Origin of the sequence: Burkholderia sp. MSMB1072, assembly GCF_001524725.1 — a bacterium.
In the GTDB taxonomy this organism is placed as follows: Bacteria; Pseudomonadota; Gammaproteobacteria; order Burkholderiales; family Burkholderiaceae; genus Burkholderia.
This window is the reverse complement of record NZ_LOYC01000069.1, coordinates 1-55,955: the sequence shown is the minus strand read 5'-3', so window position 1 is coordinate 55,955 and position 55,955 is coordinate 1. Positions and strand designations below refer to the sequence as shown.

Sequence of the window (55,955 nt, the reverse complement as noted above, 5' to 3'; positions counted from 1 at the left end):
ACGCTGCGACGCGTGACGGACCTGCAGGATCGCGTGCTGACGCTCGGCCTCGAAGCGCAGACCTGCATCGCGCATACGCGCTGGGCGACGCACGGCGCGCCGTCGGAAATGAACGCGCACCCGATCATGTCGGGCGACACGATCGCCGTCGTGCACAACGGGATCATCGAGAACCACGACACGCTGCGCGCCGAGCTGCGTGAACGCGGCTATACGTTTCGCGGGCAGACCGACACCGAGGTCATCGCGCACCTGATCCACAGTCTCTATCGCGACGACCTGTTCGACGCGGTGGTGCGCGCCGTCAAACGACTGCACGGCGCGTACGCGATCGCGGTGCTCGGCGCGCGCGAGCCGCAGCGCCTCGTCGCCGCGCGCGCCGGTTCGCCGCTCGTGATCGGCATCGGCGCCAAGCAGAATTACCTTGCGTCCGACTGTGCGGCGCTCAGCGACCTGACCGACCGCTTCGTGTACCTGGAGGACGGCGACGTCGCGCTGATCACGCCGGAGCGCATCGCCGTGGTCGATGCGGGCGGACAGGAAGCGCGGCGCCCGTTGTGCGAAGTGAAGGCGCGCGCGGACGATGCCGCGCTCGGCCCGTACCAGCACTTCATGCAGAAGGAAATCTTCGAGCAGCCGAAGGCGATCGACAGCACGCTCGACGGGATCGACACGATCTCGCCGGCGCTGTTCGACGCGACGGAAGGCACGGGCGCACTGCTGTCGCGGGTGAGAAGCGTGCTGCTGCTCGGCTGCGGCACCAGTTACTACGCAGGCCTGACCGCGAAGTACTGGCTCGAAAGCATCGCGGGCGTGCCCGCCCAGGTCGAGATCGCCAGCGAATTCCGCTACCGCGACACGGTGGCCGATCCGCGCACGCTCGTCGTCGGCATCTCGCAGTCGGGCGAAACGGCCGACACCATCGGCGCGATCGAGCAGGCGCGCGCGATGGGCCAGGACCTGTCGATGGCGATCTGCAACGTCGCGACCAGCACGATCGCGCGCAACGCGCCACTGCGGTTCCTGACGCGGGCCGGCACCGAGCTCGGCGTCGCGTCGACCAAGGCGTTCACCACGCAACTCGTCGCGCTGTTCGTGCTGACGCTGACGCTCGCGCAACTGCGCGGCCGGCTCGACGCCGCGCAAGTCGCGACGCACCTGAAGCAGTTGCGCGCGCTGCCCGACCGCATCGGCCACGCGCTCGCGCTGGAAACGCAGATCATGGGCTGGGCCGCGAAGTTCGCCCGCACCGAGAACGCGCTGTTCCTCGGGCGCGGCATCCATTTCCCGATCGCGATGGAAGGCGCGCTGAAGCTCAAGGAAGTGTCGTACATCCACGCGGAAGGTTATGCGGCCGGCGAGCTGAAGCACGGGCCGCTCGCACTCGTCACGAGCGCGATGCCGGTGGTCACGATCGCGCCGGACGATCGCCTGTTCCAGAAATTGAAATCCAACATGGCCGAGGTGCGTGCGCGCGGCGGCCGGCTCTACGTGCTGGCCGGCAGCCAGCTCGAAATCGACGCCGACCGCGACACGCACGTGATCCGCGTGCGCGAATCCGGCGACCTGCTGTCGCCGATCGTCAACGTGATTCCGCTGCAACTGCTCGCGTATCACGTCGGCTGCGCGCGCGGCGCCGACGTCGACAAGCCGCGCAACCTCGCGAAATCGGTGACCGTCGAATGACGCGGCGAACGCGCCCGGTACAGGCGGTCGTGCGGCTGGCCGCGGCCGTGCTCTGCGGCGCGGGCGGCATCGGCGCGGCGCCGCCGGCCCTCGCCGGCGCGCCGGCCGTGCATACGGTCACCGTGTCGAGCGCGCCGTCGCCGCAGGACACCGGCGACCCGCGGCGCTTCATGCACGGCATCGGCGTGGCCGACGCCGGCGACGGCAAACGCTGGGTGTTCTTCAGCAGTTCGGGCATCGTGCCGCGCGGTGCGCTGCGCAGCGGCAACTGGCCGCACGACGTGTACGTCGGTGAATGGAAGCCCGACAAGCCGCGCGTGCTGCACGTCCGCACGTTCATCAGCCGCCCCGAGGCGCAGGAACCCGTATCGATCGCGCAGAACGCGCACGGCGACATCTTCGTCACGTTCGAGGACGGCTGGAACACGCCGCAGGAAGTCAGCCAGCGCTACGGCGTCTACCGCCGCGACCTGAAGCCGATCAAGCCCTACCCGAACGACGTCGAATCGGGCGGCCATTCGGGGCATGTCGCGACGGTCGCCGACCGTTTCGTCGTGTTCTATTCGGCCGACTGGGTCAACGGCGGCGGGGTCGACAACCTCGGCAGCGGCAACGGCGTCTACCTGAAAACCTACGACGCGGCCGGGCGCGTGCTGAACCATGTCGCGGTCGCGCCGCGCCGCCGCGAGTGGTGGCCCGTGATCGCGGGCTCGCCGCGCAACGCGCTGCTCGTGTGGCAGAAGTTCATCGAAGGCAGCACGGACGCGACGCTCGAATACGCGATGTTCGATCCGGTCACCGCGAAGCTGGAAAAACTCGGATCGCTGAACGACGCAATCCAGTACTACGTGTATTCGGCCGCCTACGTGCCGGAGATCGACCGTTTCCTCGTCGTCACGACGACAGCCGACGATCGCGGCGTCGCGATGCTGATCGCCCCGGACGGCCGTCGCACGGCGACGCTCGATTGCCTGCCCGCGTCGGTGCGCGAGTCGGACATCGGCGTCGCCGGCACGCACGCGTACGTGCCGACCCGCGACGGGCGGCTGCTGACGCTCGCGCTGGCGCCGGCGGATATTGCGGTGAGCGGCGTGCAGCGCTCGCCGATTCCGTGGGGATCGACCGGCGTCGCCGGTTTCCCGGCGCGAGACACGGCGATGCATTTCGTATCGCTGACGCCGTCGGGGATGCGCGAAGCCGATTTCGAGCCGGAGCAACGCACGCCGATGCCGAAGAACGAAGTGTCGTGTTCGAGCCGCTGACGGCTGGCCTGTAACGCGATGCCGCGAACGCGGGCAGACCGCGTTCGCCACCGTACCCGTCGTTTTCCTCCATCCGGACCGCGTTACGCCGACACGTCGCTCATTCAGCCCTCAAGTCGCCGGGTGCGCTGTCGCGGCCCTGTTCGAGCACGACCGCCGCGCCTTTGCGCACCGAATTCGCCAGCACCGTCCGTACCGGATAGACTGTCGCCCGAATCCTTCCATCGGCCGCGGCGTTCCGCCTCCTGCCGCCGCCGGAACGCCCCTTCCCGGAGAACGAATGCTGAAGCGCCAGTGGTTTTCGCTTGTGCTGCTGACGGTTTGCCTGCTCGGGCAACGCGCGTCGGCCCAGCCCACGCTCGAACTCGACACCGACGGCACGGCCCGCGCCCTCACCCGACAGACGTTGCTCGCTCGTCCGGACGCGACCGACATCCATGTGCCGCGCGACATCGCGTACGGCCGGCCGATGACGTTCCGCGCGGTGCCGTTCGCCGCGCTGCTCGGCGACACCCCGCTGCCGGCCGCCGGCGTGCTCGAAACGCGCGCGGCCGACGGTTTCGCCGCGCAACTGCCGCTCGATCTCGTGCGTCGCCGCGCGCCGGCCGGCGCGATTCCGTGGCTCGCGATCGAGGATCCGGCCCGTCCGTGGCCGAAGCTGCCCGGCAAGCAGGTCAGCGCAGGGCCGTTCTATCTCGTCTGGCTCGGGCCGGACGCGTCGTCGGTGCGCGGCGAGCAGTGGCCATACCAGATCGTTCGCATCACGATCGAATCGTCGCCGCTCGCGCGCTGGCCGTCGCTCGCCGTCGATGCGGCGTTGCCCGCGAACGACCCGGCGCGCGCGGGCCAGCACCTGTTCGTCACGCAATGTCTCGCGTGTCACCGCATCGACGGTGCGGGCAGCAGCCACGCCGGCCCGGATCTGAACGCACCGATGAACCCGGTCGACTACTTCCAGCCCGCCGCGCTGCGCCGCTACATCCGCGACCCGGCATCGGTGCGCGACTGGCCGCGCCGCAGCATGCCGGCGTTTCCGCCCGATCAACTGAGCGACCGGGAGCTCGACGAGATCGTCGCGTATCTGGGGTATATGGCGCGCCGCAAGGCCGGCAAGTAAGCCGCGCGCCGGTTACCCACCCGCCGCGCTTACGCTTCCTGCGCGCTCTGCAGCACCGCGCGCAACAGCACGTCGGCGCCGGCCGTCGCCCATTCCGGCGTAATCGCTTCGGCCTCGTTGTGGCTCAGCCCGTCGACGCACGGCACGAAGATCATGCCGGTCGGCGCGACACGCGCGACATAGCACGCGTCATGGCCCGCGCCGGACACGATGTCCATGTGCGACAGCCCGAGCGCACGGGCCGCGTCGCGCACCGTGTCGACGCAGCGCGGCGCGAACGGTATCGGCGCGTACGTGAAAATCTGCTCGATCTGCGCGCCGAGGCCGGCTTCGTCGGCCACGCGCGCGAGTTCCGCGCGCAGCGCCGCGTCCAGTGCGTCGAGCACCGCATCGTCGGGGTGACGGAATTCGACCGTGAAGAAGCAGCCGCCCGGCACCGTGTTGCGCGAATTCGGCCGCGCGTCGATCATCCCGACCGTTGCGCGCGCATCCGGTGCGTAGCGGCGCCCGAGCACTTCGACGAACGAGATCATGCGCGCCGCGCCGACCAGCGCGTCGCGACGGAACGCCATCGGCGTCGTGCCCGCGTGCGCGTCGACACCCGTGAGCGTCACCTCGTACCAGCGCTGCCCCTGCCCCCCGGTCACGACGCCGATCGTCTTGCCGGCCCGCTCGAGAATCGCGCCCTGCTCGATATGCAGTTCGTACGCCGCGTGCACCGGATAGCCGCCGACCGGCTCCGTGCCCGCGTAGCCGATCCGTTCGAGCTCTTCTCCGATCGTCCGGCCAGCGCCGTCGGTGCGCGACAGCCCATATTCGAGCGTATAGACGCCCGAGAACACGCCGGCCGACACCATCGCCGGCGCGAAGCGCGAGCCTTCCTCGTTGGTCCAGATCACGACGTCGACCGGGCGCTCGGTCTCGATCCCCGCGTCGTTCAGCGCGCGCACGACTTCGAGGCCGCCGAGCACACCGTAGATCCCGTCGTAGCGGCCGCCGGTCGGCTGCGAATCGGCGTGCGAGCCCGTCATCACCGGTGCGGCGTCGGGATTGCGGCCCGCGCGGCGCGCGAACACGTTGCCCATCCGGTCGACACGCACCGTGCAGCCGGCGTCGCGCGCCCACTGCACGAACAGGTCGCGCGACTCGCGGTCGAGATCGGTCAGCGCGAGGCGGCAGACGCCGCCCTTCGGCGTCGCGCCGATCTGCGCCATCCGTTCGAGCGATGCCCACAGACGGTCGCCGTCGACGCGCGGCATGGTCACGGTGGCGTCACGCATCGCCGTTCTCCGGCGTGCTTTGCAGCGCATAGCGGAAGTCGCAGCGCCGGCCGCCCTGCATGATCGTGCTCGTGCGCGTGAGCGCGATGTCCGGCGCATAGCCCTGGATGAAATAGCTGTCGCGCGCACAGCTCAGCAGGTGCCCGATCTCGCCGAGCCCCATCGCGTGATACATCTCCGCGTAGCTGCAGCGATGCACGTCGTAGTCGTAGTGCGCGTCGTCCGCCCGCCGTACCTCGACGTCGAGCGCATCGTCCTTCTCCCACAGCACCTGCAGCGCGATGAACGACTTCACGCTCGTGCCGTGCGGCTCCTGCGCGGCGAACGTACGGCCCGCGTCGACGGCCGCGCCGCGTACGGCTTCCGCGATCACGGCCTGCGCGCGCTCGGCGCCGAACTCGCGCTTCATGATCTCGTAGATCGGCTTGATGATTTCCGCTTCGATGCGGCGCCGCGCGAGGATCCCGAGGCGCGGGTCCTCGGGTGCGGCGGCGGATGTCGGGTTCGCTTCGGTCATGGGGATCGTCTCGGTCGTTTTGCGGTTACTTGGCTGCGGTGCGCGAGCCGCCGAGCACGTCGACGACGGCCCACTTCCCGCCGCGCACCTGGTAGATCGTGAAGGCCGGATCCTTCAGGTTGCCTTCGGCGTCGAACGCGATGCGCCCCGTCACGCCGGGCCGCTCGATCGCGCGCACGGCCGCGACCAGCTTCGCCGGCTCGGTCGTGCCGGCCTTCTGCGCGGCCGCGATCAGCGTGGCGGCGGCGTCGTACGCGAACGGCGCATGCAGTTCGATCGGCGCGTGAAAGCGGGCCTGGTATTGCGTGTCGAACGCCTTGCCGCCCGGCATCCGGTCGAGCGGCAGGCCCGGCTCGAGCGCCGTCACGGCGTCGCCGTCCTTGCCGGCGAGCGACAGGAAGGTCTGGCTCACGAAGCCGCCCGCACCGAGCAGCGGCGCGTTCACGCCGAGCTGGCGCATCCGGCGCGCGATCGGCGCGGCCTGCGCGTCGAGGCCGCCGAAGAACACGAGATCCGCGCGCTTGCCCTTGATCGCGGTCAGCACGCCGCTGAAGTCGGTCGTCTTGTCGTTCACGTACTGGCGATCGACGATCGTGCCGCCGTTCGCCTGCACGCCCTTGATGAACTGGTCGGCCAGCCCCGCGCCGAACGACGTGCGATCGTCGATCACCGCGATGCGCTTCGCCTTCAGCGTCTTCGCCGCATACGCGCCGGTGAAGTTGCCGCCTGCATCGTCGTGCCCCATGATGCGGAACGCCGTCGCGTAGCCCTGCTGCGTGTATTGATGGCCGGTGGAGGCCGGCGCGATCTGCGGGATGCCGGCGTCGCGGTACACGCGCGACGCGGGCACGCTGCAGCCCGTGTTCCAGTGACCGACGACGCCGATCACGTGCTGGTCGACGAGTTGCTGCGCGACCGCGACGGCCGTGCGTGGGTCGGACTGGTCGTCGGCCGCGACGAGCTTGTAGACGACCGGCTTGCCGCCGATGGTCGGATGCTTCGCGTTCGCGTCGTCGATCGCGAGTTGCGCGCCGTTCTGCAGATCCTTGCCGATCCGCGCGGACGGGCCGGTGAGCGGCGCGGCGAGACCGATCAGGACCGTCCGTGGAGCGGACTGGGCGAACGCGGGAACGGAGGCGACCAGCGCGGCCGCCGAGAAAGCGAGGCTGGCGGAGAGAAAAGCGATTTTCATGTGCGGGGGACGATCAGTCGAATCAAAAACATGAAAAATATTAAATATTCAACACCCAAACCTCAAATATCCAATTGTTGGATGCTTATACCGTTCCCGACACATTAGCGTACATCGCTGTAAATGCAGGATATTTTTGTGTTGTCGCTTACCCTTATTTTTCGATAAAATTCCACACATGAAAAATATCGAACAATTGCCGCACGATCCGCCGCTGCGCGCGGTGCGTGCGTTCGAAGCATTTGCGCGTCTCGGCTCCGTCACCGCGGCGGCGAGCGAACTCGACATCACACCATCGGCGGTCAGCCATCAGCTGCAACTGCTCGAAGCGTTCATCCAGACGCCGCTGACGGTGCGCGAAGGCCGGCTGCTCGTGCTGACCGACGAGGGGCGCGACTACTACCGGTCGATCAGCGCGGCGTTCTCGGTGCTGCGCAGCGCGACGCGCTTCGTGCGCGACCGTTCGTCGCTGCGCCAGATCACCGTCAGCCTGATTCCGTTGCTCGGCATCGGCTGGTTCATTCCGCGGCTGCACGCGTTCCTGGCCGACAACACCGATGTGGACGTCACGGTGCTGTACGCGCATCACCGCAACTACCGAAGCGATGCGTCGGACCTGTCGATCCGCTTCGGTACCGGCGACTGGCCCGGCTACCGCTGCGAGCGGCTGCTGCCGGGCGCGATGGTGCCGATGTGCAGCCCGTCGTTCCTGAAGCGTCATGGACCGTTCCGCACGCCGGCCGATCTCGCGCGCGCACCGCTCGTGCACGACGAGGATCGCAGCACGTGGGTCAACTGGCTGCAGGGCGCCGGCGTGCGGCACGTATCGCACGCGGTGGGACCGATGTTCGAGGATGGCCAGCTCACGCTGAGCGCCGCCCGCGCGGATCTCGGCGCCGCGTTGCTGCGCGCGCCGCTGGTCCAGCGCGAACTGGCGAACGGCGAACTCGTGCAACTGTTCGATCACGCGCTCGACGACGGGCGCGACTACTATCTGTGCACCCGCGAGGATGCGGACCTGCCGGACGGAGCGCGACGGCTGGCGGCGTGGTTAAGGAAGATGGCGGGGATTTGAGGGGCCCTTGCCGTCGTCGTGCCGGGGTCTTGCATGCTTTCAAGTCGGCATATATGATATGCATATCATATATCGGAGGTTTGCCATGAGCCGGATTCTGGTCGATCTGTCGGATGGCCAACTAGACGCGCTGGCCGTCATCGTCGAGACTCAACACCGCCCCCGCGCCGCCATCATTCGCGACGCGATCGATGCCTACATTGCCCTGAACAAGCACCGGCTTGCCGACGACGTCTTCGGTCTCTGGAAAGATCGCGCGATCGATGGGCTCGCCTATCAAGAGGAATTGCGCTCGGAATGGTAAAAGCCCTTTTCGACACCAACATCCTGATCGATTATCTGGGCGGCGTGGAATCCGCCCGCGCGGAGCTAGGGCGCTACGACTATCGCGCAATCAGCATGGTCTCGTGGATGGAAGTCCTCGTCGGGGCATCCGCAAGTGACGAGGCCCCCATCCGTGCATGGCTCTCGTCGTTCCATGTCATCGCACTCGACAGCACGGTTGCGAATCGCGCCGTGACGATTCGCAAGGACCGCCGGATACGCCTGCCCGACGCGATTGTGTGGGCGTCGGCGCAGGTGAACGGGCTGTTGCTCGTATCGCGCAACACGAAGGACTTTCCCGCCTCCGAACCCGGCGTCCGCGTGCCGTATCAGATTTAAGCAGGCGTACGCGAGCGCGTACGCCTGCACAGCACATCCCCCGAGCCGCGCTCATGCCGAGCGGGCGCTACCCGCGTCAACGTCGTCCGCCCTTCCCACCTCCCGCCAATCAAGGGCCGGAAGCAGATAGAAAATCCCGATGCCCCGGATTGAAACAAGCAATTTCACAACTTCAGGGTGAACCCGGATACTGGCAACACTCCACTCACCCCTGACGAAAAGGAATTGTCCAGATGCCGATCATCAACACCCAAATCAAGCCGTTCAAGGCAACCGCTTACCACAACGGCGAATTCGTGCCCGTTTCGGAAGAGAACTTCAAGGGCAAGTGGTCCGTCGTCGTGTTCTACCCGGCCGACTTCACGTTCGTCTGCCCGACCGAGCTGGGCGACCTCGCCGACCGCTACGCGGAATTCCAGAAGCTGGGTGTCGAAATCTACGGCGTGTCGACCGACACGCACTTCACGCACAAGGCATGGCACGACACGTCGGACACGATCGGCAAGATCAAGTACCCGATGATCGGCGACCCGACGCTCACGCTGTCGCGCAACTTCGACGTGCTGATCGAGGAAGAAGGGATGGCGCTGCGCGGCACGTTCGTGATCAACCCGGAAGGCGAGATCAAGCTGTGCGAAATCCACGACAACGGCATCGGCCGCGACGCGGGCGAACTGCTGCGCAAGGTGCAGGCGGCGCAATACATCGCGGCGCACCCGGGTGAAGTGTGCCCGGCCAAATGGACGCCGGGTGCGGAAACGCTGACCCCGTCGCTCGACCTGATCGGCAAGATCTGACGATCGCGCCGCGCGCCTCGCACGAGGCGCGCGACGGCGGGCCGCCGCATCCCGCGGCCCGCGCCCTCCTCCGGCACGACGTGCCCGACCAGCATCATCAATACGGAATCCGAAACGCCATGCTCGACGCCAATCTCAAGAACCAACTCAAAGCGTACCTCGAAAAAATCACGCGCCCGATCGAACTCGTCGCCTCGCTCGACGACAGCGCGAAATCGCAGGAACTGCTGGCGCTGCTGACCGAGATTGCGTCGCTGACGGATCGCGTGACCGTGGCCGAACGCCGCGACGACGCCGAGCGCAAGCCGTCGTTCTCGATCGGCGAGCCCGGCAAGCCGGCCGGCATCCGTTTCGCCGGCATTCCGATGGGCCATGAATTCACGTCGCTCGTGCTCGCGCTGCTGCAGACGGGCGGCCATCCGATCAAGCTCGACGACGACGTGATCGAACAGATTCGCGCGCTCGACGGCGACTACGCATTCGAAACGTATTTCTCGCTGTCGTGCCAGAACTGCCCGGAAGTCGTGCAGGCGCTGAACGTGATGTCGCTGATCAACCCGCGCATCCGCCACGTCGCGATCGACGGTGCGCTGTTCCAGGATGAAGTCGAGTCGCGCCAGATCATGGCCGTGCCGACGATGTTCCTGAACGGCGCGTCGTTCGGCCAGGGCCGCAGCAGCGTGAAGGAAATCCTCGCGAAGCTCGATACGGGCGCCGGCGAACGCGCGGCGAAGTCGCTCGAAAACAAGCCGGTGTTCGACACGCTGATCGTCGGCGGCGGCCCGGCAGGCGCGGCCGCGGCGATCTACTCGGCACGCAAGGGCATCGCGACGGGTGTGGTCGCCGAACGTTTCGGCGGCCAGGTGCTGGACACGATGGCGATCGAGAATTTCGTGTCGGTACAGGAAACCGAAGGGCCGAAGTTCGCGACCGCACTCGAACAGCACGTGAAGCAGTACGACGTCGACATCATGGACGTACAGCGCGCCGACGCGCTGATTCCGGGCGACGTGCACCAGATCCGCCTCGCGAACGGCGCGGTGCTGAAGGCGAAGACGATCGTCCTCGCGACCGGCGCACGCTGGCGCGAAATCAACGTGCCGGGCGAGCGCGAGTACCGCAACCGCGGCGTCGCGTACTGCCCGCACTGCGACGGCCCGCTGTTCAAGGGCAAGCGCGTCGCGGTGGTCGGCGGCGGCAACTCGGGCGTCGAGGCCGCGATCGACCTCGCGGGCATCGTGAAGGAAGTCACGCTGATCGAATACGGTGCGCAACTGCGCGCGGACGAAGTGCTGCAACGCAAGCTGCGCAGCCTGCCGAACGTGACGATCGTCACGCAGGCGCAGACGACCGAACTGACCGGCGACGGCAGCAAGCTGAACGGGCTCGTCTACAAGGATCTGCGCTCGGGTGAAACGAAGCGTGTCGAGCTCGAAGGCGTGTTCGTGCAGATCGGCCTCGTGCCGAACACCGAATGGCTGAAGGGCACGGTCGAACTGTCGAAGCACGGCGAGATCGTCGTCGATGCGCGCGGTGCGACGTCGGTGCCCGGCGTGTTCGCGGCCGGCGACGTGACGACGGTGCCGTTCAAGCAGATCGTGATCGCGGTCGGCGAAGGTGCGAAGGCGTCGCTCGGCGCGTTCGACCACCTGATCCGGCAGGACGTGGCGGCGCCGGCGGCGAGCGCGCAACCGCAGGCCGAAGAAGCGGTCGCCGCCTGACGCAGGCCGGCCCCACACATCGAAGTTTGTCTCTCTTGGCCCCGCATGCCTTGGTCGGCGTGCGGGGCCCTTTTTATGCCGAAGACGTGCGCGGTCACTTGGTCGCGGTCGGGCCACCGTCCGCCGGCGCAGGCGCCGTCGACTTGAAACTGCTCGACTGCCTGACCAGTTGCTCGGTCATCGCGGCCGCCACCGGATTCGCGCCGGACGACGAACCGCCCTGCCGGTACGAACCGGTGCTCGCCGGCATCGAGGATACCGGCGACATCGACGGCGGCGGCAACGACGGGTCGAGCTTCGCCGACTCCCTGACGAGCGCGGCCGTCTCTGGCGTTTCGGATTTCGTCGCGGCCGGCGGCGCGGCGGCGGCGTGGCGTTCGAGGCCGTCGCGCTTGCGCGGCGCGCGTTGCGTGACCTGCGCGGGCGCAGCCGACTGAGCGCGTTTGGCGGCCGGGGCGGGGGCCGGAGGCGAAGCCGGGGCCTGCGCCGATGGGGTCGAATCCTGCTCGTCGACCGTCACGACGTTGACCTTCGGCGGGGGTGCGACCGGCTTCGTTACCGGTTGCGGCTTGTCGCTGACGACCGGAACCGCCGGCGCAGCACCGACGCGCGCGGGGGCGGCCGGCGCGGGTGTGGGCGCGGAGGGAGGCGGCGCGGCCGCCGCCAGTTTCGGCGCAGTCGCTGCGGCCGGTGCCGGCGGCGCGATCGTGCCCTGTACCGCATGATCGTTGCCCGCGGGCGCCGCGGCAACCGGCGCAGCCGAATCGCCGATGCCGGCGTCTTCGATCGCACGGTGGTCCGCGCGCAGGAGCATCACGTACGCGGTGCCGGCCGCGGCGACCAGAAGCCCGCCGGCGATCATCATGGTTTTACGGGTACTCGTCATGCTTGCTCACCGATCATATCGACGTGAACAAGTCATCATACGCGGCCGACGTCCGTTGATCCCGTACGAATACAATTGGTTGCATTGATCACGGCGGCGGGCCATCGGCCCCGCGCGATGCCGCGCCGCACTATCGTCGGACAAGAAAAAAACGCCGCCCTTCGACCGTCAGATGCAGAAGATCGCGACCGCGATCCCGCCGAACAGCAGCCACTTGACGACGTAGTACACGGTGCGATTCCACGCCTTCAATCGCTTGCCGGCGCGGCGAATCGCATACAGGTACCTGAACGCGCGATTGAGCCCGCCCGTGCGATCGCCGGTTTCGTTCGGCGACGCGGCCGCGCGCATCAGCAGTTGCCCGAATGCATCGTTGACGCGCTGCGCCCAGCGATATTTCATCGGACGATCGATGTCGCAGAACAGGATCACGCGATCGTGTTCGGTGCGGTTTTCGGCCCAGTGCAGGTACGTCTCGTCGAACATCACGGCCTCGCCGTCGCGCCATGCATACGACTCGCCGTCGACGACGATCCGGCACGCGTCGTCGTTCGGCGTATCGAGCCCGAGATGGTAGCGCAGCGAGCCCGCATACGGATCGCGATGCAGCCCGAGCTTGCCGCCCGGCGGCAACTGCGCGAACATCGCCGCCTTGATCGACGGAATCCGCGACAGGATCTCGACCGAGCGCGGGCACAATGCCTGCGCGGACGGATGCGGCGCGTCGTACCACTTCAGGTAGAAACGCTTCCAGCCGTGGCGAAAGAACGAATTGAAGCCGATGTCGTTGTACTCGCCCGACGCCTTGATCCGGCTCGCGTCGCGCAATGCGAGCGCTTCGCGGCGAAACGTGCGCCATTCGCGCTGCAGCACCGCCAGCTCCGGAAAGCGATCCGTGTCGACGAACGGCGTGGTCGGCACCGACGAGAACGCGTACGAAAAGCAGTTCAGCGGTGCGGTAAAGGTCGAGTGGTCGGAAAGTTGCCTGAACAACCGGTGCCGAACCTTGCCGCGCCGATGCGTGTACACGACACACGCAATGAACACGATCAGCAGGACCCAGCGCATCGATATTTCCCCCGTGGTTCTTTGGCGAAATTCTAAAGACGGGGAAAATTTCCTGCATTGACGCCCAGGCGGGACGACGGGCAGCGGGACGACACGGCGCGAATGTCGATCGACCGAGGCCGAAACGCCGAAAAGCCCGCATATACGGGCTTTTCGGGCTATCCGCACGCGCACGCGGCATGCCGCCGACGCACGCGCCGGCGGCGATTATTCCGGAAACGGCAAATCAGTTTGTCCGTCTGCGCGCATACCGAACGTGTTGAGCGTCATCGCGACGAGCGCGTAATAGCCGAGCAGCGCGACGAGGTTCACCACGGTCTCGTGGCCGAAGCGCGCCCGTGCGCGTGCGAACGTCGCATCGCTCACGCGGCGCGTGTCGTACAGCTCGGTGGCGAACGCATGGATCAACGCGTCGTCGTCCGATTCGAAGGCCGGCGCGACGCCACGCCGGATCGCGTCGGCGGTTGCCGCCGGCAAGCCGGCATCGAGCGCGATCGGATGATGGATGTGCCACTCGGCCTGCGAGCGCCAACGCGCGGCCGTCACGAGAATCGCGAGTTCCGACAGGCGCAGCGGCAGCCCCGTGCGGTAGCGGCAGAACGCGCCGAGCTTCTGCGCGTGCTGGGCCAGTTCGGGGCTCGCGATCCAGCCGAGGAACGGCCCGTTCAGGTTGCCGCGCGGGCCGCTGAGGATGTCGGCGAGCACGGCCTTCTGTTCGTCGGTGGCCGATGCGGGATCGAAAGGAGGGAGTCTGTCCGTCATGATGAAAATTCGTTGAGATCGGGGTTCATGCGCCGGCCGACGCGAGCGCCGCGCCAATCGCGCCGGACAGCCGTTCGACGATCGTGTCGATCTGCTGCGCGGTGCAGACGAACGGCGGTGCGACCAGAATGTGGTCGCCGTGCACGCCGTCGATCGTGCCGCCCATCGGATACACCATCAACCCGCGCTGCATCGCTTCGCGCTTGACCGCCGCATGCAGCTTCAGCGCGGGATCGAACGTGGCCCTGGTGTCGCGATCGCGCACGAGCTCGATGCCGACGAACAGCCCGCGGCCGCGCACGTCGCCGACATGCGGATGCGCGCCGTAGTGCTCCCGCAACGACGCGCGCAACTGCTCGCCGCGTGCCTTCACGTTGTCGAGCAGCTTCTCTTCCGCGATCACGCGCTGCACTTCGAGCGCGGCCGCGCACGCGGTCGCATGGCCGAGGTAGGTATGACCGTGCTGGAAGAAGCCCGAGCCGTCGACGATCGTGCGATAGATGCGGTCGCTCACCAGCGTCGCCCCGATCGGCTGGTAGCCCGCGCCGAGCCCTTTCGCGATCGTCAGCAGATCGGGCGCGACGCCGTCTTCGTCGCACGCATACAGGTAACCCGTGCGCCCCATCCCCGACATGATCTCGTCGAGAATCAGCAGCACGCCGTACTTGTCGCACACCGCGCGAATCTTCTTCAGGTAGGTACGCACCGGCGGCACCGCGCCGGCCGTGGCACCCACCACCGTTTCCGCGACGAACGCCGCGACGTTTTCCGCGCCGAGTTCGACGATCTTGCGTTCGAGCTCGTCCGCGAGGCGCTGCGCGTACGCTTCGTCGGTTTCGCCCGCCAACTGGTCGCGGTATGCATAGCACGGGCTCACGTGATGCGCTTCGATCAGCAGCGGCAGGAACGGCTCGCGCCGCCACGCGTTGCCGCCGATCGCGAGCGCGCCGAGCGTGTTGCCGTGATAGCTCTGGCGACGGGCGATGAAATGACGCCGCTGCGGCTCGCCCTTCTCGACGAAATACTGGCGCGCGAGCTTCAGCGCGGCCTCGATCGCCTCGGAGCCGCCCGACACGAAATACACGTGCTCGAGCCCGGCCGGCGCGGCGTCGACGAGCCGGTCGGCCAACTCCTCGGCCACGTCCGTCGTGAAGAACGACGTATGCGCGTACGGCAGTTGCTGCACCTGCCGCTTGATCGCGTCGATCACGCGCGGGTTGCTGTGGCCGAGACACGATACGGCCGCACCGCCGCACGCGTCGATATAGCGTTTGCCGGTCGAATCGATGATCTCGATGCCGTCGCCTGCGACGGCAACGGGCAAGGTGGCGCGCGGGGCGCGATGGAAAACGGTCGTCATGCGTGGCCTCATGGATCAGGATGCGCGGTGTGCGCATCCGGACGGCACGATGCGCGTCGCGAAGCGCTGCGTGCCGTGTTGATGGACGGTGAAGTCGATCGCGGTGTCGCGAATCGCGAACACCGCGGTCGCCAGCGTGTTTTCGTCGTCGGGGTCGGCCGGATCGTCGCGATAGATCGGCAACCCTTCCGGCGCCCGATCGCCGAGCACGCGCAGCAGCGCGGTTTCGTCGATCGCGTCGATGCCGCGCGTGAGCGCGTCGACGCGCCGCTGGCGATCGCCGGACGATTGCGTGACGATCTGCGCTTCCGCATCGCAACCGGGATGCACCAGGTGATTCGCATGGCCCGCAAGCCGTGCGACGTCGACGACCGAACAGCGCGCGACGCTCGCCTCGATGCTCAGCAGCCGCGCATCGCCGGTCGCACCGAGCGTGTGATGAAAGCCGCTCGCGCGTGCATGCGTGCGCAGCACGCCGGCGGCTGCGTCGAGCGACGTCGCGTCGAGCACGGCGCGCGCAAGGATCATGCGCGGCACGCCCGGCGCCGGCGTGCGGATCCGCAGGTTGTTGATCGCCTGCGCGATGCCGGCGCGGTTCGCGGCGAACGTATGCCCCGGCAGCGAACCGGGGTAATAGAAACTGACGAATCCGGGCTTGCCGGCGGGTTGCACGTCGACGAGCAGGCAACGTTCGCGCAGGTACGGATCGCCGTCCTCGTTGTGCGCGATCCAGCGCGTGCCATCCGCGCCGCGCGCGGCGAGCGTCGTGCAGCCGTCCGGCGCGTTGTGAATCAGCTCGCCGCGGCAATTCCACAGAAAAATGTCCTCGGCCGGCCAGCCGATGCCCGCCGCGATCCCGTCCAGCTCCGCGACGAGATCGGGGTACGCGGCCAGCGCGGCCTGCCGCAGCGCATCGACGAACGGATGGCCGCGCCAGCGGCGCACGGCCTGCCATGCGCCGCTCTGCTGCATGTACGGATCGAACACGGGGCGGGCAAGCTCGCCGAGGCGCACGCCGATGTCGAACGGCGTGCCGGCGATGACGGGTGAAAGGGAAAGCGGCATGTCGGGTGTTTCGGTTTCGTTCAGGATACGTGCTTCAGGAATTCCTTCAGGCGCGGCGTCGGCGGCCGGTCGATCAGGTCGGCCGGATGGCCGTCCTCGGCAATGCCGCCCTGATCCATGAACAGCAGCCGCGTGCCGACCCGCTTCGCGAAGCCGATCTCGTGCGTGACGACGATCATCGTCATCCCTTCGGTCGCGAGATCCTGCATCACTTTCAGCACTTCGTGGCGCAATTCCGGATCGAGCGCCGACGTCGGCTCGTCGAACAGCATCAGCCGCGGCCGGATCGCGAGCGCACGCGCGATCGCGACGCGCTGCTGCTGGCCGCCCGACAGCTCCGACGGGTAATGATTCGCGCGCGATTCGAGGCCGACCTTGTCGAGCAGCGCCATCGCCTGGTCGCGCGCGTCGGCGCGCGACGCGCCGCGCACCTGCATCGGCCCGAACATCACGTTCTCGAGCGCGGTCATTTGCGGAAACAGGTTGAACTGCTGGAACACCATGCCGGCTTCGAGCCGGATGTTGCGGATCGTCGCCGCGTTGCCGCGCACGCTCTGGCCATCCACCAGCAGCTCGCCGCCGGTGATCTTCTCGAGCGCGTTGATACAGCGCAGCATCGTCGATTTACCCGAGCCCGACGGGCCGACCACGACGACCACCTCGCCCGCGTCGATCTTCAGGTCGATGTTCTTCAGCACCGGCACATGGCCGAAGCTCTTCGACACGTTCTGGAATTCGATCATGCTCATAAGATTTTCATCCGCTTTTCGACGAGCCGAAGCGTCAACGTCATCGCACCGGTCAGTATCAGGTAGATGACCGCCACCGCACTCCAGATCTCGACCGCCTGGAAATTACCGGCGATGATTTCCTGCCCCTTGCGCGTCAGCTCGCCCACGCCGATCACGATGAACAGCGATGTGTCCTTCAGGCTCACGATGCACTGGTTGCCGAGCGGCGGAATCAGCCGACGGAACGCCAGCGGCCCGACGATCTTCAACAGCACGCGCGGCATCGACAGCCCCATCGCGAGCCCCGCTTCCGTCAGCCCCTTCGGGATCGACAGCAGCGCGCCGCGCACCACTTCCGCGAGATACGCGCCGGAATTCACCGTGATCGCGATGATCGCGGCCGTCAGGCCGTCGATGCGGATATGCGCGAGCAGCGGCAGGGCGAAATACAGGAACATCACCTGCACGACGATCGGCGTGCCGCGGATCAATTCAATATAGACCTGTGCGAGCACGTTCATCGCCTTCGGTCCGTATGCGCGGAACATGCCCGCGATCATCCCGACGACGAAGCCGCCCACCAGCCCGAAAAATGCGATGAACACCGTCAACCGGACCCCGTCCATCAGGTCCGGCAACGCCGCCCAGATCGCCGACCAATCGAAATTCACTTGTCGCTCCCCGTTCGATTCAAGACCCGCGCGGCCCCGGGGCCGCGCGCCGATGCGCCGTCACGCTCACATCTTCGGCGGCTCGGCACCGAACCACTTCTTGTAGATCTGCGCGTAGCGGCCGTCGGCCTTGATCTTCACGAGCGACGCGTTGACCTTCGGCACGAGCGCGCTGCCCTTCGGGAAGCCGATCCCGTACTTGTCGCCGCTGACCGGCTGGCCGGCGACCTTCACCTTGCCCTTGCCTTCGTTGTTCACGAAGAACAGCACGTTCGGCGTGTCGTGCATCGCCGCGTCGACGCGGCCCGCTTCGAGCGCGAGGTAAGCCTGGTCGATGTTCGGGAACTGGCGGACCTCCTTCGGCTTCAGGTGCGCCTTGATCCAGTCGATCGTCGCGGTGCCCGTCTTCGCGGCGATCACCTTGCCGTTCAGGTCGTCGATCGACTTGATCGACGTGTCGCCGGCCTGCACCATCGCGGCGAGCCCGCTGTCGTAGTAAGGCGCGGAGAAATCGATCGCTTTCTTGCGCTCTTCCTTGATCGTCATCCCTGACAGCGCGACGTCGATGTTCTGCGTCTGCAGCGCCGGAATCAGGCCCGCGAAATCCATCGGCTGGATCGTGTATTTCCAGCCCTGGTCCTTCGCGATCTCGGCCCACAGGTCGAGATCGAAGCCGACGTACTTGTCGCCCTGCTTGAACTCGAACGGCATGAACGACGTATCGGTCCCGACGACGAGCGTCTTGGTGTCCGCGTGCGCGAGGCTGGCGCCGAGTGCGGCGACGACCGCGACGGCTTTCAGGAAGGAACGGCGACTCATGGATTCTCTCCGCATGATTGAGCGATGTGACCGGCCAACGGGCCGGCGGAACGACGACATCGAGTCGCACCGCAACATGCGATGTCTAATTAGACATTAGTGCAACAAGTGTTGTCAATGGCGATACTACGACACCAAAAAAGTCCGCAACAGATAAATGCATCGAGACAAACCCGGGCCGCGCGGCGCGGATAGATCGGAGGAAAGCGGGAGGATGGCGGAGCAGAATGCCCCGCCGGATCGTGGCGCGCCGGCGGATGGCGGCGCGGAGCGGAAGATGGCGCGCCGTGCCGGAATGGCCGTGCGCGTCACGCCGGCAACCGCCGGCTCGACTCAATGCAGGTGGCGCAACGCTCGGGCAATGGCCAACGGGCAACGCGCCGATGCCGCACCGCTCACGCCGCGACCCCGCTCGCCTGATGCGACACGAGCCGCGCATACGCGCCCTGCCGCGCCATCAGGTCCGCATGGCGCCCGGCCTCGATCACCGTGCCCTGCTCCATCACGAGGATCAGGTCGGCATGGCGCACGGTCGACAGACGGTGCGCGATGACGATCGACGTGCGCTGCGCCATCAGGTCCTCCAGCGCCGCGCGGATCTGCTGCTCGCTGATCGTGTCCAGGTGCGACGTCGCCTCGTCGAGGATCAGCACCGGCGCATCCTTCAGGAAGGCGCGCGCGATCGCCACGCGCTGGCGCTGGCCGCCCGACAACTGCACGCCGCGCTCGCCGACGCGCGTCGCGAGCCCGTCGGGCAGCCGCGCGACGAAGTCGCCGAGCGCGGCGTGATCGATCGCGCGCCGCACGTCCGCGTCGGATGCGTCGTTCGCAGCGAGCCGGATGTTCGCTTCGAGCGTGTCGTTGAACAGGTAGGTATCCTGCGCAACGAGCGCGATGTGCTGCCGCAGGTCGTCGAGCCGCAGGTCGCGCAGGTCGACGCCGCCGAGCGTCACGCGGCCCTGCTGCGGATCCCAGAAGCGCAGCAGCAGGCTCGCGACGGTCGACTTGCCCGCGCCCGATGCGCCGACCAGCGCGACCGTGCTGCCGGGCGGCGCCTCGAAACTCACGCGATCGATCGCGGGCACGCTGCGCCCCGGATACGTGAACGACGCCGCCTCGAACCGCACCGTCGCATCGCCGGGCATCGCGTGCGCGCCGTCGGTCACCGTCACGGGTTCCTTCTCCAGCGCGCGCAAGCGTCGCGTCGAGGCGATCGTGTCGGCAAGCTGGCGCGCGACCTGGCCGATTTCGGCCACCGGCATGAACGCAGCCACCGCGACCAGCACCAATAGCGGCAACGACTCGCGCGGGAACCCGCCGCGTGCGCACAACCACGCGCCGAGCGCCGCGACCGCCAGCCCGCCCAGCCCGCTCGCGACTTCCAGCGCGGCGCTTTGCGACGACAGATCGTCGAGCAGCTTCGCGCGCTGCCGGCGGTACGCATCGACCTCGGCCACGAACGCTGCGCGCCGGCGCGCGATCGCCTGGAACGCGGTCAGTTCCGCGAGTCCCTGGATCATTTCGGTCAGGTGCGCACCGAGCTGGCCGAGCGCTTCGCGCGCACCGGTTCCGAGCCGGTCGACGTCGCGTCGCGCCAGCACGGGTGCGAGCCCCGCCCACAGCAGGAACGGCAACAGCACGAGCGCGAGCGGCCACGCCACCGACGCGAGCAACGCCAGCACACAGGTCGGCACGAGCACCGCGACGAATGCCGGCGCCAGCGTATGCGCGTAGAAATATTCGACGGTCTCGACGTCCTGCGTCGCGAGCGACACGAGATCGCCGGAACGGCGACGCAGCAGCCCGGCCGGCGCGAGCCGTTCGAGCGTCGCGAACAGCGCGATGCGCATTTCCGCGAGCAGCCGGTACGCCATGTCGTGCGCGAGCCAGGATTCGAGCCAGTGCAGCACGGCCGCGACCGGCGCGATCGCGAGCAGCGCGACCACGAGCCCGCTGCCGACATGCCCCGTCGGCACCGCGCCGACCACCCGTGCGCCGATCACACCGACGCCGATGAATGCGAGCACGCGGCCGATTCCGAACAGCACGGTCAGCACCACCTTGGTCTTCCACGGACGCACGAAGCGCAGCAACGTCTGCAACGTTTCCGGCCAGCCGATCGTCGCCGCATCGTCGTTCAGCGGCCGCACTTGCGGGCCCGACGACGCGCGCGCGCTCGCACCGGCCGCCGCCGTCGCGCCGACGGATTCGGCGACCGCTTCCAGTTGCGGCCCCATCAGCCGTCGATACGGGCCGTCGCGCGCGATCAGCGCCGCATGCGTCCCTTCGTCGACCACCCGCCCCTGATCGAGCACCAGGATACGATCGGCGCCGATCACGCTGGACAGCCGGTGCGCGAGCACGAGCGTCGTCCGTCCGTGCGTGAGCCGGTCGAGCGCCTGCTGGATCAGCGCTTCGTTTTCCGCATCGACCGACGACAGCGCCTCGTCGAGCAACAGGATCGGCGCATCGCGCAGCAGCGCGCGGGCAATCGCGATGCGCTGGCGCTGGCCGCCCGACAGCATGAGCCCACGTTCGCCGATGCGCGTCGCGTAGCCGTCGGGCAGCGCCGAGATGAAATCGTGCGCGTTGGCCGCGCGCGCGGCCGCGATCATGTCCGCGTCGCTGGCGTCCGGGCGGCCGAGCCGCAGGTTGTCGGCGACGCTGCCGTCGAACAGCGTCGCATCCTGCGCGACGACCGCGATCATGTCGCGCACCTGGTCGACAGAGAGCGTACGCACGTCGTGGCCGCCGATCCGGACCGCACCGCCCTGCGCGTCGTGCTGGCGCAGCAGCAGGCGCACGATGGTCGACTTGCCGGCCCCGCTCGGCCCGACGATCGCCACCGTCTCGCCCTCGCGCACCGAGAAACTCAGCGCCGCATGGGCATCCGCGCGGCGGCCCGGATACGCGAAGCTGACGTCGTCGAACGCGATCTCCGGCCGCAGGCCCGCCACCCGCGGCGCGTCGGCGGCCGGCGCCTGACTGCCCGCGTCGAGCAGCGCATGGATCGCATGCGCCGCGGACTGGCCGATCATCCCCTGATGCAGCACCGCACGCAGGTCGCGCAGCGGGCGGAAGATCTCGCTGCCGGCCATCAGCACGATCAGCAGCGCTTCAACGCTCATGTCGCCGTGCTGCACGCGCCACGCGCCCACCGCGATCGCCGCGGCCGCGCCGAGGCCGGTGCCGAGATCGGTGAAGAACCGCGTCAGCAGGCCGAGCGCGAGCACCCAGAACGTGCTGTCCGACAGTGCGCGCGCCTTCGCGGCCAGCTTCGCGCCGAACGCGGTGCTCTGCCCGAACGCCTTCAACGTCGGCAGGCCCTGCACCGCGTCGAGAAACTCCTCGCCGAATGCCTTGAACGCGGCCGAACGGGCGAGCGCCGCACGCTTGTCGGCGCGATGCACGAGCTGCGGCAGCGCCAGCGTGACGAGCGCCGCGACCAGCAGGATCGCGGCCGTCGGCACGTCCCACCACGCGAGCACCGCGAAGATCATGAGCGGCGCGCACGCGGCGATCACGAGCTGCGGCAGGTAAACGCCGAAGAAGGTCTGCAGCTGCTCGACGCCGTCGACGACGGCCAGCATGACGCCGCCCGTGCGTTCGCCGTTGAACCATGCGGGGCCGAGCGCGGCGATCCGGTCGAACAGCCGCGCGCGCAGCGTCGCCTGCACGCGGCCCGCCGTATGCTGCGCGAGCACCGTGCGGCGATGATCGAGCCAGGCACGCAGCAGCACGCAAGCCGCCGTTGCAACGACGGCCTCGCCGATGTCGCGCGCCGGCGCGCCGGAAAAAACCAGCGCCAGCACGCGACCGAGAAATACGAAGCGCAGGATGCCGACACCCATCGCGAGCAACCCGAGCGCGACGGCCGCCGCCACCCGCCAGCGCAGCCCCGCCGTCATGGCCCATAGTCGTCGGTCGAAATACATGAAGCCCTCCAGTCGGTGTTTCGTTGCGTTTTTCTTGACCGGATCGAGGCTACCTGCGCCGCCCGCGCGCGGCAAAAGATGATTTTTCAACGGGTGTTGAGTCAACTACAATACCCCGCATGTCGCACCTTCCTCCCCTCAGCGCACTGCGTGCTTTCGAGGCGACCGTTCGCCTCGGCGGGTTCGCGCGCGCGGCGGTCGAGCTGAACGTGTCGACCAGCGCGGTCAGCCATCAGATCCGCTCGCTCGAGGAATCGCTCGGTGCGCGGCTGCTCGAACGCAGCACGGGGCTCGGCGGCATCAGCCTCACGCCGGCCGGTGCGCGCCTGCTGCCGGCCGTCGGCGAGGCGCTGTCACGTCTCACCGACGCGTGCGCCGAGATTCGCGGCACCGCGCAACGGCTCACCGTCTCCGCCAACGCGCCGTTTTCGTCGATGTGGCTCGCGCGCCGGCTGGCGGAATTCTCGTCGCTTCATCCCGACACCCCGCTGCACGCGGTCGTGCTCGACGACGAGCCGGATTTCGCGCGCAGCGGCGTCGATCTGGCGATCGTGCACGTGCCCGCGCACCGGCTGCGGGCCGACGACGACGTGCTGATGCGGGAAACCGTGTTTCCGGTGTGCAGCCCCGAACTGTTTCCGTACGCATCGGGATACGTATGCCGCTCGCGGCTGCTGCAGGAGATGCACGAGGACAACCCCGAGATCGACTGGCGCAACTGGGCATCGGAATTCGGCCTGCCGGGTGACTTCGAGACGAAGATCGTCCGTTACAGCAGTTTCAGCCAGGTAATCGGCGCGGCCGTCGGCGGCGCGGGCATCGCGCTCGGCCGCGTGCCGCTGATCGAGCCCGAACTGCGCAGCGGGCGCCTGGTGCCGCTGGTGCCGGGCCTCGCACGCGACGCGTCGTGGCGCTTCGTGCTGCGCCGCCATCCGTCGACGCGGCACCGGCTGCTCGATCCGTTGATCGCGTTCCTGCGCAGCGAAGCGGACGCACCGCCGTTCGTCTCGAAAATGGTTGCGCCCGCATCCAACGATAGTCACGCGCGAGGCACGAGCGGCGCCTGACGGGCCGGCATGCAAGGCCGGCCTCGCGTCGCCCGGCGGCCGCTTACGGCGTCGCGAAGAACAGCGCGACGACGCACGCCATCCCGCCGAACCACACGAGCGAACGCAGCGACGCCCAGTTCAGCAGGTACATCAGCGCATAGACGATACGGATCGCGACGAACGCGATCGCGAGCTGATCGACGCGATGCACGTTCGCGCCGTTGTGCCATGCCACCACCAGCGCGGCCGTGAACAGCGCAAGCGCTTCCCACGCATTCTGATGAGCGGCCTGGGCGCGTGCGCGCCAGCCTTCGAGCTTCGCCAGGTACTCGCGCGGCGCGCGGTTGTCGTAACCCTTGCGGGCCTTGGCGAGAAACGTCATCGGGAACGGCAACAACGCGACGATGAGCAGGCACAGCTGGGACGTCGTCATCCAGGTCTCCTCCATTATGATTACATTGAACAATGACAAGATCGCCAAGAGCTTAGCATCGCGCCGTGCCGTTCGCGCACCGGTTTTCTAGACGGGAGACTCGGCCGCGCAGGCCGCCGGCGACGAGCCCGGCCCGCTACGACACCAAAATTTCCACCAAATCGTCGACAAATACGTTAATTAAAACTGGTCGAACACCAATAAGATAGCGCTCAACACTGGCTTGGCACGCGAGCGCGCCAAGCCCGCCGTTTCCCTCCGCGCCGCCGCGCGCCGAACGACATCCGACCCGAGCCCTTGCCATGCCCCGTCCCATCGTCGCCCATATCCGCCCGGACGCCGTCCGCCACAACCTCGACTTCATCCGCCGCACCGCTGCGCAATCGCGCGTGTGGGCCGTGATCAAGGCCAACGGATACGGCCACGGCATCGAACGGATTTACCCGGGCCTCGCGGCCGCCGACGGCATCGCGCTGCTCGATCTCGACGAAGCCGTGCGCGTGCGCGAGCTGGGCTGGGACAAGCCCGTGCTGCTGCTCGAAGGGATCTTCGAGCCGGCCGACGTCGAGCTGGCCGATCGCCACCGGCTGACGGTCGCCGTGCACTGCGACGAACAGCTCGACCTGCTGATCGCCGCGAAGCCGCGTCAGCCGATCGACATCCAGCTGAAGATGAATTCCGGCATGAACCGGCTCGGCTACCGGCCGGCCGCGTTCCGCGCCGCCTGGGAGCGCGCGGCGCGCGCGCCGTCGATCGGCAAGATCACGCTGATGATGCATTTCGCGAACGCCGACGAAGGCGAGGTCGACTGGCAGCTCGAGCAGTTCGACGCGACCACGGCCGGGATTCCGGGCGAGCGCTCGGTATCGAATTCGGCGGCGGTGCTGTGGCACCCGCACGCGCACCGCGACTGGGTGCGCCCCGGCACGATCCTGTACGGCGCTTCGCCGACGGGTGCGTCGCGCCATATCGCCGACACGCCGCTGACGGCCGCGATGACGCTGACCAGCCGGATCATCGGCGTGCAGACGCTCGCCCCCGGAGAGACCGTCGGCTACGGCCGGCGCTTCACGGCCGACCAGCCGATGCGGACCGGCGTCGTCGCGTGCGGCTACGCGGACGGCTATCCGCGCCATGCGCCGACCGGCACGCCGATCGCCGTGGACGGCGTGATGACGCGCGTCGTCGGCCGCGTGTCGATGGACATGCTGACCGTCGACCTGACGCCGTGTCCGAACGCGGGCATCGGGTCGAGCGTCGAGCTGTGGGGCGACCAGGTGAAGGTGGACGACGTCGCGGAAGCCAGCGGCACGATCGGCTACGAGCTGATGTGCGCGCTCGCGCGCCGCGTGCCGGTGGCGATCGTGCCCCCCGGCGCGTCGAGCATGCAGCCGGTGCCGCGGACCGGCAGCCACGGGCGCTGACCGGCGGCGGTTCGGCGATACGCGACCGCGCGCCGCACCTGTCGCGCTACGTACCGGCGGCCCGCCCACGCGCACCGGCGACGACGCGGGACGTCGTTGCGCGTCGTGCAACGACGGGCGCCGATGCGCTCCCCGCGCGCTTGCGCCGATGCGTCACGAGCGCCACGTCGGCTTCCGCTTGTCGAGGAACGCGTCGATGCCCTCGCCCGCATCCTCTTCCATCATGTTGCGCGCCATCACGTCGCCCGCGTACGCATACGCCTCGTCGAGCGGCAACTCGCGCTGACGATAGAACATCTGCTTGCCGATCCGCACCGCGGCCGGGCTCTTCGCGACGATCTCCGCGACCTTGCGCGCGACGGCCGCATCGAGCGCGTCCTCGGGCACGGCTTCGTTGACGAGCCCCCACGCGGCGGCCGTCGCCGCATCGACGAAGCGCCCGGTCATCAGCATGTCGAACGCGCGCTTGGCCGCGACGTTGCGGCTCAGCGCGACGGCCGGCGTCGAGCAGAACAGCCCGACGTCGATGCCCGACACCGCGAAGCGCGCGGTATCGGCCGCGATCGCGAGGTCGCACGCGGCGACGAGCTGGCAGCCGGCCGCCGTCGCGATGCCGTGCACGCGCGCGATCACCGGCACCGGCAACGCGCGCATCGCGAGCATCACGCGGCTGCACTGCGCGAACAGCGTGCGGTAGTAGTCGAGTTCGGGCTTGCTGCGCATCTGCCGCAAGTCGTGGCCGGCGCAGAACGCCTTGCCTTCGGCGGCCAGCACGACGCAGCGCACGTGCGGATCGGCAGCCAGCGTATCGAACGCATCGTGCAGGGCCGAGAGCAACGCTTCGGACAACGCGTTGAACTGCTGCGGGCGATTCAGGCGCAGCGTGACGACGCCGTCGTGCGTGTCGCGCAGCAGGATCGGCTCGGCGGTCTGTTGATCGGGTTCCATGGGGCTCCGCTGGACGGGGTTCGACAGGTTGCGCGGCGAGGCGAACGCGTGACCATCGCGCCCGCCCGCTCGCGGCATGACGAGGAAATGGTCCTCCACATTCCGCGGCGCGTCCAGCCGCGCCGCCGCATGCGCGTGCGCCGCGGCCTGCCCGCCACTGCGCCACGCCCCTGCCGCTCGTGCGTCAACGGCGCGGCTGCGCGGCTTGCGCGCGACCTGCCGTCCGCGCAGCCAGCGCGGCAATCGCATAGGCGACGCAGCCGAGCGCCGCGACAGCCCACAGCGCATCGGTCGGATCCGGCAACAGGATCGTCGCGGCGCCGGCAACGGCCACGCCGAGCAGGCTGCCGGCCTGCCGTGCCGCGTTGAGGAACCCGGATGCCACGCCCGCCGCGTCGGCAGGCACCTGTTCGAGCACCGTCGCGATCATCGGCGCCACCGACAGCGCGGTCCCGGTGCCGAATGCGATCATGGCCGTCCAGACCGCCGGCCACGGCGCACGCAGCGCGAGCGCAAGCGCGATCGCGGGAACGGCCAGTGCCGCCATCGCGAGGCCGTTTGCCATCAGCGTGACCGGACGCACCCGGCCGTGCAGTTTTCCCGACAGCAGATTGCCGAGCGACAGACTCAGCGCGAACGGCAACAGCGTCAGCCCCGTCTGCCGCGCACTCATGCCGAAGCGCCCGTGCAGGTACAGGCTCAGCACGAACAGCAGCCCGAAGTACCCGACATAGACGAGGCTGCCCATCAGATTCATCGCGACGAAGATGCGGTTGCGAAACCACGCGAGCGGCACCATCGGATGGCGGGCACGCCGCTCGACCACGACCAGCACGGCGGAGGCGAGCGCGGCGATCAGCAGCGCGCACCGGACCTCGGTGGCGCCGACGCCGCGCGTCGGCAGTTCGATGACCGCGAAACACAGCGCACCGAGCGCCGTCGCCCCGACGCACTGGCCGGCCCAGTCGAACCGGCGCACGTCCTGCGCGGCCGATGCGCGAACGAGCGCCGCCGCGCCGGCAAAGGCCACCGCGCCGGTCGGCACGTTGATCAGGAATGCGCTGCGCCAACCGAAATCGTCGACCAGGATCCCGCCGAGCACCGGCCCCACGGCAACCGCGACCGACGCGATGCCGGCCCACACCGCGATCGCTCGCGCCCGCTCGGCCGGCACGTCGAAGGTGCTGCGCACGATCGCGAGCGACGCGGGCAAGAAGAGCGCGGCGCCCGTGCCCTGCCCGAAACGCGCGACCACGAGGACCGCCACCGACGACGCGACGCCGCACGCCGCCGACGCGGCGACGAACAGCGCCAGCCCGGCGAGATACACGTGCTTCGCGCCGAACCGGTCGGACAGCGCGCCGCCCGCGAGAATCAGCGCGGCGAAGCTGAGCGTGTACGCATCGACGATCCACGCGAGTTCCGCGACCGTCGCGCCGAGGCTCGTGCGCATCGCCGGCAGCGCCACGTTGACGATCGTCGAATCGAGTACCGCCATGAACATGCCGACCGCGACGAGCGCCAGCGTCCAGCGCTGCTCGCGCGCCGTCGGGCGGCTCGGCGCCGCCGCGGCGACGGGAACGGGGACGGAAACGGAATGGCAATCGGACATGACACCTCCAGGCAGATGCCGGGAGTCTAGGACCGGGCGCATGATGCGGAAAAGTGATAATTTCGCATTTGCCCGATGCAGATTTGCATCATTCGATTCCGCCCACCGCTGGCTGCCCGATCGTCCGTCGAGCGACTCCACCCGGTAGCGGTAGACAAGAATCACGCAGGTGATCCTGCCCCGTGGCAGAACCTGCCGGTCAACGGCACGCCTTGCCTTCCCGCCATCAATGGCGGGTTTCTCGGAGCACATCCTGATGAACTGGGACAACGCCCGCTTCTTCCTCGCGCTGGCGCGCACCGGCACGCTGCGCGGCGCCGCGGCGCAACTGAACGTCGATCAGGCGACCGTCGGGCGCCGGATCGCCGCGCTCGAGGACGAGCTCTCGGCCCGGCTGTTTCTCCGCACCCCGTCCCTCTATGTGCTGACGACCGCGGGCGAAGCCCTGCTCGAACCGGCCGAAACGATGGAGCGGGCGTCGCTGACGATCGAACGCCGCGTGATGGGGCTCGACGAGCAACTGGCCGGGTCCGTGCGCGTCGCCACGACCGACACGCTCGGCAAGCGCTTCGTCGTTCCCGCGATCGCCCGCTTGCGGCGCAGGCATGCCGGCATCGACGTCGTGTGCGTGACGTCGGCGCAAATCACCAACCTCACGCGCCGCGAAGCGGATCTCGCGATTCGCACGTTGCGGCCGGAATCGCCGGATCTGATCGTCAGGCGGCTCGGGCATCTCGAAACGGGCATCTACGCATCGCGCCGCTATCTGGCCGAACGCGGCGAACCGGTCGCGGGCAGCGCGTTCGACGGGCACGATCTGGTGATGTATCAGCAGCCGGTGGTGCCGACGATGTGGGACGCGCTGTGCGGCGAACCGACTTCACGTGGCCGCGTGATGTTCCAGACTTCGTCGACGATGATGCTGGTGGAAGCCGCGCTGGCGGGGCTCGGTATTGCGGAGCTGCCGTGCTTCCGCGCCGACACCGAGCCGGAGCTGGTGCGACTCATGCCGCAGCGGTGCAATCATTTCGACGTGTGGCTCGTCGCCCATGCCGATCTCTACAAGACCGCGCGCGTGCAGGCGGTGATCGAAGCCGTCGTCGACGAATTCGCGACAGCGGCGGCCCCCGCCCGCTAACGGGCCGGTGCGTCAGCGCGGCTGATACTCGCCGTCGCTCGCCGACCAGCGAAACGTCCGGCGCCATTTGCCGCCGCGTTCGCGCAGCTGCAAGTCGTGGAAGCCGTCCGTCGACGTCGACAGCACGCTCAGCGCATTGCTGCCTTCCGTGACGTCGTGATCGCGCGTGCCGTCGCGATGCCAATCGCCGGCGATATCCCGGTAGAACATCATCGGCTGCGCGGTCACTTCCGCTTGCGCCCGCTGCGCCACACACGCACGCCCGACCACAACTGACCGACGCCGACGACGAAAAAGACCAACCCCATCGCGCCGAATGTCAGCAAATCGCCCCAGATCGCGCCGAACGTGTTCATCCGCGCAGTCATCGCCGGCGCGTCCGGCGCATAGCGCACCTCGACCGTCGCGCCGTCCTCGACGCTGACGTCGCCGCCCTGCGGATATTCGACATGTTCGCCCGCGAGCGTCGTGAACGCGATTTCCGGATGATGCGGGCCCGCGTTCAGCTTGACGACGCGCCCCGGCACGACGACCGACGTTCGCAGGAACTCACGCGTCGACTGCGCATACAGGCCGACGCCGATCAGCATGCACGTGCCCACGACGGTAAAGACGATGCCCTTTGCGATCAGCGTCTCGATGTGCCGGGCTGCAGCCCCGCCGGATACGGACATCATCCGTTTCGCGCTACGGACGCGACCGATAGAACGACACGTCGATCCGGGACTGTGTCTTGCAGCGATACATCACGCCGCGCCCCGTTTCGTCGGTCACGCCTTCGTACGGCCCGTTGCAGCCCGTCACCTTGTACTGCGCGAACGGAACGCGCTTGCCGTCCGTCGGACGGACCAGCACCGGAATGCGTCCGGTCGGGCCGTCGCCGATCATGCGGACGAGCACCATGCGCGCCGCATCGATCGGCGCGTCGGAACGCATGTAGATCGTGCGCCCCTGCGCGTCGGTGGTGCCTTCGACTTCGAGTTCCCGGCTGTCCTGGGTCGCGCTGGTGTAAAGCGCGAACGCATAGCGCGTGTTCGGCAGCGCCTGCCTGGTGGCGGGGTCGTGCAGCACGAAATAGCATCCGTTTGCGCCCCGCCCGGCCGACGCCTGCCCGTTGGCCTGCGTGGGATTGCACGTGTACGACGAGCCGTCGCCCGCGGCCGCCGTGTGTGCACGCTGTGGCCCCGTGTTCGCGCATCCGCCCGCCAGCGCGGCGACCAGCGATACGCACGCGCCGCGCAAGCGCGCGGGCCGACCGATTCCGGTTTTCATTGGAAGGTGTACCGTTCCCGATGTTGTCAATGCCGGGCGTGCCGTGCATGACACACCGGCACGCCGCCCTCGGCAACCGGCCACGCCGCGGCCGCGCGCCCCGAACCGCAGCGTCAAACGCCGGCGCGGCATCGAGCCCGCGCCGGCCGCGCGCGTCAGCCCGCGAGCTTCTTCAGCGCGTCGAGCACCGCATCGCCCTTGAACGGCTTCACGATCCAGCCCTTCACGCCGGCGGCCTTGCCGCGCTCCTTCATCGCCGGGCTGCTTTCGGTCGTCAGCATCACGACGTTGACCGCCGTGTTCGCCAGTTCGCCGCGAATCTTCTCGACCATCGTCAGGCCGTCCATGTTCGGCATGTTCACGTCGCTGATCACGAGGCGCACGCCGGGCGTCGCCTTGAGCTTCGCGAGCCCGTCCTTGCCGTCGACGGCCGTCGCGACGTCGAGCCCGTGATTGCGCAGGAAGCCCGCCACTTCGTCGCGCACCGTGCCCGAATCGTCGACCACCAGAATCTTTGCCATGTCGTATTCCCCTTTCGTCGTTGCTGACTTCAACATTCAAAACAGTTCGAGTTCGCCCGATTCGACCATCGGCCCGACGTCCTGCACCGATTCGCGGAAATCCTCCGGCGACCAGCTCAGGCTGAACACGAAACGCTGGTCGAGACGGACCGAGCGCCCCGATGCCGGATCGGTCATCCGGTACTTGAAACAGAGCTGCGGACAGTCGCCGCCGAACGAGATGAACTTCTGCTTGTGATTGACGACGAGCGGCACCTGCACCGGATGGCGCGCCAGCGCCTCGGCGTCGCCGAGATAGCGGTTCTTGAACGCGCCCCACACGAGGTTGGTCAGCTCGCCGAGCACGCTGTTCACGTCGCGGAAATCCGGCGCGCGGCTGCCGTCGCGCGAGCCGCCGAGCATGTCGAGCAGCGGCTGCTCGCTCGTCTGCAGGAGCATGTAGCCGCGGCACCACGCGCTTTCGAGCGCGATCAGGCTGAACACTTCGCCGAAGATGATCTGGTCGCGCACGATGCACGGCGTGTCGTGCTCGATCGTCATGCCCGGGAACAGGCTGTCGAGGCGCGCCTCGGTGATCTCCGAGATGCCGCGCACGAGCGCGTTCGGGTAGTCGCGGCCGAACAGGTATTCGTCGATCGCGCGCTCGAGCGGCGTCATGTCGTCGGCGACGTAGGCCGCGCACGCGACACGCGCGAGCGCATCGGGCAGCCCGTCGCGCGACGCGAGCGATTCGCGGCGCAGGATGATCGGCAACTCGGGCCGCAGCGCGTCGATCTGCGTCGCGATGATCGCGCTCTCGGCCGGCGAGCCGCCGTAATCCTCGGCCAGCAGGATCGCGCCGAGATCGATGTTCGAGCGCAGCACCTTCAGCAGCCGGCTGCGCCGCACGGTCAGGCCGACCAGGTTGTGCTCGTCGCAGAAACGCTTGATCGCGTCGGCATGCACGCGGCTGTCGTCGAGCACGAGCACCTTGCTGACGGGTTGGTCTTCGGTCATCTGATGGATTCCTGATGGTCGGTCAGAACAGTTCGAGCTCGCCGCCAGTTTCCACCGTGGCCGCTTCCGGCACATGGAAATCGACCGGCGCGTTCGCGCACACGCACAGCGTCGCGCCGACCCGCACGTCGTCGAACGTCAGGTCGTACGCGGCCACGTAGTCGGGCGAGAGCGCGTGCATGTAGTCGATGCTCGCGCCGCTCAGCAGGTAAGGCGTCGACATCCCGAGATCGGGAAACGGCACGGTCAGCGCCTGGTTGATCGCGCCGCAACACAGGTTCGCGGCTTCCATGAACGCGTCGGTCAGCGGCCGCGCGTTGCCCGCGCCTGCCGCCGTGCCGACGAAATGGCGGCGCGTCGCATCGTCGTCGCTGAAGCGCAGCGCGAGCAGCAGGCGGAAGTGCAGCGCCGAGATCGTCAGCACGGCCACATGTTCGGGCGCCTTCGATTTCGATCGCGACGTCGCCTGCACGCGATCGGGCGCGTCATGTTCGTGGCCGGTGGCCGGCCGGATGTCGCACGCGCCGCCGGATGCGAGCCGCGTGCGCGCGGCATCGAAAAAGATCCGCTCGAAACCGGCTCTCGCCTGCGCGCCGATCACGCGGCCTCTCCTTCGATCCGCGCGTGCAGTTGCCCGGCCAGCGTCTCGACGGTCGCGAGCGCGGCCGTGATCATCTTGCCGCCGGCCTGGATGTCCTGGAACGTCGCGGCCGTCACGAGATCGTTGCGGTTCAGGCTGTCGCGATAGCTGTTCGACAATTGCTGCGAGCGCGCGGCCAGCCCGCGCACCTCGCTCGCGACGATCGAGAAGCCGCGCCCGGCCGTGCCCGCGCGCGCGGCCTCGATCGACGCGTTCAGCGACACGATCGACACGTGCGCGACGATCGCCGACAGCTCCTGGTTCTTCGTGCGCATGTCCTGGTTCTGCGTGGTCAGCGAGATCATCTGCTCGTGCCAGCGCTCGAACGTGCCGGCTAGCCCGCGCAGGCGCGCGGCTTCGTCGGCTATCTTCATCGCGTGCTGCGCGAGCGCCGCGCGATCGGCCGACAGCGCCTGCAACGCGTCGCGCTGCGCGCCGTGCGCGGACGCCTCGCGCGCCAGCGCCTCCTCGAGCTGCGCCTCGCGCCGCGCCCATGCGTCGGCCGCTTCCGCATGCGCCGACGCCGCTTCCTCGGCGCGTGCGCGGGCGGCGTCGAGCGCGTCGCGCAACGCATCGGCCTCGCGCGCCAGCGCCGCGACGTGCCGCCTGCGCATCACGCGAAACGCGATCGCCGCCGCCACGGCGACGACCGCGCCGCCCGCCAGCGCGGCGGCCATCTGAATCATCCACGCCTGCACGATCACGCCGTCACTCCGCTGCGCCGATATCCGCGCTGCGCGCCCGCTGGGCGGGCCCCGCACCATGCGCGGCACCGTCCGCCGCGAAGCGCGCCGGCAGCGACACGATCGTCTCGAACGCGCGATACGGCGCGCCGACGCGATCGTCGGTGAAGCGCAGCGCGATATCGCCGCCCTCGCGCTTCAGGAAATTGCGCACCGCGTCCATGCCGACGCCGCGTCCGGATACTTCGGTCACCGTCTGCGCCGTCGAAAAACCCGGCCGGAAGATCAGCTCCGCGACCTCCTCGTCGGACAGTGCCGCCGCGTCGTCGGCATCGATCCAGCCGCGCTCGCGCGCGATGCCGCGAATCCGGTCGAGCGCGAGGCCGCGGCCGTCGTCGGCGAGCACGAACCACAGCTCGCCGCCGCCCACGCCGACCGCGATGTCGATCGTGCCGGACGCCGCCTTGCCGGCCGCGCGCCGCACGTCGGACGATTCGATCCCGTGGTCGATCGAATTGCGCAGCAGGTGCATGAATACGTTCTTCAGCGTCGCGACGATCTCGCTGCGCACGCGCTGGCCGTGGCTGTCGATATGCACGACGGGCGCCGGCTTGCCGAGCTCGGCCGCGAGCGACGGCAGCGACTCGATCACGCTGCCGAGCGCCTCGCCGATACCCTGGGTGCCGAGCTGGCTCAACATGCGCCGCACGGCATCGCGCGCCGCGTGCCAGTCGGACGCATTCGCCGGATCGGCGCCGTCGAGCACGCGCAGGCTTTCGCTGATGCGCGCGCGCTCGACCATCAGGAAATCGGCGCCGCTTTGCGCCGGCTCGCTGCTGCGGCCGAGCGTGACCGCGTTGATCGTCGCGTAGTGATCGACGGCTTCGCGCACGCGCGCCAGGTCGTCCATCAGCGCGTCGCGGTTCCACTCGGGGCCGCTGTCCGCGCGCCGCAGCGATTCGTACGCCTGCTCCGCTTCATGGACGATGTTCGTCAGATGCTGGAGGCTGTAGGTGCGCGCATTGCCCTTGATCGTGTGCATGTTGCGGAACAGCGCCGCGACGATCGAATGATCGGCGCGCTCGTGCTGGCGGATCATCCGCTCGTTCTCGCTGAGGAAGCCCTTCGCGCTGTGCACGAAGTCGTGGAACTTGTCCTGGCTGATCGACAGGATCTCGCCGATCATCTCGAGGCGCCGCTGCTGCTCGCCGGCCTGCGCGGTCAGCTCGCGGATCTCGGTCACGTCGCGCACGCACAACATCAGGCGCACCACCGTGTCGGTCTCGTCGGTGATCGCCGACCAGCTCAGATCGAGCCATTTCTCGCGGCCGTCCGGCATCCGCTTCGCGACTTCGTTGACGAGCAGGTGCTCGTTGAACGCGAAGTTCATGCTGTCTTCGCCCAGGCACGCGTGCACGGCCGCATCGACCTGCGAACGCGCGTCGGCGCCGATCGCCGAATCGTCGAACACGAGCGCCATCAGGTCGCGGCCGGCGATGTCGTTCGTCTCGAAGATGGTTTCGAGGTACGCCGAATACTCCGCATGCACGACGCCGCCTTCGACGACGGTCAGGATGCCCTGCTGCATGTTCTGCAGCATCGCCTGGATGTCGGCCGTCTTCTGCTTCAGTTGCGCGGCGTTCTCCTGGATCTTCTCGATCATCCCGTTGAACGCGACGATCGAATGGCCGATTTCGTCCATCCGACCCACCGGCACGCGGCGCGTGAAATCCTGGCTCCTCGCGATCTCGCTCATCGCCGTCTGCATCCCGATCAACGGGCGCGTGATCTGGCGATACAGCACGAGTCCGAGCGCGGTCAGCAACACGATCACCGTGCCGGCGACGGCCGCGATCGCGGTCGCCGTGGTCGCGAGCATCCCGTTCAGCGCGCCGATCGCGTCGTCCTTCTGGCGGTTCTTCTCGACGCGCAGCGTGTCGACGATGCTTTCGAGTTCGTCGCGATACTGCGCGACGTTCGCGAACAGGTAGGCCTGCGCCATCTCGGCCTTGCCGTCCGCCTTCATCTTCACGGTGTCGTCGATCGCCGCGAAATAGTTGGCGGCACTGTCCTTCGCCTGCGCGACGAGCCCTTCCTGCGCGCGGCCGACCGCCGATTTCGCCTGCGCGTCGAGCGCGGCGCGCAGTGCGGCCTGCTTCGCCTTCAGCTCGTCGCGGGCCTGCGCGGCGGTGTTCGCGTCGGGCGCGTAGACGAGCGTCATCGTCGCGATCTGGATGTTCTTCACGTCGGCGACGAGATCCGCCGACGCGAGCGCGCTCGGCACGATTCCCTGGGTGACCTGACGCACCTCGGATGCGCTCTTGCGCGTCTGGTACACGGCATAGATGCCGATCGCGGACAGCGCGAAGAACGTCAGGACGACTAGTAGCGTAATGCGATGACGGATGGTCATGAGTACAGCTCCCCGCAGCGATCCGGCTTCGATCGCCCTCTGGTCTAATGAAAGAATGTGAGCGCCGAATTATCGGGGATGGTGTATGACTGTCCGATGACCGACAATCAATCGTTCATTGAGGAAATTGAAATGAATAATTGTGCGGGGAAAAGCCTAAAGTTTTTCGCGGATTTGCCGTTAACTGGCGGCCGCCATATGCAGCACGGCCACGGCGCCCGATGCATCGCCGCAATAGCGGATATTCATCGTTTTATTCATGCTCCGCGAAATCCGTTTTATTGAATGCCGGTAAAACGTTTGCGCATTATCGGCGAGCCGGTTTATTTCGGCCTCTTTTTATAATCGATGCTGCGTTCGCCTGGCAGGCTCGTTAATGTCGCCCGTGCACGATCCGCCGCTCGGCCTTCGCTCGGTTCGGCGAGCCAGTCTTCGAATTGCAGCCGCGGAACCCGCCCGAATTCGCGGACATTGTGCGTGACGAGCACGAGACGCCGGGCGCGCGCCTGCCCGGCGATCAACGCGTCGTAAGGGCCGATCGCCGTACCGGCCGCGATCAGATGCGCACGAATTTCGCCCGCATGCTGCGCATCCTCGGTGTCGAACGGGACGACCTCGAACTGAAGCGCGTCGACACGTGCGACGTTCGCTGCCGCTCGCCGACTCTTGTACGCGCCGTAATAAAGCTCATGCGCGACGATTGCCGGGATCCCGAAATCGGCCGGCCGCCAGGCATGCAGACGGGCCAGCATTGCCGGCTCGCCCTCGAGAATGGCGATCACCGCGGTGGTGTCCAGCAGGAACTTCATTCGAACACATCCAGGCCCGAGCGCTCCTGAGCGGACGGCTGCGTGGTCGCCGCAGCCTCGAAGTCGGCGTCGACGGGGCCGATCAGCGGCGTCAGCCATGCCCAGTCTTGCGGCACCGGTTCAAGAATGACGGACGCCCCATGGCGGCGGATGCGCACCTCGGCCGTATCGAAGCGGAAATCCTTCGGCAGCCGGACGGCCTGCGAGCCGCGATGCTTGAAGATCTTTGCCGTGTCCATCTTCGCGCCCTCACGTATCTACAAAATGTATCTATTTTGTCAACGCACGTGAGAATGACGAGTCGTCCGATCGGCCTGCCGTCGAAAGGTTGCCGGGCCGTTGGCCCATGCCTGGCGGCATGGCGTCGCGATCCGTTCCCGCAACGCACCGCGGCCCCGATTCGTTCCCCCGCGGAAACAATCAATCCCGCCCCGGCGATTCCCGTCCCGATCCGCCCGCTCTAGACTGTCGCATCGTTCCCTTTCGGACTCACGCAATGACCGACGTTCTGCCGCTGACCACCGATCCCGAATCCGGGCTGCAGTACCGGCTGCGCCCGGCCACCGGCCACCCCGCCGCCCGCCTGTTGCTGCTGCACGGCGTCGGCGGCAACGAAACCAACCTGCTGAACGTGGCCGGCACAATCGATCCGCGCATCGAAATCGCGTTCGTGCGCGGCCCGCTCACGTTCGGGCCGAATCAGCATGCATGGTTTCCGGTGCGTTTCGGCCCGAACGGCCCTGAAATCGATGCGGCGCGTGCCGACGAGAGCCGCGTGCAACTGATCGCGCTGCTGCACGCGCTCCGCGCGCGGGATGGCGCAGCCCCCGCGCCGGCGACCGTGATCGCCGGCTTCAGCCAGGGCGGCATCATGAGCGCGAGCGTCGGCCTCACGTCGCCGGGCGACGTGAGCGCGTTCGCCGTGCTGTGCGGCCGCATCCTGCCGGAAATCGATCCGCTGATCGCGCCGCGCGATGCGCTTCGCCCGCTGCACGCGTTGATCGTGCATGGCCGCTTCGACGACAAGCTGCCCGTCGCGTGGGCGGACAAGGCCGATGCGAAACTGGCGGCACTCGGCATCGCGCACGACACGCGGCTGTATGCGGCCGGACACGAGCTGACCGCGGAGATGGCCGGCGATTTCGGCCGATGGGTCGGCGAGCGCGCCGGCTTGAACCGGACTTGAACCGGACGCACCGCAGGCGCCGGCCCGCAAACGGACCGGCGCCTGCGGTGCATGGCATTACGCGTTCCGGGCAGGCTCGGCAACGGCACGCGCCGATGCGGGCATCGCCGCCTGCTCGCGCACGGCTCCGCGCTTCGCCAGCTTCCAGCCGATCGCCAGCGCGAGCACGACGACCGGAATCATCGCGACGGTCCACGTGCCGCCCGGATAATCGAACGCCATCAGCACCAGCACGCTGACCAGGAACCCGAGCGTGAGCCATGAAGTGAAAGGCGCGCCGGGCATCCGGAACGACACCGGGCTCAGTTCGCCGCGATCGACCGCGCGACGGAACAGGATCTGGCACATCACGATAAAGCCCCAGGTCGTGATGATCCCGAGCGATGCCATGTTCAGCACGATCTCGAACGCCTGCGCCGGCACGATGTAGTTCAGCGGCACGCCGATCGCATTGACCGCGACCGTGACGAGGATTCCGCCATAGGGCACGCCGCGCGCGTTCATCCGCGACACGAAGCGCGGCGCGGAGCCGCCCATCGCGAGCGAGCGCAGCACGCGCCCGGTCGAATAGAGGCCGGAATTCAGGCTCGACAGCGCGGCGGTCAGCACCACGACGTTCATCACCGTGCCGACGTACGGCACACCGAGCTTGCTGAAGAACGTCACGAACGGGCTTTCGTGCGCGCTGTACGCGGTCCACGGCAGCAGCATCGTCAGCAGCACGACCGAGCCGACGTAGAACAGCCCGATACGCCACATCACGCTATTGATCGCCTTCGGCAACACCTTGCGCGCATCGGCGGTCTCGCCCGCCGCGACGCCGACGAGCTCGATGCTCGCGTATGCGAACACCACGCCCTGCACGATCAGCACGGCCGGCAGGATGCCGTGCGGGAAGATCCCGCCGTGATCCGCAACGAGATGCAGCCCCGGCATCTGGCCGGCGACCGGATGCCCGCTCGCGAGAAACACGGCGCCGACCGCGAGGAACAGCGCGAGCGTCCCCACCTTGACGATCGAGAACCAGAACTCCATCTCGCCGAACACCTTCACGCCGATCATGTTCATCACCGACACGATCCCGAGCGCGCCGAGCGCGAACACCCATTGCGGCACGTCGGTGAACACGGCCCAGTACTTCATGTAGATCGCGACCGCGGTGATGTCGACGATGCCGGTCGTCGCCCAGTTCAGGTAGTACATCCAGCCCGCGACGAACGACGCGCGTTCGCCCATGAACTCCCGTGCGTACGACACGAAGCTGCCGCTGGTCGGCCGGTGCATCACGAGCTCGCCGAGCGCGCGCATGATCAGGAACGCGAACGCGCCGCACACGAGATACACGAGCGCCAGCGCGGGCCCCGCACTCTGCAGGCGGCCGCCCGCGCCGAGGAACAGGCCGGTGCCGATCGCGCCGCCCATCGCGATCATCTGCACGTGGCGCGGCTTCAACTTCTGTTCGTAGCCGGCTTCGTGCGACGCGAACATCGCATCGCGGTCGGCATGACGGGGATCCGCGCCGCCGGCCGTGTCGGCCGGGCGCTCGCTGGCGTGCTTCATGGTGTGTCTCCGTTTCTTGATGTATCGCGCCCGTCGACGGGCGCTGCGGGGAACGGCCACGCGCGGGCCGCCGGCGGCATGGGCCGGCGCCGCGCGGGCGGAATCAGTAGGCGCGCGGCCGGATCAGCGCTTCGGGCTGCAGCGCCTCGTCCAGTTGCGCGTCGGTCATCAACCCGTGAGCCAGCACGACTTCGCGGATCGACTTGCCGCTCTCGTGCGCTTCGGCGGCCACGGCGGTCGCGCGCTTGTAGCCGATGTACGGATTCAGCGCGGTGGCGAGCGCGACCGAGCGCTCCATCGTCTCGCGCAGCCGCTCGGGATTCGCGGTGATGCCGCTCACGCACCGCTGCGCGAGCGTCGTGCAGGCGGCCGTCAGGTGGCTGAAGCTGCGGAACAGCGCGCTGGCGATCACCGGTTCGAACGCGTTGAGCTGAAGCTGGCCGGCCTCGGCCGCGAAGGTGATGGTCACGTCGTTGCCGAACACCTCGAACGCGACCTGGTTGACGACTTCCGGGATCACCGGATTCACCTTGCCGGGCATGATCGACGAGCCGGCCTGCACCGGCGGCAGGTTGATCTCGCCGAAGCCCGCGCGCGGGCCGCTCGACAGCAGCCGCAGGTCGTTACAGATCTTCGACAGCTTGACGGCGATCCGCTTGAGCACGCCCGACACCTGGACGAACGCGCCGCAATCCTGCGTCGCCTCGATCAGGTTCGGCGCGGTGCTCAGGTCGAGCCCGGTGATCCGGCGCAGCGCGGCCAGCGCCTTCTCCGCGTACTGCGGGTGCGCGGTGATGCCCGTGCCGATCGCGGTCGCGCCGAGGTTGATCTCGCGAATCAGCCAGCCGGCCTCCTGCAGCCGCGCGATGTCTTCCGTCAGCATGACCGCGTAGGTCGAGAATTCCTGGCCGAGCGTCATCGGCACCGCGTCCTGCAGTTGAGTGCGGCCGAGCTTCAGCAAACCGGCGAACGCGTCGGCCCGCTCGGCGAACGCATCGCGCAGCCGCGCCATCGCTTCGAGCAGATGTTCGACCGCGAAGCACGTCGCGATCCGGATCGCGGTCGGATAGACGTCGTTGGTGCTCTGCGCGAGATTGACGTGCTCGTTCGGGTGCAGATATTCGTACTGTCCGCGCGCGTGCCCCATGATTTCGAGCGCGCGGTTGCAGATCACCTCGTTCGCGTTCATGTTGGTCGACGTGCCGGCGCCGCCCTGGATGACGTCGACGACGAACTGGTCGTGCAGCCGCCCTTCGCGGATCTCGACGCACGCGGCGGCGATCGCATCGCGGTACGGCCGCGGCAGCAGGCCCAGTTCGCAGTTGGCGTCGGCCGCCGCTTCCTTCACGGCCGCGAGCGCCATCACGAGGTACGGCAGCGACGCAATGGTGCGGCCCGAAATGTCGAAATTCTCTTTCGCGCGCAGCGTGTGGACGCCGTAATAGGCGGCATCCGGAATACTTCGTTTGCCTAAAAGATCCGCTTCGACGCGGAAGCCGTTTTCGGTCATCGTGCCCTCCAGGATGTCTCGTGCCGCTCGTCGTTCGCCGCTTGCCGACGCGACGGGTTCGCATTCTATGCCTTTGCAAAAACAAGCTCCCTTCTGTATTATCGAAAGCAGTTTTGCGTGTGGCGCAACAGCGAGAATCGAATGAAGAAAGGCGCGAGAGAAACCGGCATCGATCACCTCGGCGCGATGCGCGCGTTCGTGCGCGTGGTCGAAACGGGGAGTTTTTCGGCGGTCGCGAAGGAGATGCACGTGTCGACGTCGACGGTCGCGCGCAAGGTGACGGCGATCGAGGAGGCGCTCGGGGTCGCGCTGCTGCACCGCTCGACGCACAGCGTGACGCTCACCGAAGCCGGCCATATCTATCTGGAGCGCGCGGTCACGCTGATCGCCGATCTCGACGACACGCTGCGCGTCGTCGCCGAGCTGAATGCGCAGCCGAGCGGCCCGCTGAAGCTCACCGCGCCGGTCGCGTTCGGCCGCCGTCACCTCGCGCCGCTGATCGCGCCGTTTCTGGCGCGCTATCCGACGATCCAGCTCGACGTGCGGCTCACCGACAACCACAACGACCTCGTGGCCGGCGGCTTCGACCTCGACATCCACGAAGGCGAGAACTACCTGGACAACCTGGTCGTCCACCGGCTGTCGCGCAACGACAGCATCCTGTGCGCGACGCCCGGCTACCTCGACCGCTGCGGGCGCCCGGCGACGCCGGACGACCTGAAGCACCACAACTGTCTGCGCTACGTGCATCCGGAAGGCGATCCGCGCTGGGCTTTCGTGAACGGCGACACCCAGCACAGCGTGCTGCCGGCCGGCAATCTCGTCACCGACCATTCGGAGCTGCTGCTGGAAGCGACCTGCGCGGGGCTCGGCATCGCGGAATTCGAGATCTGGCTGGTGCGCGACCTGCTCGCGAGCGGCCAGCTCGAAGCCGTGCTGCCGCGCTACCGGCTGCAGAACCGGCTGACCGGCGAATTCATCTACATCGCGTATCTGGCGAACCGGCGCAGCTCGGCGAAGCTGCGCGTGCTGAAGGATTTTCTCGTGGAACACCTCGCGCAGATCGGCGAGCTGTCGGATCGGGAACTGGCGAAGCTTCGCCACGCACGCGCGTAGCGCGCGCCGATGCACGGCCCGGATCGCGGGCTGGCGGCATCGGCGCGGCGGCCGCGTTCAGGCCGCCTGCAATTCGAACGGGAACGTCACGTGCCCGAACTCGACGCCCTGCGTGTTGAGCATCCGCGGCCGGTGGAAGCCAGCCAGTTGCGCGCGCTGCTCGGCCGTGCCGATCTGCAACCGCTCGAGGATTTCGCTCACGACCATATAGAGCACGTCGAGATTGCCGTCCTCGATCTTCACCGAGATGCCGAGCGCGCCGTCCGCGCCGAGTTGCCGCGTGCGTTCCGACGCGCGCACGCCGATCCCGTAGCACGCATCCGCGCCGAGCTTGCCGACCACCTGCCCGCCGAACGCGTTCATCAGCACCGTGCAATAGCGCCCGTCGCCTGCGACCAGTTCCGGATAGGCGGTCATCGCACGGTGAATGCGCGCCAGTGCGCGCACGCGATCGGTGAGCACGCCGCCCGCTTCCGCCGCGTCCGCGCCGTCGGCCAGCGACGCGTACAGGCGCGCCAGCCGATCCAGCGAGAACGCCGGCGTCGGCAGGTTGCAGCCGTCGATGCCCCAGTCGACTTCGTCGTCGCGCAGGCCGCACGCGTCGGCCACCGCGTGCTTCACGCGCACCTGCATCGGATGGGCGGGCAGATGGTAATCGGCGATCGCGGCGCCGATCGCGCGCGCGCCCGCCAGCATCCCGACATGCTTGCCCGAACAGTTGCTGCATACGCTAGTCGGCGTGTAGTCGCGCTTGATCCATGACCGGTACACCGCGTCGGACAACGGCGGATGGCCGCCGCAGCGCAAATCCGATTCGTGCGCGTCGACCTTCTCGAGCATCGCGCGCGTGCGTTCGATGTGACGGTCCTCGCTGCTGTGCGACGCGCACATCAACGCGATGTCCGCGTCGTCGAAGCCGAAACGTTCCGGCGCGCCCGTCTCGATCACCGACAGCGCCTGGGCCGGCTTGGCGGCCGACCGCGCGAGCGTCATCCGGAACGGATCGCCGAACCGGGCCAGCAGCCGGCCGCGGGCGTCGACTACCGCCACATGGGCGACGTGCGTGTTCTCGATCGCATTGCCGCGGTACGTGACGACCGCTGCGCGTGGGGTGTCCATCCTCTTCTGTCTCCTTGCTCGGGGGCCTGATGCCGGGGTCCGTCCAACCGGTACGGCAGTGTAGCGAGTCGTCGTCGCCGCGCGTCGGTCCCGTCATGGAAAGCGGTGTTGCGCACGATGCAAAGCCGGTCGAGCGGCAGCGGCAACGCGTCGATTGGCTGCCCATCGGGATGGCGCCACACGTCGCGGTCGATCCGGCATTCGGCGCACGGCAGGTCGGACGGTGCCCGGTCCTGCCCGGCCGGGCGGCGCACGATCGCGCCGCGGTCGAAACGGTATTCGGTTTCGTCGTGCGCGATCCCGGCGTCGTCGGTCCTGCAATCGCGCGACGTCGCGTGCGACGCGATCGACACGGACCCGGCGAGCCCATGGATCGCGGCGGCGCAGAAAACGAGTTCGTCCATGGCGAAGCGGCGAACCGGCGGATGCCGGGCTTCGCGCCGCGCATGCTGCATGGAGCGGCCCGCGCGGCGAGTATCGACCGCGCGCAGCGGCCCTTCCCGCCCGCGCGATTTCGCGCGCTACGCGTCCAGCGCGAGCAACGCGAACGTCGCGAGCCAGTGCTCGCCCATGTAGTCGCCGGCCACGTGCGCGAGTGCGCTCGCGAGATGCCGGTCGGCCGCGTCGAGCAGCTTCGCGCGCCGTGCATCGCCTGCCGGCAGCGCGCCGGCCAGCGAACGCTGGCACCACGCGCGGCTCAGGTTCAGCCCGTCGAGGTGCGCGATCTTGCCGTCGCTGCGGTCGCTGACGGTCGCCGGCTCGAACAGCGTCGCGGGCTCGCCGCGCGCGAGGTCGGGCAGGAAGCGCGCGAACCAGCCGTCGAATTCGGCGGCCGGCAGCACGCGCCGCATCAGTTCGGCCTCCATCAGCGCGGGCGACAGGAATTCGTCGCCCGACGGTTCCCACGCCTGGCATGCGACGTCGTTCAGGTGCCAGCGCTTCGCGGTATCGACGATCAGCGCGGCAAGCCCGTCGCGCTGCGTGTCGCGGGCGAAATCGAGCGCGAGCGCCAGCGCGAACGCGGTGTTGAAGTGCGTGCCGACACGCAGCGGATAGGTCGCCTTCGGCAGGAAAGTCTCGAAGCGCGACACGAACAGGTCGGCCAGCGGCGCCATCGTCTTCGCCCAGCGCGCGGCCTGCGGCAGCACGCCCTTCAGCGCGAGCCGCTCGAGCTGCGCGGCGAGCGCGAGCAGCCACGCCCAGCCGTACGGCCGCTCGAAGCCGGCGTTGTGCGGCCGCGCGAGATACGCGCGCTCGCCGGCGACGTTCGCGTCGGTGAAATGCGCGTCGACGATCGCGACGATGCGTTCGGCTTCCGGCAATGCCGGGTAGCGTTCGAGCACGCGCAGCACGAGCCAGTAGCCGTGCACGCACGAGTGCCAGTCGTAGCTGCCGTAGAAGATCGGATGCAATGCGCGCGGCCCCTGCACGTCGTGCGGACCTTCGAGCGCATGCGTGAGTTTGTTCGGATATTCGCGGGTCAGGTGCGCGAGCGCGAGCGACGCGAATTTCGACGCGAGTTCGGGAGTGAGTCGGTCGGTCATGAGGATCTCGTCCATCGAGTCAGAAGCGGAATACGAACGCGTACATCAGCAGCGTGTTCACGGCCAGCAGCAGCACGGCCGTCGGCCACTGCATCTTGATCACGCCGTTCTTGTCCTTCAGTTCGAGCAGCGCCGCGGGCACGATGTTGAAGTTCGCGGCCATCGGCGTCATCAGCGTACCGCAGAAGCCGCTCAGCATCCCGATCGCGCCCATGATCGCCGGGTTGCCGTGGAACTGATGGACGATCAGCGGCAGGCCGATGCCCGCCGTCATCACCGGGAACGCGGCGAAGCCGTTGCCCATGATCATCGTGAACAGCGCCATGCCGACCGTGTAGGCCGCGACCACCGCGAACGGCGAATCGATCGGCACCCATTCCTTCACGAGCCCCGACACCACCCCGCCGACGCCCGCGATCGCGAACAGCGCGCCCAGCGCCGCGAGCATTTGCGGCAGGATCGCGGCCCAGCCGACCGCATCCATCGTATGGCGCGCTTCCTTCAGCGCATGCACGGGCGAATCGCGCAGCATCGCGAGCGCGACGACGAACGCGACGATCGTGCCGAGCACGAGCGAGATCAGCGTCACGCTCTTCGGGTCGACGAACGGCACGAGTTTCAGCGCAAACGTGCCGATCAGCGTGACGACCGGAATCAGCAGCGCGGGCAGGAACAACCGGTTGCCGAAGCGTTGTGCGAGCGTCTCGCGCCGCACGGCCGCCGCTTCGCCGGCCTCGTCCGACCGGCCGCGGCCGAGCCTGCCCGAACCGGCGATCAGCGCGAGCGCGATCGCGAGGCAGCCCGTGACGAAATGCGGCAGCAGCGCACCGAACAGGAACGTGACCGCGTAGATGGCCCAGAACGCGAAATTGACGACGCGCCGCGGGTTCGTGCGGTCCGTCAGGTTGAAGTATGCGAACGCGGCGAACATCAGCCCCGCGAGCGTGTACAGCGATTCGAGGCCGATCATCTCGCGCCCTCCTGCTTCACCAGGCCGAAGCCGCGCGCGAGCCGGCGGTCGAGCAGCGCAAGGCGCGTGCAGTGAATCAGCAGCGCGGCGATCGCGGTCGGGATCGCCCACACCGACAGGTGCAGCGGCTCGATGGCGATGCCGTTCTGTTCGAGAAAGCCCTTGATCAGCAGGATCGACTGGATCGCGATGAAGATGTCCTCGCCGAAGAACACGGCGACGTTGTCGGCGCCCGACGCGTGCGCGCGGATCTGCTGGCGCACCGACTCGGGCAGCTCGCCGTGCCGGCTGACCGCGGCGGCCTCGGCCATCGGCGCGATCAGCGGCCGCACCATCTGCGCGTGGCCGCCGAGCGACGTGAGACCGAGTGCGGCCGTCGCCTGGCGCAGCACGAAATACAGCATCAGCACGCGGCCCGTGGTGGCCGCATGCACGCGCGAGATCATCCGCTTCGCCTGCTCCTTGAGCCCGTTGCGCTCGAGCAGCGCGATCACCGGCAGCGTGAGCCAGATCAGCCCCATGTAGCGGTTCTCGGCGAACGCCTTGCCGAACGCGCCGACGATGTCGACGAGATTCAGCCCGCCCGCCAGCCCCGTCGCGAGCCCCGCGATCGTGACCACCAGCAGCGCATTGAAGCGCAGCGCGAAGCCGATCACGACGATCGGCACCCCAATCAGCACCAGCATTTCTCCTCCGTGTGTCTGGACGCGCGGCACGTCGGCAACGCGTTGGCGGCCCGGTTTGCATCGGGCTCGGACGGCGAAATCTAACACGAGACTTTATCGATAAAAAGTCGACAATTTGCCGATTCGGGTAAACGTTGAAGCCGGCGGATACCGTGCGCGCGCCGTGTGTCGAGCGCATTTCATCGGACGAATCGGGTCGGCCCGCGCGCGTGGCGCAGCCCCGGGACGGCGACTACACTGAAAGGCATCGGCAACGTACGGGAGAGCCGCCATGATTGACGTATTCCAGACCATCGGCAGCCGCGCGTTCTCCGCTCATCTGGCGAAGGACGGGATGGTGACGCTGATGGAGCAACGCCATGAAGTCGACCGCGTGACGCTCGCGACCGCTTATGCCGCGCTCGTCGAGGAAGCCGAGCAGGAAGGCGACCTGCGCGACGCGACGGTCGAAGGGATGATGCGCGCGCTGATCCAGGGCTACGCACGTAGCCATTGACGGTGCGGCGGGCGCGTGCGCTGCGGATGCCCTCGACGGCCCGGTACGGCTCGCTACGGCCCGCCACGCGGCCGGCGCGCCCGCGCCCATGCCGAGCCCACCGGCCCTCGCGCGGTTGCCGGTCGTCAGCCTGCGTGAAGCGCCTCGGCAAGTTCGCTGCCGCGCCATTGCCGGCGCGATCGCGTTCCGTCATGAAGGCTTCGGCCTCGTCGCGGCCGGCACACGGGATCGTGCTGAAATAACGCGCGCGCTGCGCATCGCGTTCGACCGGACAATCGCGGTAGATCGACGCATATCCGCTCTCGATGTAGATCCTCTACGGCAAACGGCCGTCGCGACCGGTGCGAACGGCGCGCGGCTGACGACGAGCAGGGTTTCGCGCGCGGTCCTCGGGATCCCGCTTTCTTTTTTTCGATGCCGGCACGGTAACATGCGGACTTTTGCGGCCTGTCCGGACAGGATCGACTGGCCCGCTTGCAGGCAATGCGGCACAGTCATAGAGGAAACGCACTGAAACGGCATCATGCGCTCATTTTTCGATTGCCGCCGCCCGCGCTGCATGACAGCATTCGGGCGTCGTCAACCGAAAAGAATGCCGCGCCGTCCGGCCGCCGATGCCGCCCGGCAGCGAGCGCCGAACAGGCTGCCCCCTCCATGAACCCGGCCCACCTCCAACACTACGAACCGACCGGAGAATTCCGCTTGTGAACATCGGCATCGTCAACGACCTCCCGCTTGCCGTCGAGGCGATGCGCCGCGCGATCGCGCGACGGCCCGAGCACCGCGTGCTGTGGGTCGCGACCGACGGCGCGCAGGCCGTCGAACTGTGCGCCGCGCAGCCGCCCGACATCGTGCTGATGGACCTGATCATGCCGAAATTCGACGGGATCGAAGCGACACGTCGGATCATGCGTTCCGAACGACCGTGCGCGATCCTGATCGTGACGAGTTGCATCGGCGCGAACGCGTGGCGCGTGTTCGAGGCGATGGGCGCCGGCGCGCTCGATGCGGTCGACACGCCGCGGCTCGGCGACGGCGCCGCGGGCGACACGACGAAACTGCTGCTCGCGAAGATCGACCAGATCGGCCGCCTGCTCGACGCGCCGGGCGGCACGCGCGTCGCCGGCGCGGCCGCGCGCGGCGGCGGCCCGCTGGTCGCGATCGGCGCATCGGCCGGCGGCCCCGGCGCGCTCGCGTCGATCCTCGGCAGCCTGCCGGCCGATTTCAATGCGCCGATCGTGATCGTGCAGCACGTCGATCGCGCGTTCGCCGAAGGCATGGCGCAATGGCTCGACGGTCAGACGCGGCTCGCCGTGCGCGTCGCGCGCGAAGGCGACCGCCCGCAGCCAGGCGTCGCGCTGCTCGCCGCGACCGACGATCACCTGCGCATCACGCGCGCCGGCACGCTCGAGTACACGCGGGAACCGGCCGCCACGCCGTATCGGCCGTCGGTCGACGTGTTCTTCAACAGCCTGACCGAGCACTGGCCCGGCCGCGTGATCGGCGTGCTGCTCACGGGGATGGGACGCGACGGCGCGATCGGCCTGAAGGCGTTGCGGATGAAGGGCTACCATACGATCGCGCAGGACGAGGCGACGAGCGCGGTGTACGGAATGCCGAAGGCGGCGGCGACGCTCGGCGCGGCGCGTGCGATCCTGCCGCTCGGGCGCATCGCGGGCGAGCTGGCGGCGCTCGCGCGGCTCTGAACCCGACGATGACCGCGCGCAGCACCCATGCCTGCCCCTGTAACGACCGCAACAACCGCAACGACCCGCATCGATCATGACGATTGACCTGACTCGCCCGCCGGGCGGCCCGACCGCGTCGCCCGCCGACGCGCCGGCGATGGTGTTGCTGGTCGACGACCAGACGATCGTCGCGGAGGCCGTGCGGCGCGCGCTCGTCGACGAGGAAGGCATCGACTTCCACTACTGCCCGCGCTCGGACGACGCGATGGCCACCGCGATCGAGACGCGCCCGACCGTGATCCTGCAGGACCTCGTGATGCCGGGCATCGACGGGCTGAGCCTCGTGCGGGCGTACCGCGCGAATCCGGCGACGCGCGACGTGCCGATCATCGTGCTGTCGACGCAGGAAGAGCCGGTGATCAAGAGCGCCGCGTTCGCGGCCGGCGCGAACGACTATCTGGTCAAGCTGCCCGACCGCATCGAACTCGTCGCGCGCATCCGCTACCACTCGCGCTCGTACATGAACCTGCTGCAGCGCGACGAAGCCTATCGCGCGTTGCGGCAATCGCAACAGCAACTGCTCGAGGCCAATCTCGAACTGCGGCGCCTCACGCACTCCGACGGCCTGACCGGGCTGTCGAACCGGCGCTATCTCGACGAATACCTCGCCGCCGAGTGGCGGCGCGGCGCGCGCGAACGCAGCGAGCTGTCGCTGCTGATGATCGACGTCGACAACTTCAAGCTGTACAACGATACGTACGGGCACGTGTCGGGCGACAGCGTGCTCAAGCAGATCGCATCGACGATCGAGCGCTGCCTCGGGCAGTCGGGCGATCTCGCCGCGCGCTTCGGCGGCGAGGAATTCGCGGTCGTGATGCCGGCCACGTCGCCGGGCGCCGCACGGCTGCTCGGCGAGAAGATCCGGCTCGCGGTCGAAGCGCTGCGCCTGCGGCATGCGCACTCGTCGACGGGCAACCACACCGTGACGATCAGCATCGGCGGCGCGAGCATCGTGCCCACGCCCGGCCTGCCGACGACACTCCTGATCGAGGCGGCCGACCGCGCGCTCTATCGCGCGAAGCACGAAGGCAAGAACCGGGTCGAGATCGATCCGCCGCCGGGCGCGGGCGGGTTCGGCGCGCGCTAGCGGGACACCCGGCACGCGCTTATGCGGCGCCGAGCCGGCGCGCGTAGTCGTTCGCGTCCAGCGGGCGGCTGAACAGATAGCCTTGCTGCATGTCGCAGCCGATCTGCTGCAGGAAACACGACTGCGCCTGCGTCTCGACGCCTTCGGCCGTGACCTTCATCCCGAGCGAATGGGCCATCGCGACGACCGCCTGCGTGATCGCGACCGAGTCGTGATGATCGGGCACGCCCGACACGAACGAGCGGTCCACCTTCAGGTTGTGCAGCGGAAAACGCTTCAGGTACGCGAGCGACGAATAACCGGTGCCGAAATCGTCGACCGAGATCCGCACGTTCATGTCCGTGAGCGCTTCGAGCATCGGCAGCACGGTATCCGTGTCGTTCATCAGCACGCCTTCGGTGATCTCGAGTTCGAGCGCGGACGGGTCGAGCCGCGTTTGCGCGAGACAGCGGGCGACCGACTCGACGAGCCCTTCGTGAAACTGCCGCGGCGACAGGTTGACGGCCAGCATCAGGTCCGGCGCGATCGTGCGACGCCATTCGGCCGCCTGCCGGCACGCGGTTTCGAGCACCCACTGGCCGATCGCGACGATCAGCCCCGTGTCTTCCGCGACCGGAATGAATTCCGCCGGCGACATCGGCCCGAGCTCGGGGCTCGTCCAGCGCAGCAGCGCCTCGGCGCCGACCGTGCGGCCGCTGCGCGCATCGACGACGGGCTGATACGCGAGCCGCAGCATGTCCGACGCGAGCGCGCGCCGCAGCGACTGCTCGATCGCGAAGCGGCGCTGCAGCCGCAGGTTGAGCTGGGCGGTGAAGAACGTGAAGTGGTTGCGGCCGCGCTGCTTCGCGTCGTACATCGCCGAATCGGCGTTGCGCATCAGCGTCACGGCGTCGTCGCCGTCGCGCGGCGCGACGCTGATCCCGATCGATACGCCGAGCCAGTATTCGTTGTTCGCGATCGCGAACGGCTTCGCGATCGCCTCGATGACCTCGCGCGCGAGCACCGCGAGATGCTCGGGATCGTCGCAGTCGTCGACGAGGATCACGAATTCGTCGCCGCCGACGCGCGTGAGCGCGTAGCGGCCATCCGCGCAGGCCGCGAGCCGCGCCGCGACGCTGCGCAACAGCGCGTCGCCCGCGTCGTGGCCGGCCGTGTCGTTGACCTTCTTGAAGCCGACCAGATCGATGAACAGGATCGCGACGCGCGCGGGCCCGGCCGCCGCATCGTGCACGTCGAACAGCTCGCGCATGCGGTCGCCGAGCCAGCGGCGGTTGTAGAGGCCCGTCAGCGCGTCGCGGGTCGCCAGATACCGCAACTGCTGCTGCGCTTCGCGCACCGGGCCGATGTCGTTGAACGACACGAGCACCGAGTCGGCCTGCGTCTCGCCCGGCCTCACGATCGGCACTGCGTTGCCGCGCACCCAGATGATGTCGGCGTCCGCGAGGCCGAAGCCGACCGTGTAGCCGAGCTGAGGCTTGCCCGTCTTGAGCGCGATCCGGCTCGGCCAGTCGTCCGGCGCGATCGGCGTGCCGTCTTCGTGCAGCTTGCGCAGGATCACCGTCGACAGCCGGCGCCCGACGAGCTCGCCCTTCACGCGCAGCATCCGGTTCGCGCTCGGGTTGCTCGCGACCACGACACCGTCGCGCGACACGACGAGGATTCCTTCATTCAGGCTGTTGACGACGAGCCGGTGATGTTCCTCGCTGCGTGCGAGTTGCCGCGCGATCCTGTCCTGGTGCACCGCGAGGCCGACGCTGTTGCCGATATCGCGCAACAGCGCGGTTTCCTCGTCGCTCGGGCGGCACGGCCGGTGGTGATAGATGGCGAACGCGCCGAGCACGACGCCGGCCTCGTCGAGGAACGGCACCGACCAGCACGCGCGCAAGCCCAGCGGCAACGCAATGGCGCGGTAGTCGGCCCACCGCGGATCGGTTTCGATGTCCTCGACGGCGATCATCCGGCGCTCGTACATCGCGGTGCCGCACGAGCCGGCCGCGGGCCCGATCGGCGCGCCGTCGATCGCCGCGCTGTACTGCGCGGGCAGCGACGGCGCCGCGCCGACGCGCACGTGCACGCCGTCCGTATCGAGCAGCAGGATCGTGCACGACGCGCCGTCGCCGAGCAAAGCCTCGGCACGCCGGCAAACTTCGGACAGCAGTTCCGGCAGCGGCGTGTTGCGCGTGATCAGTCTCAGCACGCTCTGCTCGGACGCGAGCACTTCCGCGGCGAGCCCGAAGCTGTAGCGAGAACTTTGCGGTTCGGTATTCAAGCTGAATCCTGCCGTCTGTCCGACCGGGTCTGATGCGCCCGATTCGTTATCGATATTTCGTACCCTGTCCCGCCTCGGGTTTACGCCGATGCACGGTGCGCCCCGTTTGCGCGCCGTGCCAGAGCGCGCCGAAATGTATTTAACACCAATCCGCAACGATCGGCACACCTCGTTCCATCAGGGGATACGCTCGGTTGCCGCGCGGCTCGCGGGCAGCGGCCGGTGCGACGACAGGTTGCTGCGCTGCACGAAGACGCAGGCGCGCTGCCCGTCGATCCTTCCGGATGTGCTCGGGCCAGCCAATCGATCTGCAGGCGCGCCTGCGGCAGCGACCGCGCCGCGACGGAAACACCGAGCCGCGCAGCGCGACCTCCCGGGCCGCGTTTTCGTATCCGTGATTCAATGTCGATCGAACCGACGTCGCGCCATCCGGCGGCACGGCGAGGCGAACCCGATCGAACGACCTTCACTGGATCACCATGACGAACCCCACCGAAATCAAGGCGCTCGTTTTCGATGTCTTCGGAACGATCGTCGACTGGAGAGGCGGTGTCGCACGCGGCGCCGCCGCATTCCTGGCGCGCCACGCGCCGACGCTCGACCCGTTCGCGTTCGCCGATGCGTGGCGCGCCGAGTATTCGCCTTCGATGGAAGAAATCCGCAGCGGACGCCGCCGCTACGTGCGGCTCGACGTGCTGCATCGCGAGAACCTCGTGCGCACGCTCGACCGCTTCGGGATCGACGACGTGCCCGATGCCGACATCGATGCGCTCAATCTCGCGTGGCATCGGCTCGATCCATGGCCCGATGCCGTCGCCGGGCTGCAGCGACTGAAGCAGCGCTACATCGTCGCGCCGCTGTCGAACGGCAATATCCGGCTGATGATCGACGTCGCGAAGCATGGCGGGTTGCCGTGGGACGCGATTCTCGGCGCCGAGGTGGCGCGCGCGTACAAGCCGTCGCCGGCCGTCTATACCGAAGCGGTCGAGATTCTCGGTCTCGCGCCGGCCGAGCTGTGCCTGGTGGCCGCGCACAACGGCGATCTGGCGGCCGCGCGCCGGCTCGGGCTGTCGACCGCGTTCGTGCTGCGGCCGACCGAGCACGGGCCCGGCCAGACGACCGATCTGCAAGCCGACGACGCGTGGGATTTCGACGTCAGGGATCTGAACGAGCTGGCGGATCGGCTGGGCTGCCCGGGTTGAAGGCCCGCGTCGCGGCCGGCCCGTGCACCGCTATTCCGGCTCGCCGACGAAGCGCAGCGTCCCCGACTCCCCCGACAGCAACGCGCGGTTCGCGTCCGCCGCCGCGCGCAGGTAATCCCACAGCGCGGTCACGCGCCGCAGCTTGCGCAGATCCTCGCGGCACGTCAGCCAGAAACACCGCGTGACGACCACGTCGTCCGGCAGCACCGGCGCGAGCGCCGGCTGCGCGGCCGCCATGAAACACGGCAGGATCGCGAGGCCGCCGCCCTGCAGCGCCGCGAAATACTGCGCGATCACGCTGGTCGTGCGCAAGCCCGCCGTCGCGCCCGGCACCGCGCGGTCCAGGTACAGCAGCTCGTTGCTGAACGCGAGATCGTCGACGTAGCTGATGAACGCGTGCTGCGCGAGATCGTCCGTACACGCGATCGGCGCGTGGTTCGCCAGATAATCGCGCGTCGCATAGAGTCGCAACTGGTAGTCGCACAGCTTCGTGACCACGTAAGGCCCGCGTTCGGGCCGCTCGAGCGTGATCGCGAGATCGGCCTCGCGCTTGGGCAGGTTGACGAAATGCGGCACCGGCAGCAGGTCGACCGTCACGTGCGGATGCGCGGCGCGGAACCGCGCGAGCTGCGGCGCGAGGAAAAAGCAGCCGAACCCTTCGGTCGACCCGATCCGCACGTGGCCCGACAGCGCCTCGCCGGTATTCGCGATCTGGTCGCACGCGGACTGCACGGTCGTCTCCATCGCATCCGCATACGCGACGAGCCGCTGCCCTTCGGCCGTCAGCGCGAAGCCGCCGGAGCGCGACTTGTCGAACAGCAGCGTGCCCATCGCGGCCTCGAGCGCGCGGATGCGCCGCGCGACGGTCGTGTAGTCGACGCCGAGCCGCTTCGCGGCGCCGCTCGCGCGCTGCGTGCGCGCGACCTCGAGGAAAAAGCGCAGGTCGTCCCAGTTCAGGTTGCCGGAAACCGGCTCGGTGGCATGTCGCATGGGCGAGGGAAAAGGCGGGCGTCTCCGGGCCGGCCGTCGATATGCATAAATGCATATCCAACCGGTTTCTTTATCGGTACATCGTGAATCTGCGCATAACTATACTCGACCGTGACCTGCGGACCACGAGCCGCGGCAACAACTACCACGGAGACACCATGCAGACCCGATCCACCCTCGACAAGCATGCGACGATCGCAACGCCGGCCCCCGGGCGCACCGCGAAGCACTACCTGCTGGCCGGCTGGGCCAGCATGGCCGGCACGACGATCGAGTGGTACGACTTCTTCCTCTACGGCACGGCCGCCGCGCTCGTGTTCAACCGCATCTTCTTCCCGTCGCTGGACCCGGTCGTCGGCACGCTCGCCGCATTCGGCACGTTCGCGGTCGGCTTCATCGGGCGGCCGATGGGCGGCATCGTGTTCGGCCACTTCGGCGACCGCATCGGCCGCAAGTCGATGCTGATGATCACGCTGCTGCTGATGGGCGTGCCGAGCATGATCATCGGGCTGATCCCGTCGTACGACAGCATCGGCTACTGGGCTGCCGCGCTGCTGATCGCGATGCGCTTCCTGCAGGGGATGGCCGTCGGCGGCGAATGGGGCGGCGCGGTGCTGATGGCCGTCGAGCACGCGCCGAAGGGCCGCAAGGGGCTGTTCGGCAGCCTGCCGCAGACGGGCGTCGGGCTCGGGTTGATCCTGTCGTCGGTGGCGATGGCCGCGGTGGCCGCGCTGCCGGAAGCCGACATGCTGTCGTGGGGCTGGCGCGTGCCGTTCCTCGCGAGCATCGCGCTCGTCGGCCTCGGCTGGTTCATCCGCGCGAAGGTGCCGGAATCGCCCGACTTCGAGAAGGTGCAGCGCCAGGGCAAGGCCGAGAAATCGCCGGTGACGGCCGCGCTGCGCCGCCATCCGCGCGAAGTGCTGACGATCGTCGGCGCGCGCGCCGCCGAGAACACCTGGTTCTACATGGTCGTCACGTTCGCGCTCGCTTACGCGACGCAGCAACTGCATTTGCCCAAAGCCGAGATGCTGCATGCGATCACGGCCGGCGCGGTGCTGTCGCTCGTCACGATGCCGCTGTGCGGGCACCTGAGCGACCGCATCGGCCAGCGCCGGATGTTCGCGCTCGGCCTCGTGCTGATGTGCGCGTTCGCCGCGCCGTTCTTCATGATGCTCGGCACGCAGCAGACGTCGTACGCATGGTGGGCGATCGTGCTCGGCCTCGGCGTCGTGTTCCCGATCCTCTATGCGCCGGAATCGCTGCTGTTCGCGCAGCAGTTCCCGGCGGAAATCCGCTACAGCGGCATTTCGCTGTCGGTGCAGCTGGCCGGCGTGATCGGCGGCGGCTTCGCGCCGATGATCGCGACGTCGCTGCTCAAGGCCGGCGGCGGCCAGCCGCACTACGTGATCGCGTACCTCGTCGGCTTCGGCGTGTTCGCGCTCGTCTGTACCTCGTTGATGCGGCCGGCGCGCGCATAGCACCCCGCCCGCATTCAGTCGATTTCAGTTCAACCTGCCGTCCGCCGCGGCCGCACGCGCGGCGGACGCAGGCCGCCCTTTTGCCTCGCACCACCGTTTCCCGGAGAGAGTTCCATGAACGCCGCAGTTCCCCAGACCGCCCTCGCCCTGCCCACCGCCAAGCTGCTGATCGACGGCGCGTTCGTCGATTCGCAAAGCGCCGAATGGGGCGACATCGTCAACCCCGCGACGCAGGAAGTCATCGGCCGCGTGCCGTATGCGACGCTCGACGAGGTCGATGCCGCGATCGCGTCCGCGCAGCGCGCGTTCCAGACCTGGAAGACGACGCCGATCGGCGCGCGACTGCGCATCATGCTGAAGTTCCAGGATCTCGTGCGCGCGAACCAGCAACGCATCGCGAAGACGCTGACGGCCGAGCAGGGCAAGACGATTCCCGACGCCGAAGGCGA

The 55,955-nt window shown here is 68.2% G+C and carries 53 protein-coding genes and 1 pseudogene (1 of these 54 running past the window's edge); 20 read left to right on the top strand and 34 right to left on the bottom strand.

Going from position 1 to position 55,955, the window contains the following annotated elements:
• The 3 genes from glmS to WS89_RS29840 all read left to right on the top strand — a co-directional run.
• A protein-coding gene (gene glmS, locus WS89_RS29850; protein ID WP_059795674.1) for a glutamine--fructose-6-phosphate transaminase (isomerizing) crosses the window boundary here: on the top strand, positions 1–1,686 show its 3' portion. 138 nt of this gene lie to the left of the window's left edge; the window shows 1,686 of its 1,824 coding nt (coding positions 139–1,824); its start codon lies off the left edge, out of view; its stop codon occupies positions 1,684–1,686.
• Positions 1,683–2,948, top strand: a complete 1,266-nt coding sequence (locus tag WS89_RS29845) for a hypothetical protein (RefSeq protein WP_059795672.1) — start codon at positions 1,683–1,685, stop codon at positions 2,946–2,948. The genes glmS and WS89_RS29845 overlap by 4 nt, the downstream gene beginning before the upstream one ends.
• 280 nt (positions 2,949–3,228) lie before the next feature.
• On the top strand, positions 3,229–4,065 hold the full coding sequence (locus WS89_RS29840) for a c-type cytochrome (RefSeq protein WP_059795671.1): 837 nt from the start codon (positions 3,229–3,231) through the stop codon (positions 4,063–4,065).
• A gap of 29 nt (positions 4,066–4,094) precedes the next feature.
• On the opposite strand, the gene WS89_RS29835 is transcribed toward WS89_RS29840, so the two are convergent.
• From WS89_RS29835 to WS89_RS29825, 3 genes are read right to left on the bottom strand one after another with little or no spacing between them, the layout of a single operon-like run.
• The gene (locus tag WS89_RS29835) at positions 4,095–5,345 is read right to left on the bottom strand and encodes a Zn-dependent hydrolase (protein WP_059500769.1); all 1,251 of its coding nucleotides are present in this window, start codon (positions 5,343–5,345) and stop codon (positions 4,095–4,097) included.
• Positions 5,338–5,862, bottom strand: coding sequence for an L-2-amino-thiazoline-4-carboxylic acid hydrolase (locus tag WS89_RS29830; RefSeq protein WP_059795670.1), 525 nt, complete (start codon positions 5,860–5,862; stop codon positions 5,338–5,340). The genes WS89_RS29835 and WS89_RS29830 overlap by 8 nt, the downstream gene beginning before the upstream one ends.
• A gap of 25 nt (positions 5,863–5,887) precedes the next feature.
• Complete coding sequence (locus tag WS89_RS29825) at positions 5,888–7,054, bottom strand: branched-chain amino acid ABC transporter substrate-binding protein (protein ID WP_059500771.1); 1,167 nt, start codon at positions 7,052–7,054, stop codon at positions 5,888–5,890.
• 178 nt (positions 7,055–7,232) lie between these two features.
• Here WS89_RS29825 and WS89_RS29820 point away from each other — a divergent pair, with 178 nt between their 5' ends.
• The 5 genes from WS89_RS29820 to ahpF all read left to right on the top strand — a co-directional run bounded on the left by WS89_RS29820 (position 7,233) and on the right by ahpF (position 11,310).
• Entirely contained in the window at positions 7,233–8,129 is an 897-nt protein-coding gene (locus tag WS89_RS29820; protein ID WP_059795668.1) for a LysR substrate-binding domain-containing protein, read from the top strand.
• An 85-nt stretch (positions 8,130–8,214) separates the two neighbouring features.
• The gene (locus tag WS89_RS29815) at positions 8,215–8,433 is read left to right on the top strand and encodes a ribbon-helix-helix protein, CopG family (protein ID WP_059500878.1); all 219 of its coding nucleotides are present in this window, start codon (positions 8,215–8,217) and stop codon (positions 8,431–8,433) included.
• Positions 8,427–8,792 (top strand): type II toxin-antitoxin system VapC family toxin, encoded by a 366-nt coding sequence (locus WS89_RS29810; RefSeq protein WP_059795667.1) that lies wholly within the window; start codon positions 8,427–8,429, stop codon positions 8,790–8,792. Before WS89_RS29815 ends, WS89_RS29810 begins: the two co-directional genes overlap by 7 nt.
• 233 nt (positions 8,793–9,025) lie before the next feature.
• Complete coding sequence (gene ahpC, locus WS89_RS29805; RefSeq protein ID WP_034179823.1) at positions 9,026–9,589, top strand: alkyl hydroperoxide reductase subunit C; 564 nt, start codon at positions 9,026–9,028, stop codon at positions 9,587–9,589.
• A 119-nt stretch (positions 9,590–9,708) separates the two neighbouring features.
• The gene (ahpF, locus tag WS89_RS29800; protein WP_059500774.1) at positions 9,709–11,310 is read left to right on the top strand and encodes an alkyl hydroperoxide reductase subunit F; all 1,602 of its coding nucleotides are present in this window, start codon (positions 9,709–9,711) and stop codon (positions 11,308–11,310) included.
• 94 nt (positions 11,311–11,404) lie between these two features.
• On the opposite strand, the gene WS89_RS29795 is transcribed toward ahpF, so the two are convergent.
• The 9 genes from WS89_RS29795 to WS89_RS29755 form a co-directional block, all read right to left on the bottom strand.
• Positions 11,405–12,196, bottom strand: a complete 792-nt coding sequence (locus WS89_RS29795) for a hypothetical protein (RefSeq protein ID WP_059795665.1) — start codon at positions 12,194–12,196, stop codon at positions 11,405–11,407.
• A 168-nt stretch (positions 12,197–12,364) separates the two neighbouring features.
• Positions 12,365–13,264 carry a lipid A hydroxylase LpxO gene (gene lpxO / locus WS89_RS29790; protein WP_059500776.1) on the bottom strand — a complete coding sequence of 300 codons (900 nt, stop codon included), beginning with the start codon at positions 13,262–13,264 and terminating at the stop codon, positions 12,365–12,367.
• A 207-nt stretch (positions 13,265–13,471) separates the two neighbouring features.
• Entirely contained in the window at positions 13,472–14,026 is a 555-nt protein-coding gene (locus WS89_RS29785) for a carboxymuconolactone decarboxylase family protein (RefSeq protein ID WP_059795664.1), read from the bottom strand.
• Between the two features lie 25 nt (positions 14,027–14,051).
• Positions 14,052–15,386 (bottom strand): aspartate aminotransferase family protein, encoded by a 1,335-nt coding sequence (locus WS89_RS29780; protein WP_059795662.1) that lies wholly within the window; start codon positions 15,384–15,386, stop codon positions 14,052–14,054.
• Positions 15,387–15,401: 15 nt separating this feature from the next.
• A complete protein-coding gene (locus WS89_RS29775; protein ID WP_059795661.1) occupies positions 15,402–16,451 on the bottom strand; it encodes a C45 family autoproteolytic acyltransferase/hydolase in 1,050 nt (349 codons plus the stop codon).
• A 20-nt stretch (positions 16,452–16,471) separates the two neighbouring features.
• Positions 16,472–17,200 (bottom strand): glutamine ABC transporter ATP-binding protein GlnQ, encoded by a 729-nt coding sequence (glnQ, locus tag WS89_RS29770; protein ID WP_034205076.1) that lies wholly within the window; start codon positions 17,198–17,200, stop codon positions 16,472–16,474.
• Positions 17,197–17,853 (bottom strand): glutamine ABC transporter permease GlnP, encoded by a 657-nt coding sequence (gene glnP / locus WS89_RS29765; protein ID WP_059500780.1) that lies wholly within the window; start codon positions 17,851–17,853, stop codon positions 17,197–17,199. The genes glnQ and glnP overlap by 4 nt, the downstream gene beginning before the upstream one ends.
• Before the next feature lie 66 nt (positions 17,854–17,919).
• Positions 17,920–18,672 (bottom strand): glutamine ABC transporter substrate-binding protein GlnH, encoded by a 753-nt coding sequence (gene glnH, locus WS89_RS29760; RefSeq protein ID WP_034205078.1) that lies wholly within the window; start codon positions 18,670–18,672, stop codon positions 17,920–17,922.
• 395 nt (positions 18,673–19,067) lie between these two features.
• Positions 19,068–22,607, bottom strand: coding sequence for an ABC transporter ATP-binding protein (locus tag WS89_RS29755; RefSeq protein WP_059795690.1), 3,540 nt, complete (start codon positions 22,605–22,607; stop codon positions 19,068–19,070).
• Positions 22,608–22,726: 119 nt separating this feature from the next.
• Between WS89_RS29755 and WS89_RS29750 the strand changes: the two genes are divergently transcribed.
• Positions 22,727–23,674 carry a LysR family transcriptional regulator gene (locus WS89_RS29750; protein WP_059500782.1) on the top strand — a complete coding sequence of 316 codons (948 nt, stop codon included), beginning with the start codon at positions 22,727–22,729 and terminating at the stop codon, positions 23,672–23,674.
• Positions 23,675–23,717: 43 nt separating this feature from the next.
• Here WS89_RS29750 and WS89_RS29745 read toward each other — a convergent pair whose 3' ends face one another.
• On the bottom strand, positions 23,718–24,089 hold the full coding sequence (locus tag WS89_RS29745; RefSeq protein WP_059795688.1) for an MAPEG family protein: 372 nt from the start codon (positions 24,087–24,089) through the stop codon (positions 23,718–23,720).
• A 302-nt stretch (positions 24,090–24,391) separates the two neighbouring features.
• On the opposite strand from WS89_RS29745, the gene alr reads away from it, so the two are divergent.
• Positions 24,392–25,513 carry an alanine racemase gene (gene alr, locus WS89_RS29740; RefSeq protein ID WP_059795659.1) on the top strand — a complete coding sequence of 374 codons (1,122 nt, stop codon included), beginning with the start codon at positions 24,392–24,394 and terminating at the stop codon, positions 25,511–25,513.
• Positions 25,514–25,666: 153 nt separating this feature from the next.
• Here alr and WS89_RS29735 read toward each other — a convergent pair whose 3' ends face one another.
• Together WS89_RS29735 and WS89_RS29730 are read right to left on the bottom strand one after the other, a co-directional pair.
• Entirely contained in the window at positions 25,667–26,461 is a 795-nt protein-coding gene (locus tag WS89_RS29735; RefSeq protein ID WP_059500881.1) for an enoyl-CoA hydratase, read from the bottom strand.
• Between the two features lie 184 nt (positions 26,462–26,645).
• Positions 26,646–28,073 carry an MFS transporter gene (locus WS89_RS29730; RefSeq protein WP_059795657.1) on the bottom strand — a complete coding sequence of 476 codons (1,428 nt, stop codon included), beginning with the start codon at positions 28,071–28,073 and terminating at the stop codon, positions 26,646–26,648.
• A 256-nt stretch (positions 28,074–28,329) separates the two neighbouring features.
• Between WS89_RS29730 and WS89_RS29725 the strand changes: the two genes are divergently transcribed.
• Positions 28,330–29,211 carry a LysR family transcriptional regulator gene (locus WS89_RS29725; protein WP_059500882.1) on the top strand — a complete coding sequence of 294 codons (882 nt, stop codon included), beginning with the start codon at positions 28,330–28,332 and terminating at the stop codon, positions 29,209–29,211.
• Positions 29,212–29,223: 12 nt separating this feature from the next.
• Here the strand turns inward: WS89_RS29725 and WS89_RS29720 are convergent, their stop codons facing one another.
• The 8 genes from WS89_RS29720 to WS89_RS29685 all read right to left on the bottom strand — a co-directional run bounded on the left by WS89_RS29720 (position 29,224) and on the right by WS89_RS29685 (position 35,736).
• Positions 29,224–29,439, bottom strand: coding sequence for a hypothetical protein (locus WS89_RS29720; RefSeq protein ID WP_257128263.1), 216 nt, complete (start codon positions 29,437–29,439; stop codon positions 29,224–29,226).
• Positions 29,436–29,888: a DUF3592 domain-containing protein gene (locus WS89_RS29715; protein ID WP_059795654.1), complete on the bottom strand. Its 453-nt coding sequence runs from the start codon at positions 29,886–29,888 to the stop codon at positions 29,436–29,438. Before WS89_RS29715 ends, WS89_RS29720 begins: the two co-directional genes overlap by 4 nt.
• A gap of 10 nt (positions 29,889–29,898) precedes the next feature.
• Positions 29,899–30,483: a hypothetical protein gene (locus WS89_RS29710; RefSeq protein WP_059795652.1), complete on the bottom strand. Its 585-nt coding sequence runs from the start codon at positions 30,481–30,483 to the stop codon at positions 29,899–29,901.
• Between the two features lie 155 nt (positions 30,484–30,638).
• Entirely contained in the window at positions 30,639–31,004 is a 366-nt protein-coding gene (locus WS89_RS29705) for a response regulator (protein WP_006486240.1), read from the bottom strand.
• A 36-nt stretch (positions 31,005–31,040) separates the two neighbouring features.
• Positions 31,041–32,000 carry a chemotaxis protein CheX gene (locus tag WS89_RS29700; protein WP_059795650.1) on the bottom strand — a complete coding sequence of 320 codons (960 nt, stop codon included), beginning with the start codon at positions 31,998–32,000 and terminating at the stop codon, positions 31,041–31,043.
• 22 nt (positions 32,001–32,022) lie between these two features.
• Positions 32,023–32,601, bottom strand: coding sequence for a hypothetical protein (locus WS89_RS29695; RefSeq protein ID WP_059795648.1), 579 nt, complete (start codon positions 32,599–32,601; stop codon positions 32,023–32,025).
• Entirely contained in the window at positions 32,598–33,326 is a 729-nt protein-coding gene (locus WS89_RS29690; protein ID WP_059795686.1) for a methyl-accepting chemotaxis protein, read from the bottom strand. The genes WS89_RS29695 and WS89_RS29690 overlap by 4 nt, the downstream gene beginning before the upstream one ends.
• Positions 33,327–33,348: 22 nt before the next feature.
• The gene (locus tag WS89_RS29685) at positions 33,349–35,736 is read right to left on the bottom strand and encodes an MCP four helix bundle domain-containing protein (RefSeq protein ID WP_059795646.1); all 2,388 of its coding nucleotides are present in this window, start codon (positions 35,734–35,736) and stop codon (positions 33,349–33,351) included.
• Positions 35,737–35,832: 96 nt separating this feature from the next.
• Between WS89_RS29685 and WS89_RS33385 the strand changes: the two genes are divergently transcribed.
• Positions 35,833–36,021: a hypothetical protein gene (locus WS89_RS33385; protein WP_257128261.1), complete on the top strand. Its 189-nt coding sequence runs from the start codon at positions 35,833–35,835 to the stop codon at positions 36,019–36,021.
• Positions 36,022–36,146: 125 nt separating this feature from the next.
• Here the strand turns inward: WS89_RS33385 and WS89_RS29680 are convergent.
• Positions 36,147–36,545 (bottom strand): annotated as a pseudogene (locus WS89_RS29680) (type II toxin-antitoxin system VapC family toxin); the annotation flags it as partial.
• Positions 36,542–36,784 carry an antitoxin gene (locus WS89_RS29675; RefSeq protein ID WP_059795644.1) on the bottom strand — a complete coding sequence of 81 codons (243 nt, stop codon included), beginning with the start codon at positions 36,782–36,784 and terminating at the stop codon, positions 36,542–36,544. The gene WS89_RS29675 and the pseudogene WS89_RS29680, both read right to left, overlap by 4 nt.
• Positions 36,785–37,041: 257 nt before the next feature.
• Here WS89_RS29675 and WS89_RS29670 point away from each other — a divergent pair, with 257 nt between their 5' ends.
• Positions 37,042–37,731, top strand: a complete 690-nt coding sequence (locus WS89_RS29670; RefSeq protein ID WP_059795642.1) for an alpha/beta hydrolase — start codon at positions 37,042–37,044, stop codon at positions 37,729–37,731.
• Between the two features lie 57 nt (positions 37,732–37,788).
• Here the strand turns inward: WS89_RS29670 and WS89_RS29665 are convergent, their stop codons facing one another.
• Positions 37,789–39,291 (bottom strand): amino acid permease, encoded by a 1,503-nt coding sequence (locus WS89_RS29665; RefSeq protein WP_059795640.1) that lies wholly within the window; start codon positions 39,289–39,291, stop codon positions 37,789–37,791.
• A 103-nt stretch (positions 39,292–39,394) separates the two neighbouring features.
• Positions 39,395–40,801: an aspartate ammonia-lyase gene (gene aspA, locus WS89_RS29660; protein ID WP_059500795.1), complete on the bottom strand. Its 1,407-nt coding sequence runs from the start codon at positions 40,799–40,801 to the stop codon at positions 39,395–39,397.
• A 141-nt stretch (positions 40,802–40,942) separates the two neighbouring features.
• Between aspA and WS89_RS29655 the strand changes: the two genes are divergently transcribed.
• Positions 40,943–41,917, top strand: coding sequence for a LysR family transcriptional regulator (locus tag WS89_RS29655; RefSeq protein WP_059500796.1), 975 nt, complete (start codon positions 40,943–40,945; stop codon positions 41,915–41,917).
• A gap of 57 nt (positions 41,918–41,974) precedes the next feature.
• On the opposite strand, the gene WS89_RS29650 is transcribed toward WS89_RS29655, so the two are convergent.
• The 5 genes from WS89_RS29650 to WS89_RS29635 form a co-directional block, all read right to left on the bottom strand.
• The gene (locus WS89_RS29650; RefSeq protein ID WP_059795638.1) at positions 41,975–43,036 is read right to left on the bottom strand and encodes an asparaginase; all 1,062 of its coding nucleotides are present in this window, start codon (positions 43,034–43,036) and stop codon (positions 41,975–41,977) included.
• Positions 42,958–43,440, bottom strand: a complete 483-nt coding sequence (locus tag WS89_RS34795; protein ID WP_257128259.1) for a hypothetical protein — start codon at positions 43,438–43,440, stop codon at positions 42,958–42,960. The genes WS89_RS29650 and WS89_RS34795 overlap by 79 nt, the downstream gene beginning before the upstream one ends.
• Positions 43,441–43,557: 117 nt before the next feature.
• The gene (locus WS89_RS29645) at positions 43,558–44,580 is read right to left on the bottom strand and encodes a DUF2891 domain-containing protein (protein WP_059795685.1); all 1,023 of its coding nucleotides are present in this window, start codon (positions 44,578–44,580) and stop codon (positions 43,558–43,560) included.
• Positions 44,581–44,599: 19 nt separating this feature from the next.
• Positions 44,600–45,550: a DUF979 domain-containing protein gene (locus WS89_RS29640; protein ID WP_059500799.1), complete on the bottom strand. Its 951-nt coding sequence runs from the start codon at positions 45,548–45,550 to the stop codon at positions 44,600–44,602.
• The gene (locus WS89_RS29635; protein ID WP_034205098.1) at positions 45,547–46,236 is read right to left on the bottom strand and encodes a DUF969 domain-containing protein; all 690 of its coding nucleotides are present in this window, start codon (positions 46,234–46,236) and stop codon (positions 45,547–45,549) included. Before WS89_RS29635 ends, WS89_RS29640 begins: the two co-directional genes overlap by 4 nt.
• A gap of 271 nt (positions 46,237–46,507) precedes the next feature.
• Between WS89_RS29635 and WS89_RS29630 the strand changes: the two genes are divergently transcribed.
• From WS89_RS29630 to WS89_RS29620, 3 genes are all read left to right on the top strand, one after another.
• Positions 46,508–46,732, top strand: coding sequence for a hypothetical protein (locus tag WS89_RS29630; RefSeq protein WP_027782734.1), 225 nt, complete (start codon positions 46,508–46,510; stop codon positions 46,730–46,732).
• Positions 46,733–47,436: 704 nt separating this feature from the next.
• Complete coding sequence (locus WS89_RS29625; protein ID WP_059500800.1) at positions 47,437–48,438, top strand: chemotaxis response regulator protein-glutamate methylesterase; 1,002 nt, start codon at positions 47,437–47,439, stop codon at positions 48,436–48,438.
• Between the two features lie 76 nt (positions 48,439–48,514).
• The gene (locus WS89_RS29620; RefSeq protein WP_059795636.1) at positions 48,515–49,567 is read left to right on the top strand and encodes a response regulator; all 1,053 of its coding nucleotides are present in this window, start codon (positions 48,515–48,517) and stop codon (positions 49,565–49,567) included.
• Positions 49,568–49,586: 19 nt separating this feature from the next.
• Here WS89_RS29620 and WS89_RS29615 read toward each other — a convergent pair whose 3' ends face one another.
• The gene (locus tag WS89_RS29615) at positions 49,587–51,836 is read right to left on the bottom strand and encodes a putative bifunctional diguanylate cyclase/phosphodiesterase (protein ID WP_059795635.1); all 2,250 of its coding nucleotides are present in this window, start codon (positions 51,834–51,836) and stop codon (positions 49,587–49,589) included.
• Between the two features lie 479 nt (positions 51,837–52,315).
• Here WS89_RS29615 and WS89_RS29610 point away from each other — a divergent pair, with 479 nt between their 5' ends.
• Entirely contained in the window at positions 52,316–53,038 is a 723-nt protein-coding gene (locus WS89_RS29610) for a haloacid dehalogenase type II (protein ID WP_059795634.1), read from the top strand.
• A 30-nt stretch (positions 53,039–53,068) separates the two neighbouring features.
• Here the strand turns inward: WS89_RS29610 and WS89_RS29605 are convergent, their stop codons facing one another.
• Positions 53,069–54,028 (bottom strand): LysR family transcriptional regulator, encoded by a 960-nt coding sequence (locus tag WS89_RS29605; protein WP_059500804.1) that lies wholly within the window; start codon positions 54,026–54,028, stop codon positions 53,069–53,071.
• 158 nt (positions 54,029–54,186) lie between these two features.
• On the opposite strand from WS89_RS29605, the gene WS89_RS29600 reads away from it, so the two are divergent.
• Both WS89_RS29600 and WS89_RS29595 read left to right on the top strand, forming a co-directional pair.
• Positions 54,187–55,506: an MFS transporter gene (locus tag WS89_RS29600; RefSeq protein WP_059795633.1), complete on the top strand. Its 1,320-nt coding sequence runs from the start codon at positions 54,187–54,189 to the stop codon at positions 55,504–55,506.
• A 114-nt stretch (positions 55,507–55,620) separates the two neighbouring features.
• Positions 55,621–55,955: aldehyde dehydrogenase family protein (locus WS89_RS29595; protein WP_156440627.1), on the top strand; the 335-nt coding region annotated here is incomplete at its 3' end.

Excerpts from the sequence above, each read along its gene's own strand:
- WS89_RS29845 (WP_059795672.1), top strand. The coding sequence starts at position 1,683 with ATGACGCGGCGAACGCGCCCGGTACAGGCGGTCGTGCGGCTGGCCGCG.
- WS89_RS29840 (WP_059795671.1), top strand. The coding sequence starts at position 3,229 with ATGCTGAAGCGCCAGTGGTTTTCGCTTGTGCTGCTGACGGTTTGCCTG.
- WS89_RS29835 (WP_059500769.1), bottom strand. The coding sequence starts at position 5,345 with ATGCGTGACGCCACCGTGACCATGCCGCGCGTCGACGGCGACCGTCTG.
- WS89_RS29830 (WP_059795670.1), bottom strand. The coding sequence starts at position 5,862 with ATGACCGAAGCGAACCCGACATCCGCCGCCGCACCCGAGGACCCGCGC.
- WS89_RS29825 (WP_059500771.1), bottom strand. The coding sequence starts at position 7,054 with ATGAAAATCGCTTTTCTCTCCGCCAGCCTCGCTTTCTCGGCGGCCGCG.
- WS89_RS29820 (WP_059795668.1), top strand. The coding sequence starts at position 7,233 with ATGAAAAATATCGAACAATTGCCGCACGATCCGCCGCTGCGCGCGGTG.
- WS89_RS29815 (WP_059500878.1), top strand. The coding sequence starts at position 8,215 with ATGAGCCGGATTCTGGTCGATCTGTCGGATGGCCAACTAGACGCGCTG.
- WS89_RS29810 (WP_059795667.1), top strand. The coding sequence starts at position 8,427 with ATGGTAAAAGCCCTTTTCGACACCAACATCCTGATCGATTATCTGGGC.
- ahpC (WP_034179823.1), top strand. The coding sequence starts at position 9,026 with ATGCCGATCATCAACACCCAAATCAAGCCGTTCAAGGCAACCGCTTAC.
- ahpF (WP_059500774.1), top strand. The coding sequence starts at position 9,709 with ATGCTCGACGCCAATCTCAAGAACCAACTCAAAGCGTACCTCGAAAAA.
- WS89_RS29795 (WP_059795665.1), bottom strand. The coding sequence starts at position 12,196 with ATGACGAGTACCCGTAAAACCATGATGATCGCCGGCGGGCTTCTGGTC.
- lpxO (WP_059500776.1), bottom strand. The coding sequence starts at position 13,264 with ATGCGCTGGGTCCTGCTGATCGTGTTCATTGCGTGTGTCGTGTACACG.
- WS89_RS29785 (WP_059795664.1), bottom strand. The coding sequence starts at position 14,026 with ATGACGGACAGACTCCCTCCTTTCGATCCCGCATCGGCCACCGACGAA.
- WS89_RS29780 (WP_059795662.1), bottom strand. The coding sequence starts at position 15,386 with ATGACGACCGTTTTCCATCGCGCCCCGCGCGCCACCTTGCCCGTTGCC.
- WS89_RS29775 (WP_059795661.1), bottom strand. The coding sequence starts at position 16,451 with ATGCCGCTTTCCCTTTCACCCGTCATCGCCGGCACGCCGTTCGACATC.
- glnQ (WP_034205076.1), bottom strand. The coding sequence starts at position 17,200 with ATGAGCATGATCGAATTCCAGAACGTGTCGAAGAGCTTCGGCCATGTG.
- glnH (WP_034205078.1), bottom strand. The coding sequence starts at position 18,672 with ATGAGTCGCCGTTCCTTCCTGAAAGCCGTCGCGGTCGTCGCCGCACTC.
- WS89_RS29755 (WP_059795690.1), bottom strand. The coding sequence starts at position 22,607 with ATGTATTTCGACCGACGACTATGGGCCATGACGGCGGGGCTGCGCTGG.
- WS89_RS29750 (WP_059500782.1), top strand. The coding sequence starts at position 22,727 with ATGTCGCACCTTCCTCCCCTCAGCGCACTGCGTGCTTTCGAGGCGACC.
- WS89_RS29745 (WP_059795688.1), bottom strand. The coding sequence starts at position 24,089 with ATGACGACGTCCCAGCTGTGCCTGCTCATCGTCGCGTTGTTGCCGTTC.
- alr (WP_059795659.1), top strand. The coding sequence starts at position 24,392 with ATGCCCCGTCCCATCGTCGCCCATATCCGCCCGGACGCCGTCCGCCAC.
- WS89_RS29735 (WP_059500881.1), bottom strand. The coding sequence starts at position 26,461 with ATGGAACCCGATCAACAGACCGCCGAGCCGATCCTGCTGCGCGACACG.
- WS89_RS29730 (WP_059795657.1), bottom strand. The coding sequence starts at position 28,073 with ATGTCCGATTGCCATTCCGTTTCCGTCCCCGTTCCCGTCGCCGCGGCG.
- WS89_RS29725 (WP_059500882.1), top strand. The coding sequence starts at position 28,330 with ATGAACTGGGACAACGCCCGCTTCTTCCTCGCGCTGGCGCGCACCGGC.
- WS89_RS29715 (WP_059795654.1), bottom strand. The coding sequence starts at position 29,888 with ATGATGTCCGTATCCGGCGGGGCTGCAGCCCGGCACATCGAGACGCTG.
- WS89_RS29710 (WP_059795652.1), bottom strand. The coding sequence starts at position 30,483 with ATGAAAACCGGAATCGGTCGGCCCGCGCGCTTGCGCGGCGCGTGCGTA.
- WS89_RS29705 (WP_006486240.1), bottom strand. The coding sequence starts at position 31,004 with ATGGCAAAGATTCTGGTGGTCGACGATTCGGGCACGGTGCGCGACGAA.
- WS89_RS29700 (WP_059795650.1), bottom strand. The coding sequence starts at position 32,000 with ATGACCGAAGACCAACCCGTCAGCAAGGTGCTCGTGCTCGACGACAGC.
- WS89_RS29690 (WP_059795686.1), bottom strand. The coding sequence starts at position 33,326 with ATGATTCAGATGGCCGCCGCGCTGGCGGGCGGCGCGGTCGTCGCCGTG.
- WS89_RS29685 (WP_059795646.1), bottom strand. The coding sequence starts at position 35,736 with ATGACCATCCGTCATCGCATTACGCTACTAGTCGTCCTGACGTTCTTC.
- WS89_RS33385 (WP_257128261.1), top strand. The coding sequence starts at position 35,833 with ATGACCGACAATCAATCGTTCATTGAGGAAATTGAAATGAATAATTGT.
- WS89_RS29675 (WP_059795644.1), bottom strand. The coding sequence starts at position 36,784 with ATGGACACGGCAAAGATCTTCAAGCATCGCGGCTCGCAGGCCGTCCGG.
- WS89_RS29670 (WP_059795642.1), top strand. The coding sequence starts at position 37,042 with ATGACCGACGTTCTGCCGCTGACCACCGATCCCGAATCCGGGCTGCAG.
- WS89_RS29665 (WP_059795640.1), bottom strand. The coding sequence starts at position 39,291 with ATGAAGCACGCCAGCGAGCGCCCGGCCGACACGGCCGGCGGCGCGGAT.
- aspA (WP_059500795.1), bottom strand. The coding sequence starts at position 40,801 with ATGACCGAAAACGGCTTCCGCGTCGAAGCGGATCTTTTAGGCAAACGA.
- WS89_RS29655 (WP_059500796.1), top strand. The coding sequence starts at position 40,943 with ATGAAGAAAGGCGCGAGAGAAACCGGCATCGATCACCTCGGCGCGATG.
- WS89_RS29650 (WP_059795638.1), bottom strand. The coding sequence starts at position 43,036 with ATGGACACCCCACGCGCAGCGGTCGTCACGTACCGCGGCAATGCGATC.
- WS89_RS34795 (WP_257128259.1), bottom strand. The coding sequence starts at position 43,440 with ATGGACGAACTCGTTTTCTGCGCCGCCGCGATCCATGGGCTCGCCGGG.
- WS89_RS29645 (WP_059795685.1), bottom strand. The coding sequence starts at position 44,580 with ATGACCGACCGACTCACTCCCGAACTCGCGTCGAAATTCGCGTCGCTC.
- WS89_RS29640 (WP_059500799.1), bottom strand. The coding sequence starts at position 45,550 with ATGATCGGCCTCGAATCGCTGTACACGCTCGCGGGGCTGATGTTCGCC.
- WS89_RS29635 (WP_034205098.1), bottom strand. The coding sequence starts at position 46,236 with ATGCTGGTGCTGATTGGGGTGCCGATCGTCGTGATCGGCTTCGCGCTG.
- WS89_RS29630 (WP_027782734.1), top strand. The coding sequence starts at position 46,508 with ATGATTGACGTATTCCAGACCATCGGCAGCCGCGCGTTCTCCGCTCAT.
- WS89_RS29620 (WP_059795636.1), top strand. The coding sequence starts at position 48,515 with ATGACGATTGACCTGACTCGCCCGCCGGGCGGCCCGACCGCGTCGCCC.
- WS89_RS29610 (WP_059795634.1), top strand. The coding sequence starts at position 52,316 with ATGACGAACCCCACCGAAATCAAGGCGCTCGTTTTCGATGTCTTCGGA.
- WS89_RS29605 (WP_059500804.1), bottom strand. The coding sequence starts at position 54,028 with ATGCGACATGCCACCGAGCCGGTTTCCGGCAACCTGAACTGGGACGAC.
- WS89_RS29600 (WP_059795633.1), top strand. The coding sequence starts at position 54,187 with ATGCAGACCCGATCCACCCTCGACAAGCATGCGACGATCGCAACGCCG.